A 55389-nucleotide genomic window follows, 5' to 3' on the forward strand; every position below is an offset into this window, starting at 1 on the left:
CGGCGTCCGGTTGATCTCGTCCGCCAGCAGGATGTTCGTGAACACAGGCCCCGGCCGGAACTCGAACTCGCTCGTCTTCGCGTCGTACACCAGCGATCCGGTGACGTCACCCGGCATCAGGTCCGGCGTGAACTGCACGCGTTTGGTCTCCAGCCGCAGCGCCGTCGACAGCGCCCGCACCATCAGGGTCTTCGCTGTCCCCGGCACGCCCTCCAGCAGCACGTGGCCGCGGCAGAGCAGGGCGAGCACCAGTGCGGTCACCGCAGTGTCCTGGCCGACCACCGCCTTGCCGATCTCGGTCCGTAGCGCGACCAGCGCCTGCCGGGCCTGGTCCGCGGTGACCTCGGTAGTCGTCACGGGTGTCGTACCTCCTGCGTCAGTACGTCGAGTTCGTGGGACAAGGACATCAGAGCGTCGTCAGTGAACGGCGGCAGGCCGTAGAGCAACTCGTACAACATGGCCGGGTCGCGGCCGGTCCGTGCGGCGACAGTCGCGATCACGGCCGACGGATCGGCCCGCCGGGGAATGCCGTGCGCCTTGTGCAACTGACCGAGCGCCGACTCACGCAGCGCGGCCGCCGCGCGATCGCGGGCTCGTGAGCGTCGGTAGAGCCTCGCCCTGCCCTCGGTGGTCTCCGCCGCGTGCACAATCACCGGCAGCTGCTCCGCTACCACCGGCCCGAGCCGTCGCCCGCGCCAGATCGCCACCACCAGTACGGCGAATGCCAGCGCCCAGCCGATGTAGCGGACGTCAGGTGGGATCAGCGGGGGAGTGTCGTCGCCCAAGTCGCTGTAGGTCGCCTCCCACTGCGGCAGGTACCAGGTCAGATCGTCATGCGTGCCGAACAGATTGAGCGCCAAGGCCGCGTTGCCGTCGTCGGCGAGCTGGGCATTGGTGAACGACGCCCGGGCACCGACCACGTCGACGAGGCGGTCGCCGAGGTCCAATCGGACCATGGTGGCGTTGATGCCGTCGCCGTAGCAGGTGGTCGCGCCGTCGGGAGCGGAGTACGTCGGCCCGCTCACGGTGGCCGTGCCTGCCCTCACCGCGGCTGGAAGCTCACAGCCGGGCTGGCGGCTACGGCTTGCCAAAGAGTTGCCGGTCGGGCGCACACCCGGGGCCAGAGCTTCGAGAGCCCGGCTGCTGGGACGGATCAGGATGATGTGGCTCCACTGCGCCCCCGCGATCCGCTGCCAGTCGGAGGCGTTCAGTGAACCGCCCGGGCCGATGACCAGTGCCTTGCCGGCGCCTGGTTGTAAGGCGTCGTCCAGCGACTCGGTGCCGTGGACGTCGACGTTGTGGTTCTTCAGCAGCGCCGCGAGCGCCCGTGCTCCGTCCGACTCGGTGGAGTCCGGGCTGAACGGTCCCGACGTACGGGCCGAAGTCGCGATCAGTACGACGATGGCGGCCAGCACGATCAGACCGGTGACAAGCAGCGGCGTCCGCAACGCGCGCCAGCCCTCACTGACACTGCGTCCGACAGCCGTGCTCATACAGCCACCCGTGCGGTCCGCGCGGCGTCGTCAGCCGCGACGACAGCGGCGTACCGCTGCGGCGTCCCAGGACGGTTGCCGTAGACAACCTCCGTGAACACCAGCGCGGCCGGCTGCAGCGGTTCACGCAGTACCGGCGCCGCGCGCGACGCATCGGCCACGACCTCGTACGCCGTACGTCCGGCGCGTTCGTCCAGGACGGTCCGCTCGGTCAGCTCCGCCACGCACGCCCGGAAGCGGCTGCGGATCGCCGACGCGAAGTCGCCGGACGCGGCCTCTTGTTCGGCCAGGGCACGGTACTCGGCGGCACTCTGCGGCCGGGCGGTGTCGAAGACCGCCTGAGACTTGGCCCTGTGGCTGGTCCGCAGTACGCCGGACCGCCAGAGCACCACAACCACGACAAGGACCAGCAGCGCGATCAGCATCACCAGACCGGCGTGACCGTTGGGCGACGAGCCTGTGAGGCTGTCCAGCAGGTCCTGGATCCAGTCCAGCACCTTGCCGACGGCCCGCTCGATCAGCGAGCCGGAGTCCCGGTACGCGGACTTGGACAGTTCCTTGGCCGCCTCCTGAGCGGCCTGGTCCCGGTCGATGTCGACGGGCGGCTCCAGCGGGAGAAGGATCACGCCGGCTCCTCGAACCGCAGCGCCGGCCGCATCCACAGGTCCAGACCTTCGCGGCGGACCCGGAGGTCGAGGTAGATCAGGGCCTGGACGGCGGACATGAAGGCGAGACTGGCGATCAGCGTGATCAGCGTCGCGATGCCGACCGCCACACCGAGGACGATGGTCACTACGACCGCCCCGGTGCTGTCGCTGGAGCCGGCCCACCCGCCGACCGTCAGGATCAGCGCGCTGACCCCGAACTGCAGCGCGTACCCGATGATGTTCACCACCAGCCCCCCGAAGAGCAGGATCCCGAACACCCGCCAGAACTTGCCCTTCACGAGCTGCCACGACCGGCGCAGCGAACCCCAGACCCCCACCCGCACCGGGATGTGCAGGCCGATGTCCGGTGCGTGCCGGCCCTCCATCAGGACCACCGTCCCGGCCAGCACCAGCCGGATGCCGAAGATCAGCACCAGGACGCCGCCGACCAGCATCATCCCGAGGGCCGCGGCACCGGCCACCTCGGAGGAGATCGCCGCGTCCGCCCCGGCGCCGATACCGAACACCGCGAGCCCCCAGCCGCCGATCAGCAGCATGAACGACAGCGACTGCACCAGACCCACAGCCGCCAGCGCGGGGACCGCGGGTCGCACCAGACGCATCAGCTCGCGTGGGCCGGCCCTGTGCGCCAGCTGGCTCCGGACCGCGGCCAGCGCGATGATCCCGGACAGCATGCTCGACACCACCGAGAACAGCACTACCTGAACGCCGTAGGTGAGCAGGAGGGCCGCACCGGCTTGCCCGAACGGGTCGTCCGCCCCGAAGAAGCCACCCAGCCCGCCCGGTACGGCGACCTCGGTCAGAACGGCCTGCACCGCGACCAGTGCGATCCCGGCCAGCACCGGCAGGCCGAGCATGATCGTCTTGTTGTCGGAGATCGTCCGGGCGGCGTTGTCGAGCAGGTCCGCCGGCAGCCACGGCCGCAGCGGCTCGGTCGCCACGTCGTCGTGCAGGCGCATACTCGACTGCGTACGGTGGTCGGCCACTGACTGCCTCCTCTCCCGGTGAACCGTCGTACCAGCGGGCACGTGAGTTGTGGTGAACCCCGGCCGTGCACCATGATCCCGGATGATCACAGCCCAACTCGGGGGTCACACGGCGATCCGGCGTGTGCACTACCAGGGGAATGGGACACTATCCGTAGTGCGTACGGCCTGGCACCCCGCCGGGCGCACACCGACCGGTCGGACTCGGACCCAACGGAGCAGCGAGGAGCTAAGGGCGTGGCAGACGGTAACCGGACGATGCGGGGCCGCATCCTCATCGTCGACGACGACACCGCGTTGTCGGAGATGCTCAGCATCGTGCTGCGCAACGAGGGCTACGACACCTATCTGTGCGCGACCGGTGACAAGGCGGTGCCGGCGTTCCGGGAGTTCAAGCCCGATCTGCTGCTGCTCGACCTGATGCTGCCCGGGATGGACGGGATCGACGTCTGCCGGGCGATCCGGGCCGAGTCCGGGGTGCCGATCGTGATGCTGACCGCCAAGAGCGACACCGTCGACGTGGTGCTCGGGCTGGAGTCCGGGGCCGACGACTACGTGGTCAAGCCGTTCAAGCCGAAGGAACTGGTGGCCCGGATCCGGGCGCGGCTGCGCCGGATGGACGAGCCCGGTCCGGAGTCGCTGACCATCGGCGACCTCACCATCGACGTGGCCGGCCACTCGGTGAAGCGGGCCGGCGAGACGATCCAGCTGACGCCGCTGGAGTTCGACCTGCTGGTCTGCCTGGCGTCGAAGCCCTGGCAGGTGTTCACCCGTGAGGTGCTGCTGGAGCAGGTCTGGGGCTACCGGCACGCCGCCGACACCCGGCTGGTGAACGTGCACGTCCAGCGGCTGCGCTCCAAGATCGAGAAGGACCCTGAGCACCCGGAGATCGTGGTCACGGTCCGCGGTGTCGGATACAAGGCGGGTGCGGACTGATCGAGTACGGACGCGGTCAAGAGCCGCAGGCTGCCGCCGGCGACCAGGTGGTGGACCCCGGTCACGAGGTGCACACCGGTCAGATCACGGATCACCGGAGCGGGCAGCCGTCGGCACCTCCCGAGCAGGAGGTGGCCGAGTCCCGCGGGACGGAGCTGGAGCTGACCGCCGCCGCGGCGGATTGGGCTGCCCAGCCGCAGCCGCTGTGGCGGACGCACCCCAAGCACTGGCCCGACATCTGGCGGCGGTCCATCCAGGCGCGGATCGTCACGGGCACCCTGCTGATGTCGACGCTGGTGCTGATCCTGGTCGGCTGGGTGATGATGAGCCAGGTCACCGACGGTGTCCTGGAGTCCCGCCGGATGAGCGCCCAGGCCGAGGTGCGCGCCCAGCTCCAGCAGCTGTCCGTCAGCCTCGACGCCGCCAACCCGAACCTCGTCAACCAGCAGCTGTCCGAGCTGGTCCTCGGCTCCAACCGCCCGGGCCTGTACGACGTCCTGCTGGTGCCGACCGACCAGGCGGCGTCCAACGCGATCCGCTACACCGGGCTGGTCAACAGCGACTCGATCCCGCAGCCGCTGTCCTCGTCCGTGGTCAGCGACGGCTCCAAGTTGTGGGACACGTACACGCTGATCAACTACCGCGACAGCCCCAGCGTCCCAGGCCTGGTGATCGGTTCCCAGATCCGGATCGACTCGACCGGTGACAAGTACGCGATCTACTTCCTGTTCCCGCTCACCGCGCAGCAGGAGACGCTGGACGTCGTCCAGCGCGCCCTTGTGACCGCGGGGCTGTTGCTGATCGTCCTGCTCGGCGCGGTGGCCTGGCTGGTCACCCGGCAGGTCGTGACGCCGGTGCGGATGGCCCGCCGGATCGCCGAGCGGCTGGCGGCCGGCAAGCTCGAGGAGCGGATGCAGGTCCGCGGCACCGACGACCTGGCCCGGCTGGCCGTGTCGTTCAACAAGATGGCGTCCAACCTGCAGCGCCAGATCCGCCGGCTGGAGGAGCTGTCGCGGCTGCAGCGCCGGTTCGTGTCGGACGTGTCCCACGAGCTGCGGACGCCGCTCACCACGGTGCGGATGGCCGCCGACCTGCTGCACGAGAGCCGTGACCAGTTCGACCCGATCAGCCGCCGCTCGGTGGAGCTGCTGCAGAACGAGCTCAACCGGTTCGAGGAGCTGCTCGCCGACCTGCTGGAGATCAGCAGGTTCGACGCCGGAGCGGCCGCCCTGGACCTGGAGGACGTCGACCTGCGCGACATCGTCAACCGGGTGCTGGAGAATCACGAGACCCTGGTCCAGCGGAAGGGCTGCGAGGTCCAGCTGGACATGCCGCGGCCGTGCCGGGCCAAGGTGGACTCCCGCCGCATCGAGCGGATCCTGCGGAACCTGATCGGCAACGCGATCGAGCACAGCGAAGGCCTGCCGATCCGGATCAGCACGGCGTACGACGAGGAGGCCGCGGCGGTGGCCGTCCGCGACCACGGCGTCGGGTTCCGGCCCGAGGAGGCCGAGATGGTGTTCAGCCGGTTCTGGCGGGCCGACCCGGCCCGGGCCCGGACCACCGGCGGCACCGGCCTCGGCCTGTCGATCGCGCTCGAGGACGCCCGGTTGCACGGCGGCCGCCTGGACGCGTGGGGCTCGCCCGGCGACGGCGCGTACTTCCGGCTGACGCTGCCGCGCCGCCCGGACGTGGCGCTCACCGGTTCGCCGCTGCCGCCGCGGCCGGCCGACGCGACCCGCGTGGTCACCGAACTCGTCGACGTCGGCGCGCCGTACCAGAAGCTGAGCGGCGGTGAGGAGCGATGAAGCGCAGGCTGGTCGCGGCCGTGCTGGCCGTGGTGATGCTGGGCGGCTGCGCGGCAGTGCCGACCAAGGGCACCATCCGCAACGGCGAGCGGCAGGGGCTGGCGCCGGACCTGGGCGGCGTCGGCGTCGAGGCCAAGCCGCCGCGGGCGAACGTCGGCGACATGGCGATCGTCAGCGGCTTCCTGGAGGCGATGTCGGACTCCCAGGCGTACGACGTCGCGCGGCAGTACATGACCCCGGACGCCGCCGGGGAGTGGCGGCCGGAGTCGCAGACCGTGGTGTACGAGCAGAGCGCCGACTCGCTGACCCGGAAGGCCGGCGGCATCCAGCTGACCGCCCGCAAGATCGCGACCATCGGCGCGCGCGGCGAATGGATCCCGGCGAAGGCCGACGAGCCGGCCGACTTCTTCTTCAAGCTCAAGAAGATCGACGGACAGCTCCGCGTCGACTCGCCGCCGCCGGGGGCGTACCTCGGCAGCAACCAGGTCGACCTGAAGCTCGCATCCCGGGACCTGTACTTCTTCAACCAGTCCCGCGACCTGCTCGTACCGGACCAGGTCTGGCTGCCGCAGAACCTCCCGTCCGGCCAGGCCGCGACCCAGCTCGTCCAGGAGCTGCTGAAAGGCCCGACCAGCAGGCTCGGGAACGGCGTGAGGTCCATAGCGCCGCCCGGCACCGAAGTGCAGGTTTCGGTCCCGGTGGACCTCGGTGTGGCCACGGTGGCGCTCAATGACGCTGCTGCCTCGCTCCGCGACCAGGACCGGCGGCTGCTGGCGGCGCAGATCGTCTGGACCCTCAACCAGCTGAACCTGCGGGCCAAGATCACGGTCGGCGGCGCACCGCTGCTGCCTGACGACCCCGAGGTCCTGCCGTTCGCCAACTTCAGCCCGTACGACCCTCAGGTGCCGGCCGGGACGGCAACCAAGCTCTTCGGCCTGCTGAAGCAGAAGCCGCACCGGATCGTCGGCCTGGACGGGGCGTCGGACATCGCCGCCCAGCCGCTGAACGCCGGGCCACTGGCGCTGTACAAGGCGCAGTCGCTCGCGGTCACGCTGGCAGGCGACGCCGGGGCGATCGTCACCGCCGACGGGAAGTACCTCGTCTACGGCAAGCTGGACCCGGGCGACAAGGACGTCGACCAGGCGAAGATCGAGCTCGACGGGAAGACCCTGCCGCCGAGCTTCGACGACCAGGACAACCTGTGGTTCCTGGACCGGGCCGACAGCGACCATCCACGGCTGCGGCTCCGCAACCATGACGGGCCGCTCGACGTCATCGACGCCGACTTCAAGGGCGACACCCCGGTCGCGCTGCGGATGGCCCCCGACGGCGTACGGGTGCTGCTCGTGATGCAGGCGGCCAGCACCAAGCAGAACTACGTCCAGACCGCGACGATCCAAACCGCCCCCGACGGCAAGCGCCGGGTGCTCGGCGCGTTCCGGCCGCTCCGGCTGGCGCTGACCAACATCACCGACGCGGCCTGGAACAAGCAGGGCATCATCGTGATCGGCTCCGGCGGCAACGCCAGCTCGGCGCGTCAGGCCTGGCTGGCCAGCCCTGACGGCTCCAGCCTGCAGCTGCTGCCCGGGTCGTCGCCCGACTTCGTCCCGCAGCGCGTCGCGTCGAACCCGAACAAGGACACCCTCCCGGTGATCCAGGACGACACCGGCCACATCCACTGGCTCAGCAAAGACCTGATCTGGGTCTCGCCCGACCCCGGCGACATCCAGGGCCCGGTCGAGCCCACCTACCCAGGCTGATCCCGCTGCGCCAACCTGTGGTGACAGTGGGTTGTCCACAGGGACGTGTGGGGCCTGGTTGCGCGGGACCGGGGAAACCGGGGACCGTGAGGTGGTGCGGGGGTGGGACGGGGTCGCGGACCTGGTGCTGGGCGGGCGGTGCGCCGGGTGTGAGCGGCCGGGGGTCACTCTCTGTGGTGGTTGCCGTCGGCTACTGACGGGGATGACTCCGTTCCGTGCCTGGCCGGACCCGAGTCCGCCCGGGCTGGCGCCGCCGACCGCCGCCGCGCCGTACGCCGGGGAGCTCCGCAACCTGATCCTCGCGCACAAGGAGCACGCCCGCTACGCCCTGGCCCGGCCGCTCGGGCACCTGCTGGCCGACGTCGTACGGACCGCGCTCGGAGACCGGCAGGCGGCGTGGGTGTGTCCGGTGCCGTCGCCGCGGGCAACCGTCCGCACACGGGGGCACGATCCGCTGCTGCGGATTACGAAAGCTGCCGTCAGATCCCTGCGCAGGCAGGGAATCGACGCCCGGACGGCCGGCGCGCTGCGGGTCGTCGGGCGCCCCGACGACCAGGCCGGCCTGTCCGCGGAACGCCGGACCGCCAACCTGGATGGGGTTTTCGGGGTGCGTTCGCGCTGGGCTGAAACCCTGATCGATCAACCGGTCCTGCTGGTGGACGACGTGATCACCACCGGATCCACGCTCACCGAAGCCTGCCGCGCCTTGGAATCCCGGGGAATCGGGGTGCTCGGCTGCGCGCTGCTGGCCGCGACCGCGAGACACCGGACGTCTGGTTCATGAGAACTTCCCTACCGGTTTTCGCCGAAGCCGACTAGCGTTGGCCTATGACACCCGCTAGGGCTTGTCGGGCAGTGGAGTGGCGGAGGACCGGATCAGCCGGATTCCTTGCCACCGGGTCCGACGGGCTCGACAGCGGGTGTTCTCGTTTCGGGCACCGTCACCATGAGTACGGGGGTCCGAACACGTAAAAGAAGTCGCCGATCGATGGAGGTTTCCGTGGACGTCGTTGTCAAGGGTCATCACTGCGAGGTCAGTGACCGCTTCCGGCAGTACGTCGAGGAAAAACTCGAGCGAATCGAGAAGGTCGATCATCGGGTACTGCGGTGCGAGGTGGAAGTCAGCCAGGAGAAGAACCCGCGACAGCACGATCGGGCGATGCGTGTCGAGCTCACCATGTACACCAAGGGTCCGGTGGTCCGCGCAGAGGCGTGCGGCGAGACCAAGCAGGCGGCGTTCGACGTCTGCCTGGACCGGCTCCGGTCCCAGGTCCGCAAGGCGGCCGACCGGCGCCGGGTGCACCGGGGTGAGCGGACGCCGGAAGGCCTGCGGCACGTGAACGCGAAGCAGCCGGTTCCCGGCAACGCACCTCTAGTGGAGGAACCAGTCGCCGAGGACGAGGTGGCGACGCACAAGTACGGATCTCTCACGGTGACCGGCGACGGTCCGCTGGTGATGCGCGAGAAGACCCACACCGCCAAGCCGATGACCCTGGACCAGGCGCTCTACGAGCTCGAACTGGTCGGGCACGACTTCTACCTGTTCGTCGACGCGGACGAGAACCAGCCGAGTGTCGTCTACCGCCGTCGCGGCTACGACTACGGCGTGATCAGGCTGGCCGTCTGAACCGTTCGCTCATTGGTGGCGAGCCTCGCGAGATCCGGGAGGAGATACCGCAGCCGCGGGCCGGGTAAACCCGGCCCGCGGCTTCTTTGCACCTGATTGACGCTCGGTCCGGGAAGGCCGAACCGGTCAGCTCCTGACGCCCGCTTTTCCCCCGCCGCTACGCCTACGTCGTGGCTTCGGTACGCGCGGTGCCGGGCGACGGTGTCACGCCGCTGCTCAGCATGCTCCGGACGATGGCCGACCGCGGCGATCAGCGTCCGGACAGGAGCGGACCGGTGAGACCGGGCGGATCGCCACGACTTGGCCGCACTCGGTGTTCCGTTGCGCCGGATCCACACAGAACGCTTCGGTCCGGTTTAGGCCCCGTCGATCTGCTGCTGCAGCTCCGCCGCGTACGTCGCGACCTCGGCGTACACGCCCGGGTTGCCGGCGTCCGCGCAGCCGATGCCCCAGGACACGACACCGAACAGGCGGCCGTTCAGGACCAGCGGGCCGCCGGAGTCGCCCTGGCAGGAGTCCTTGCCGCCCTCCTCGTACCCGGCGCAGATCTCGCCGTCTGCCGTGTAGCCCTCGCTCGCGTACGCCTTCTCGCAGTACGCGTCGCCGAGGACCGGTACGTCGACCTTCTGGAACGTGGCCGCCGGGCCGGTGCCCTCGGTCTCGCCCCAGCCGTACACGATCGAGGCCGCCCCGGCCGCGTCGGCCGCCTTGTCGGTCTCCAGCGCCAGCGTGTCGACACCCTCGAACGGGGTCGCCAGCGTCATCACGGCGACGTCGTGGCCAGGCGACTTGCCGTACTCCGGGTCGACCCAGATGCTGCTGATCTTGGATTCCTTGCCGGTGGACTTGTCGGCGAGGTCGTCGCGGTCCTGGATCGCGGTGTAGGTCGACGCGGCCTCGGTGGAGCAGTGTGCCGCGGTGACGATCTTGTTCGCCGCCACCAGCGTCGACCCGCAGTACTCACCGGTCGGGTCGGGGGAGTTGCTGTTCGACAGCTGGATGGCCCACGGCGTGTCGGCGGTATGGGCGATGGTGCCGCCGACGATCCGGGTCTTGGGTCCGTCCGGCGACTGCGCGGCCGACGCGGAGCCTGCTACGGCCACCGCACCGAGGGACGCCGCAGTCAGTACGCCGGCCGCGAGGGCAGCGCGGACCACCTGCTTCTTTCCTGTCATGCCTCACTCCAGGGTGATAGGGGCCGCACGGGCGGACGGCCTCCTGGCAGGCTCTCCCGAACACCATGCGTAGCGCACCTCCCACTTTCGGTAACTCCGGAGTTATGCCCACGGCTCCAGAGCCAACCTTGAGCCCGCACCAACCGGTTTCGAGCCGTCGGAATGGTTGGTCGGAGCCCAAGGTGGGGGAAATGTCGGTGGGGCCCGGCACAATGCGGGGCGTGACTACTCAGGTGCTGTCTACGGCTCAGGCGCGACGGGTCGCGCTGGCGGCGCAGGGGTTCATGGACCCCCGGCCGAAGGGCGTTCCCGACGCGCGGGCGCTGTCCCGGGTGCTCGGCCGGATCGGGCTGATCCAGATCGATTCGGTCAACGTGCTGAGCCGCACGCAGTACCTGCCGCTCTACTCGCGCCTCGGGCCGTATCCGCGGGAGCTGCTGGACCGCGCGGCCGGCAAGGCTCCGCGCCGCCTGGTGGAGTATTGGGCGCACGAGGCGTCGCTGATCCCGGTCGAGACGCATCCGTTGATGCGCTGGCGGATGGCCCGCGCGACGACCGAGGCCTGGGGCGGCCCGCGGTCGATCGCGAAGGAGCGGCCGGACCTGATCAAGCAGGTGCTCGCCGACGTGCAGACCCACGGCCCGCTGACCGCCCGCGAGATCGACGACGACGTCGAGCGGGCGCGGGACAACTGGGGCTGGAACTGGTCCGACGTGAAGCGCGCCCTGGAGTTCCTGTTCTTCGCCGGGGAGATCACCGTCGCCCGGCGCAACCAGCAGTTCGAGCGGCTGTACGACGTCCCCGAGCGGGTGCTGCCCCGCGCGGTGGTCGACACGCCGACGCCGACCCTCGACGAGGCGCACCGCGGACTGGTGTCGATCGCGGCCCGGGCGCACGGGGTGGCGACCGCGCAGTGCCTGCGGGACTACTTCCGGACCGCGCCCGAGCCGACCCTGCAGGCGATCGCCGAGCTGGTCGAGGAGGGCGAGCTGCTCCCGGTGCGGATCGACGGCTGGAAGCGCCCGGCGTACCTGCACCGCGACGCGCGGCTGCCGCGCCGGGTGAACACCCGGGCCCTGGTCAGCCCGTTCGACTCGCTGGTCTTCGAGCGCACCCGGACCGAGGTCCTTTTCGACTTCCGGTACCGGATCGAGATCTACGTGCCCGCCGAGAAGCGCATCCACGGCTACTACGTGCTCCCGTTCCTGCTCGGCGACCGGCTGGTCGCACGGGTGGACCTGAAGGCCGACCGCCCCGGCGGCGTGCTGCTCGTCCAGTCGGCGCACGCGGAGCCCAAGGCGCCGGTGGAGACTGCCGAGGAGCTGGCCGCGGAGCTGGTCCAGCTGGCCGGATGGCTCGGGCTGGACCAGGTCCGGGTGGCGGGCGGCGGTGACCTTTCGCCAGCGCTCAGTGACGCCCTGCGAGGCTCCTGAGGAGATCCCGGGAACTTTCCGGCCCGCTCACGCGTGGGTCCGGTAAGGCTCGAGGCACGCTGCGGGCGTGGCTTGGCACACCCGGCCCCGTACGATGGGGGACGCACGCCTTCCCGGGAGGGGTCGGCGCGCCCTGTCGGCGTTCGGCCGCAACCCAGGCTTCAGCAGCAAGGAGTGAACTCCCCACCATGAAGGTTGTCGACAAGGTCCTGCGGATCGGCGAGGGCAAGATCCTGCGCCAGCTGCAGGGCATCGCGAAGATGGTCAACTCCATCGAGGACGACTTCGTCAAGATGTCCGACGAGGAGCTGCGCGCGCAAACCGCGGAGTTCAAGGAGCGCCACGAGAACGGGGAGTCTCTCGACGCGCTGCTCCCGGAGGCCTTCGCGGTGGTCCGGGAGGCGGCCAAGCGGACCCTGCACCAGCGGCACTACGACGTCCAGATCATGGGCGGCGCGGCGCTGCACCTCGGCAACATCGCCGAGATGAAGACCGGTGAGGGCAAGACGCTGGTCGGCACGCTCCCGACGTACCTGAACGCGCTGTCCGGCAAGGGCGTGCACGTGGTCACGGTGAACGACTACCTGGCCAAGTACCAGGCCGAGTGGATGGGCCGGGTGTACCACTTCCTCGGCCTCGACTACGGCGTGATCCTGCCGGAGATGTCGCCCGCGGAGCGCCGGATCGCCTACGCCAAGGACATCACCTACGGCACCAACAACGAGTTCGGCTTCGACTACCTGCGCGACAACATGGCGGGCAGCATCGAGGACTGCGTCCAGCGCGAGCACAACTACGCGATCGTGGACGAGGTGGACTCGATCCTGATCGACGAGGCCCGGACCCCGCTGATCATCTCCGGCCCGGCCGAGGACTCCCAGCGCTGGTACGTCGAGATGGCCCGGATCGCGAACACGCTGAAGGCCTGGACGCTGGCCGACGAGGCGGAGCTGAAGCGGAAGAACCCCCGGGTCACCGACCTCGAGATCGACGAGACCAAGCGCCGGGTCGCCGACTACGACGTGGACGAGAAGAAGCGCACGGTCGCGATCCTCGAGCGCGGTATCGAGAAGGTCGAGGACCGGCTCGGCATCGACAACCTGTACGAGTCCGCCAACACCCCGCTGATCAGCTACCTGAACAACGCGCTGAAGGCCAAGGACCTGTTCCACCGGGACAAGGACTACGTCGTCGTCGACAACGGCGAGGTCCTGATCGTCGACGAGCACACCGGCCGGACGCTGCACGGCCGCCGCTACAACGAGGGTCTGCACCAGGCGATCGAGGCCAAGGAAGGCGTCGAGATCAAGGAGGAGTACCAGACCCTCGCGACGATCACGCTGCAGAACTACTTCCGCCTCTACGACAAGCTGGCCGGCATGACCGGTACGGCGATGACCGAGGCGAACGAGTTCTCCAAGGTCTACAAGCTCGGCGTCGTCCCGATCCCGACCAACAAGCCGATGATCCGGGTCGAGGAGCGGGACCTGATCTACCGCACCGAGGACGCGAAGTTCGACGCGGTGGTCAAGGACATCGTGGACGTGCACGCCACCGGTCAGCCGATCCTGGTCGGTACGACGTCGGTGGAGAAATCCGAGCGGCTGTCCCGGCAGTTGCTCAAGGAGAACATCAAGCACGAGGTGCTGAACGCGAAGCAGCACGCGCGGGAGGCGGCGATCGTCGCGGAGGCGGGCCGCAAGGGTGCGGTCACGGTGGCCACCAACATGGCCGGCCGTGGTACCGACATCATCCTCGGCGGCAACCCCGAGTTCCTCGCCGACAAGGAGCTGCGCGCCCGCGGCATCGACCCGGCCGAGGACATCGAGCAGTACGAGTCCGAGTACCCGGCGATGCTCGAGCAGTTCGAGAAGCAGGTCAAGGAGGAGCAGACCGAGGTCCGCGAGCTCGGCGGCCTGTACGTGCTCGGCACCGAGCGGCACGAGTCCCGCCGGATCGACAACCAGCTGCGCGGTCGCGCCGGCCGCCAGGGCGACCCCGGCAAGTCCCGGTTCTACCTGTCGCTCGAGGACGACCTGATGCGGCTGTTCAAGCGCGAGATGGTCGACTGGGCGATGTCGCGGAACAACGACGACTCGCAGCCGCTGGAGAACAAGGTCGTCACCAAGGCGATCGCGTCCGCGCAGGGCCAGGTCGAGGCGCAGAACTTCGAGACCCGGAAGAACATCCTCAAGTACGACGACGTGATGAACCGGCAGCGGCACGTCGTGTACGACGAGCGCCGTCGCGTGCTCGAGGGCGCCGACCTGCGCGAGCAGGTGCAGGACATGCTCGAGGAGACCGTCACCGGCTACGTGCAGGGCGCGACCGCGGACGGCTTCGCCGAGGACTGGGACCTGGACGCGCTGTTCACCGCGATGAAGACGCTGTACCAGACCGAGCTCACCGAGGAGCAGCTGATCGAGGAGGCCGGCGGCGAGAAGGCCGGCCTGACGCAGGACTTCCTGATCGAGCGGTTCATCGAGGACGCCACCGCTGCCTACGAGCGGCGTGAGGAACTGCTCGGCGAGGAGACGATGCGGGAGCTGGAGCGTCGCGTCGTCCTGAGCGTGCTGGACCGCAAGTGGCGCGAGCACCTGTACGAGATGGACTACCTGCGCGAGGGCATCGGCCTGCGCGCGATGGCGCAGCGTGACCCGCTGGTCGAGTACCAGCGCGAGGGTTACGACATGTTCGCCGCCATGATGGAGTCCATCAAGGAGGAGTCGGTCGGCTTCATCTTCAACGTCGAGGTGAACATCGAGGAGATGCAGGCCGAGGCGGAGATCGCCGGCGAGGCCGCGCTGGCCGACGAGGACAGCCTCGCGGGCAAGCGGATCCAGGACATCCTCACCCCGGGCGCACCGGTCGCGGAGTTCGCCGGCCGGACCACCGACGAGGAGCGGCCGCAGGACACTCCGCGGCCGCGGGACACGCCGCGCCTGCGCGCCAAGGGGCTCACCAACGAGCAGCGGCCGCAGCGCCTGACCTACTCGGCGCCGACCATCGACGGTGACGACGAGGTCGCGATGCACACCGACGCCGTCGAGGAGGGCAAGCTGGAGTACGCCGGGACGCCGCGCAACGCCGCCTGCCCGTGCGGCTCCGGCAAGAAGTACAAGCGCTGCCACGGCGACCCCCAGTCGGACGTCTACAAGTTCTGACGCAGATCCACCGACGGCCGGTCCCCATCCCGGGGGCCGGCCGTTCTGTGTGTGGTGCGGTGTGGCGCGGGACATGGTGTGGGGGCGGCGAGTGTGGTGCGCTGTGGGTATGTGGCTGACGGAGCGGTTCGGGCTCGCGGTGCCGGTGGTGGGGGCGCCGATGGCGAATGTGAGCGGCGGGAAGCTGACGGCGGCGATCTCGGCCGCCGGCGGGTTGGGGATGCTCGGCGCGGGGTCCGCGGTCTCGGCCGACTGGATCCGGACCGAGGGCGCGATCGCCGCGGCGGGCGGGGCGCCGTACGGGATCGGGTTGATGGCCTGGTCCGTCGAGGATCACCCGGAGCATCTCGAGGCGGTGCTGGAGCTGAAGCCCGCGCTGGTGTCGCTGAGCTTCGGGAACTACCAGCCGTACGTCGAGACGCTGCAGGCCGCCGGGATCGTCGTCGCGACCCAGGCGGGTACCGTCGCCGATGCCCGCGAGGCGGTGGCGGCCGGGGTGGACGTGATCGTTGCCCGGGGCGCCGAAGCCGGCGGGCACGGGCGGAACGCCGTTGCCACGTTGCCGTTGCTGCAGGCGATCCTCGACCTCACCGACCTGCCGGTGCTCGCCGGCGGCGGGATCTCCGGTCCGCGCGGGCTGGCCGCTGTGCTGGCGGCGGGTGCGGCGGGCGGGTGGATCGGTACTGCGTTCCTCACCTGCGTCGAGGCGCTGACCAAGGAGCCGGTGCGGCAGCGGATCATCGAGGCGGACGAGACCGACACCGTGTACGGCACGGTGTTCGACGCCGCCTCGCGGGCCGGCTGGCCGGACGAGTTCGGCGGGCGGGCGCTCCGCAACGCGTACTACGACAGCTGGGAGGGGCGCGAGCAGGAGCTGAAATCGGACGACGCCGGCCATGCCGAGTACGTCGACGGAACCAGCGCCGCCGACCCGGCCCGCGCGTCGATCTACGCGGGCCAGGGTGTCGGCGCTCTCACCGGTCAGCCGACTGCAGCCGAGGTCCTCGACGGCTTCGCGGCGTACCGCGGCTACCTGAGCGCCGCCCTCAACGGCGGGTCCAAGTAGTTGCGATGAGCAAGCACCATCGCGTCGCACAGCTCCCAGATCTGTTCGACGGGTAGCGCGGCCGCGGTGGCCGGGTCGACCATCACCGCCTGGCGGATCGCGCGCGGGTCTTGCTGGATCGCTGCCTGGACGACGAGTTCGGCGACGCTGAGGTACGAACGGTTGAGCGCCGCACACTGCGCCGGAAGCTCGCCGACCGCGACCGGCCGGAGCCCCGACGCATCCACCAGACAAGGAACCTCGACGACGCCCTCGGCCTGCAGATTGGGAATCAGGCCACCGGTCGTGTTCGGGACGTTGGCGTAGATGGTGCGGGAGGTGTCGGTGACGATGCTGTGGACGATTTGGGGGGCGTACTCCATGGTGGGTTCGACGTCGACCGGATCGCCGGCCTTCAGGGCATCGCGAGTATGTTCGTAGGACGCGAGGTTGTCCGCGACGATGTCGAGGTAGGCGCCGATCGGGAGGCGGAGGCGTTCGATCTCGGAGGTGTGGCCGAGGTACCACGGGACGTACTCCGCGGAGTGTTCGCTCGTCTCGGTCGGGTAGCAGCCGAGCCGGCGGTACATGTCCACCCGGACCCGCCGGCGCAGCTCCGGGTCCGCCGCGATCGCCGCGTCCAGCCGGTCGTACAGGTTCTCCGATCCGCGCTCGAACCGCAGCACCCACGACTGGTGGTTCACGCCCGCGGCCAGGTAGCTGACGTCCTCGTACGGTACGCCGACCAGCTCGGACAGCCCCTGCATCGTCCAGTAGACCGAGTGGCAGAGTCCGACGACGTTGCGGACCCCGAGTGCCTTCAGGTACCAGACGTTCATCACCATCGGGTTGGTGTAGTTGAGCAGCCACGCGTCCGGGCAGACCTCGGCGATGTCCTTCGCGAGCTCCCGCAGGACCGGGAACGTCCGCAGCGCGCGGAACACGCCGCCGACGCCGAGGGTGTCGCCGATCGTCTGCCGGACCCCGTACCGGGCGGGGATCTCGAAGTCGACGTGGGTCGCCGCGTTCATCCCGACCTGCACGATGTTGATGACGAAGTCGGCGCCGTCGAGCGCCGCCCGCCGTTCGAGATGCGTGGTGATCCGCGGGACGACGCCGCGCTCCCGGGCGATGTACGACGCCGCGGCCGCGGCGGTGTCGAGCCGCTCGGGGTCGATGTCGTGCAACGCGATCTGCACAGGACCCAGCTGGAGCGCGAACAGGTCGGCGAGCAACCCCTGCGTGAACACCACGCTGCCCGCCCCGACGAACACGATCTTGGTCATGGCGCCACACTCCCGAGGGCCTGGTCCCAGTCGGGTTGGGCAGCTGTACCGCCGGCCGCGCGCGTCGAGAGGGAGCCGCAGGCCGCCGCGATCGCCAGCGCACGGTCGGGCCTCGCGCCGTTCAGCACGGCGGCGACCCAGCCGGCGTCGAAGCTGTCGCCCGCGCCGACGGCATCGACCGTGTCCACCTTCAACGCCGACGCGGTGATCACCCTGGTCCCGTCGTGGGCCAACGCGCCGTCCGCGCCGTTCTTGACGACTACGTGGGTGCCGCGGCGAGCCAGGCGCCGGGCCAGGATGCCGGCGGCGTCCTCGACCGAATGGTGGCCGGTGAGGGCCAGAGCCTCGGCCGCGTTGGGCAGGAAGTAGTCGGTGACCCGAAGGACCGGGTCGAGAATCATGCGGTCCCACGTGCCGGCCGGATCGTCGTTCGGATCCAGCGAGGTGGTCGCCTTGACCGCCTTGGCTTCTTTGAAGATCCCCGCCAGTCCTGCCGCCAGTTCCGGCATCAGGTAGAACGAGGCGGCATGCACATGCCGCACCGACCGCACGAGGGACTGCGGGACATCCTCCGCCACAGTGCTCGGCAGACACCCGGGCGAGGTCAGGATCGCGCGATCGTCGCCCGAGGTGAGGATGGTGGTCAGCGGTGTCGGGAGCGATGGGTCGACCACCAGCGCGTCGACATTCACGTCCCGGTCCGCGAGCGACGTACGGACGAAGTCACCGGCCGGGTCGTCGCCGACGCGGCCGGCGAAGGCGACGCGGAGACCGAGCCGGGCCGCGCCGCAGGCCATGATCGCCGCGGAGCCGCCGAGCACCAGGGAGCCGCCGGGAACGAGGCGTTCCCGTTGGCCGAAGAGGATCGGCTGGTCGACAGGCCCGACGACCACGTCGGGGTTCGCGTCGCCGATCACGAGCAGATCGAAAATCATCTGTGTCAGCCTTTGAGTCCGGTGGAGGCCAGCGAGCGGATGAACGCCTTCTGGGCCAGGAGGAACCCCAGCAGGACGGGCAGCACGGTGATGACGTTGCCGGCCATCACCGCCGACCACTGGGTGTGATGCTGTCCCTGGAACGTGGTCAGTCCCAGCTGGAGGGTGTAGGTGGAGTCGCTGTTGATCGCGATCAACGGCCAGGTCAGGTCGTTCCAGGTCGCGAGGAACGTGAGGACGGCGACGGTGCTCAGCGCCGGCCGCGCGAGCGGCAGCACGATCGACACCAGGATCCGCAGCCGTCCGCAGCCGTCGAGCCAGGCGGCTTCCTCGAGCTCGCGGGGGAGCGAGACGAAGAACTGCCGGAAAAGAAACACGGAAAGTGGTGTCACCAGCGACGGCACGATCAGCGCGCCGAGCGTGTCGATCAGGCCGAGCTGTTTCATCACCAGGAACGTCGGGATCATCGTCAGCTGGAACGGCACGACCATCGTCGCGAGCATCAGCCCGAGCACGAGCTTCGAACCGGCGAACCGGATCCGTGCGAACGCGTACCCGCCGAGCGAGCCGAGGACCAGGTTCGCGGTCACCGCCACCGCGGAGACCACCAGGGAATTCAGGAACCACCGCGGAAACAGAGCGTTTCCGAGCACGTACCGGTAGCCGTCCAGCTTGATCCCGTGCGGCCACAGCGCCGGCGGAAAACGATTGATCTCCGCGTTGCTCATCACCGAACTGACCAGCAGCCAGACCAGCGGTAACGCGAACAGGAGCGCCAGCGGCGCGAGGACGAAGTGCCAACCGCTGATCCGCCTCATCGAGCAGCCACCCGCTTCCGGTAGAGCTGCAGGGCGACACCGACCACGAGTAAGGCGACCGCCAGGGTGTACGCGGCCGCCGCGCTGTAGCCGGCCGTGAACGTCTTGAACGCCTTCTCCCAGATGAAGTACACGATCACCGTCGTCGAGCCGAGCGGCCCGCCCTTGGTGGTGACGAAGACCAGGTCGAACACCTGCAGCGCGTTGATGGTCTGGAACAGCAGCAGGAAGATCGTCACCGGCGTCAGCGCGGGCAGCGTGACATGCCGCAGTACGCCCCAGCGGCCGGCGCCGTCGATCCGTGCGGCCTCGACCAGGTCGGTCGAAACCCCTTGCAGACCGGCGAGATAGACGATCACGCAGAACCCGGTGCCGCTCCACAACGAGATCGCGACCAGCAGGTACAGCGCCTGTCCCGGATCGCTGAAGAACCCTTGGGCCGGCAGCCCGACCTTGTGCAGCAGGGAGTTCGCGACACCGAACTCCGGATCCAGCACGAACGAGAACAGCACACCCTGCGCCGCGGCCGACACCACGAACGGCACGAACACCAGCGTCCGGTACAGCCCGATCAACGCGATCTTCCGGTCCAGCGCGATCGCGATCGCCAACCCGGCGACCACACTCAACGGGACATAGAGCGCCGTGTAGATCAGCGTGTGCGCTACCGCCGACCCGAACGCCGGGTCCTTCACCAGTGCCTGGTAGTTCGCCAGTCCGACCCACTGGCTCGGCGACACCAGATCGTTGACCTGGAACGACAACAGCAGCGACCACACCACCGGTACGACATCGAGGCCGAGGATGAGCACCACCGACGGACTCACGAACGCCCAGCCGGTCGCACCTTCACCACGCGCCCGCCGTTTGGCCGCCCGGCTCCGCGGATCGACGGTGAACGTCCCGACCACGCTGGCCATCAGCTCGGCACCGCCAGCACCTGGTTGCACTGGTCGACGGCCTGCTTGAGCGCGTCCGCCGGGCTCTGCTTGCCCAGCAGGACGGCGGCGATCGCCTCGCCGACGTGCTGCGAGATCTGCGGGTACGTCGAGATCGTCGGCCGCACCTTCGCGGTGTCGAGCGCGGTCACGAACACGTCCAACCCGTGAGTCGCCGCGGAATGCTTCTTCCACTCGGGCATATCGGCCGTGGCCTTGGTGATCGGCAGGCTCCCGCCCTTGATGTCCCACTGCAGATCCTGCGCCGGATCGGCCAGCCAGCTGACGAACTCGGTGGCGGCCTTCACCTTGGCCTTGCCGTTGTCGAAGATCGTCCAGGTGTCCGGCCCGGAGATCGTGATCGGCTTCCCCGAGTACGACGGCAGCGGGACGACGCCGTAGTCGAGGCCGGCGTCCTTCAGCTCGGGGAGCTGCCAGGGGCCGGTGGCAACCATTCCCATCCGGCCGCCGAGGAACACCTGGTACAGCTGTTCGCTGCCCGGTTTCGGGTCGACGTACAGCGACTTGTCGGTGCGCAGCCGGTCGAGCGTCTCGAGGGCCTTGGCGCCTACGGAGTCGAAACCGACCTTCTTGCCGTCGCCGCTGACCACGTCGCCGCCGAGGTCCCAGATCATCGGCCAGATCCGCCAGACCGTGTCCTCGTCGCCGACCCCCGGCCAGCCGGTGCCGAAGACGCCCTTCGCCGGATCGGTCAGCTGTTTCGACGTGGCCACGAAGTCGTCCCAGGTCCAGCCTGCCGTCGGCGGCGCCACCCCGGCGGCCGCGAACAGCTTCTTGTTGTAGACCACGCACAGCGAGTCGAGCAGGGCCGGCGCGGCCCGGACCTTGCCCTTGACGCTGACCGCGTCCTTCACGGCCGGCCAGTAGCCGTCGACCTTCAGTTGCCCGGTGAGATCGGCGACCTTCGGGCTCTTGGTCAGGCTGGCGAGGTCCGACCCGAAGATGTACGCGATGTCCGGGTAGGACCCCGCCGCCAGTCCCGCGGTGACCTTCTGCAGCATGCTGTCCGCGGTCACGCCGCCACCGCCGCCGACCACCTTGATCTTCGGGTGCGACTGGTTGAACGCGGCGATCAGCGAGTCGATCGCGGCCTTGCCGAGATCCACCTGGCCGTGCCACAGGTCCAGCGTCACGACGCCGTTCGGATCGGCTCCCTCGTCGTCGTTCTTGCCGCAGGCGCCCACGGTGCCGACGGCCGCCACGGCGGCGGCCGCGCGCAGGACGCCACGGCGGGACAGGTTTCGAGCATGCTGAGACATGACGGTCTCCAGAAAGGTGTGGAGGAAAGGAGTTCAGCAGGTCTTGCGGACGTACCCGGGGTCGCCCGGGACGGAGACGTCCACATCGCGCTGCACGATCGAGAGCGTTCCGCCGTACTGCGAACACGCTGTCCGCCGACCGCTGTCGGTGTACTCGATCACGATCACGTTGTTGCCAAAGGCATCGACGTAGTCGACGCACTCGTCGTACTGGCCGCATTCCTCGGCGACCGCGAAGTCGAGGCCGACCGATGTCCGCGCGCCCGCCAGTTCGACCGTGTTCTTCTGGCCGATCGCGAGGTTCTTGCTGTGGGCGTGGGTGGCCAGCAGGGTCAGGTACGCCTTGGCCTGCGCGGCGGTGAGGAGGTTCTTCGAGCGGGTGTAGCTGTCGTAGTTGTCCGGCTCGATCGCCCGGTAGCCCTTGGCGGCGCAGCCGTCGATCCAGCCGTTGACCTTGGCGGCGATCCGGGTCCGCTTGTCGGCGGTACGGAGGTTGAGGAGCGGTTCGCCCCAGTCCTCGTCGATCACCAGGTTGCCGTTGGCATCGCGGAGCAGCAGGTCGGCGGCCCACTGGCCCTGCTCGCCCGGCTGGACCTGGAAGGCGTTGACGTAGCAGATGTTGTACAGGCCCGCGGCGGGCGCGGCGTTCCGGTCGCGGGTGACCACCTGGACGCCGGCGGGCGGGGTGTACGCGCCGCCGATCTGGTAGTCGAACTTCGCGTGCGCCGGCGGCAGCGTGACGGCCGCGTCGGCGGCGGTTCGGGTGAGCGTGGAGGCGGTGGTGGTGACGGCGACTGCGAGGGCGGTGGCCGCGGCTGCTCCGAGCAGGCGGCGGGTGAGTCTGGACACGATTGCTCCATCGGTCCCGGGGACGCGACCCCGCCTCGGGTTTCTCACCACCCTGGCGCCGGAAAACCGGACTTCAGGCCGTCGGCCTGGTACCGGCTGGGTGCGTCGCTGCCGACCAGTCAATCCCTCGCCGGCCACGGCCGTCAAGCGATCGGCTGCAAACGAGTGCGCGGAACTGGCCGCAGATTGCGGTACTGCGCATCGATCGAGATCTTGACAGCTCGGGTTTTAACCGGTTTAGATGCTCTTTAAACCGGTTTAAAGGAGACCTCGGGTGACCAAGCGGCCGACAATCGCGGATGTGGCGCGCCGGGCCGGCGTGTCCAAGGGATCGGTGTCGTTCGCGCTCAACGGCCGGCCGGGGCTGGCGCAGACGACCGTGGACAAGATCCTCGCGGCCGCCGACGAGCTGGGCTGGCGGCCGAGCAACCGGGCGCGGTCGCTGTCGGTCTCGAAGGCGTTCGCGCTCGGTCTGGTGATCACCCGGGATCCGGCCGTGCTGTCGTCGGACCCCTTCTTCCCGGCGTTTATCGCCGGGGTCGAGAGCGTGCTGTCGACGCAGGGCCAGGCCCTGGTCCTGCAGGTGGTCGCCGACGGCTCGGAGGCGGACGGCTACCAGCGGCTCGCGCAGGACGCGCGGGTGGACGGGGTGTTCCTGTCCGACCTCCGGCACGACGATCCGCGGATCGAGCTGCTCGTCGAGCTCGGCCTGCCCGCGGTCACGCTGAACCGGCCCGACGGCCAGTCGCCGTTCCCGGCGGTCACCCTCGACGACCGGCCCGGCACGAGGGCGGTCGTCGAGCACCTGGTGGAGCTCGGGCACACCCGGATCGCGCACGTCGCCGGCCCAACCGCGTTCGTGCACGCCACGGCCCGCTCCACGGCCTTCGTCGAGACGCTGGCCGCCGCCGGGCTTGAGCCGGTCGCGGTCGAGGACGGCGACTTCACCGCGGCCGGCGGTATCGAGGCGACGCGGCGGTTGCTCGCGCTGCCGCAGCCGCCGACCGCGATCGTCTACGCGAACGACCGGATGGCGATCGCCGGTCTGGGCGCCGCCCAGGCCGCCGGGCTGACGGTGCCGGACGACCTGAGCATCGCCGGCTTCGACGACAGCGAGCTCGCCGAGTACGTGCATCCCGGTCTGACCACGGTCCGCGCCGACCCGTTCCGCTTCGGCGAGACAGCGGCCCGGACCCTGAACCGGGTCGTCGACGGCGAGACCGACGTACCCGACGTCGAGCTCCCGCCCGCGGAACTCGTCGTACGGCGCTCCACTGCTGCACCCCCTGCCTAGGAGGAACCCCTGATGAAGTTGCAAGCTGGACTGCTGGCCGTCGTTCTGGCCGGCTCGCTCGCCGCGTGCGGGAGCGGCGGTGACGGCGCTGGTGACGCCGACGCCGCGGCCAAGGCCCGCGGACCGATCACGATCTGGTACTCGAACAACGCCGAGGAAGTGGCCTGGGGCAAGCAGATGGTGGCGGCCTGGAACGCCGAACACGGCGACCAGAAGATCACCGCGCAGGAGATCCCGACGGGCAAGTCGTCCGAAGAGGTGATCGGCGCCGCGATCACGGCAGGGAACGCGCCGTGCCTGATCTTCAACACGTCGCCGGCGTCGGTGTCGCAGTTCCAGAAACAGGGCGGACTGGTGCCGCTGGACGCGTCCTACATCGAGGAGCGCTCCGGCGACGTCGCCCAGCAGTACAAGTCGCCGGACGGCAAGTACTACCAGCTGCCGTGGAAGTCGAACCCGGTGATGATCTTCTACAACAAGAAAGTGTTCGCGAAGGCCGGCATCACGAACCCGTCGCTGGCCACCTACGACGAGTTCCTCGCGACGTCGCGGAAGATCGTGGCGTCGAAGGCGGCGAAGTTCGCGATCTACCCGGCGCCGAGCAACGAGTTCTACCAGTCCTGGTTCGACTTCTACCCGTTGTACGCGGCCGAGAGCGGCGGCAAGCAGTTGGTGGCCGACGGCAAGGCGACGTTCGCGTCCGACGAGGGCAAGAAGGTCGCGCAGTTCTGGCGGACGCTGTACGCCGACAAGCTGGCATCGCCGGAGAAGTACACCGGGGACGCGTTCGTGGACGGCACCGCGGCGATGGCCGTGGTCGGTCCGTGGGCGATCGCGACGTACAAGGGCAAGGTCGACTGGGGCGTCGTCCCGGTGCCGACGTCCGCGGGCAAGCCGGCCGCCGAGATTCACACGTTCTCCGACGCCAAGAACGTCGCGATGTACTCGGCCTGCAAGAATCGCGGGACGGCGGCGGACGTGCTGAAGTTCGCGACCAGCAAGGACCAGGACGGCAAGTTCCTGGCCGCGACCGGGCAGATGCCGTTGCGCAAGGACGTCGCCTCGGCGTACGCGGACTACTTCGCGAAGAACCCGGACTACAAGACGTTCGCCGATCAGGCGTCGCGAACCGTCGAGGTCCCGAACGTGCCGAACTCGATCACGATCTGGCAGACCTTCCGCGACGCCTACTCCAAGTCGGTGATCTTCGGCCAGGAGGACGTCGGCCAGGCCCTCGACGGCGCCGCACAGAAGGTCGACCAACTCGTCAAGCAGTCATGAGGTCGCGTGGTCCGCTCGGCCGGATCCTCGGTGAGCATCCGGTCGGGACCGCGTTCGTCACGCCGTACGTCGTGTTCCTGGCCGCGGTGTTCGCATATCCGCTCGGGTTCGCGGTGTACATGTCGTTCCACGACTACTTCTTCGCCGCGCCCGGTGCGATCGTGGACCGGCCGTTCGTCGGGTTCGACAACTATGTGGCGGTGCTGTCGGATCCGGCGGTCCGGCGGGCGTTCGGCAACGTGCTGGTGTTCCTGGTGATCAACGTTCCGCTGACCGTCGTGCTGTCGCTCGGGCTGGCCAACGCGCTGAACGCGGCGATCCGGTGGCGGACGTTCTTCCGGGTCTCGTACTACGTGCCCTACGTGACGGCGTCGGTCGCGGTGGTCGGCGTCTGGCTCTTCCTGTTCAACTCCAACGGGTTGGTCAACTCGGTTCTGGGGCCGCTCGCTCCCGATCCGTCCTGGTTGGTGAACTCGTCTTTGGCGATGCCGACGGTTGCGATCTACGTGACCTGGAAACAGCTCGGCTTCTTCATCCTGCTGTACCTCGCCGCACTGCAGAACGTCTCGAAGGATCTCTACGAGGCAGCGGCGATGGACGGCGCCGGGCGGTGGAAATCGTTTCTCAACGTGACCGTTCCGGGGGTGCGACCGGCGACCACGTTGGTCGTCCTGGTCGCGACGGTGACAGGCGCGAACCTCTTCACCGAGCCCTACCTGTTGACCGGTGGCGGCGGACCGGACGGAGCGTCCGCCTCCCCGGTGCTGATCATGTACCAGCGCGGCATCGAGCAGGGGAATCCGGATATCGGGTCGGCGATCGGCGTGCTTCTTGTCATCGGGGTGCTGGTGCTCGCGTTGGTCGAACGGCGCTTCGTCGGGCGGGAGGAGGACTGATGAGGCTCAAGTTCGTCGCGCTGCTGGTCGGCGCCTTCGTCTTCCTGTTTCCGTTCTACTACATGCTGATCGGCTCCCTGCAGGCCGAACCGGATCCGACGGTTTCCGGAGCATTTCCGTCACCCGGCAACCTGACCGGCCACAACTACGCCGAGATCAACAAGGCCATCCACCTCGGCCGGTCGCTGCTCAACTCCGGCATCTTCACCGGTGGCGTCATCCTCGGCACCCTCGTGTTCGGGGTCCTCGCCGGCTACGCGCTGGCGCGGCTGCGGTTCCGCGGCCGCGGGCTGGTGTTCAACCTGATGCTGCTCATCCAGGTGGTGCCGTTCCAGCTGCTGACGATCCCGCTCTACGTGCTGATCGTGCGCAGCTACGGGCTGGCCGACAGCTATCTCGGGATGACCCTGCCGTTCCTGATCAACTCGACCGCGGTCTTCGTGTTCCGGCAGTATTTCCTGCAGTTGCCGGCCGAGCTCTTCGACGCCGCCCGGATCGACGGCGCGTCCGAGCTCGGCATCCTCTGGCGGGTCGCCGTACCGCTGGTCCGGCCCGCGTTGCTGACCGGCGTGCTGCTCACGTTCATCGGGCCCTGGAACGAGTTCCTGTGGCCGTTCCTGATCACCAAGCAGCAGGACCTGCAGCCGCTCGCGGTCTCCCTGTCCAACTACCTGACCACGGTGTCCGCCCGCGCGGCGAACCCGTTCGGCGCCGTGCTCGCGGGCGCCTGCGTGCTCGCCGCGCCCGCGGTCGCCCTGTTCATCGTCTTCCAGCGCCGGTTCATCTCGACAAACCTGTCGTCCGGCGTCAAAGGCTAGCTCCGAAAGGCTTTCCCCGTGACTGTTCCCTACACCCTTACTCGTGTCGGCGTGCTGATGACGGCCGAGCCGGGCAACGAGCTCGAGGCGGAGGGGGTGCTGAACCCCGCCACCGGGCACACCCCCGACGGCCGGCTGTACCTGCTGCCGCGGCTGGTTGCCAGCGGCAATATCTCGCGCGTCGGTCTGGCCGAGGTCGAGCTGACCGACGGCGTCCCGGTCGGCGTCCGGCGCGAAGGTGTCGTGCTCGCGCCGGACGAAGGCTGGGAGCGCGGCAAGAACAACGCGGGCGTGGAAGACCCCCGTGTCACGTTCGTCCCGTCGCTCGGCCTGCACGTGATGACCTACGTCGCCTACGGCCCACTCGGGCCGAAGCCGGCCCTCGCGGTCTCGTCGGATCTGCGGGAGTGGCGGCGGCTGGGGCCGCTGCACTTCGAGTACCAGCCGGACCTGGACACCGACCTGAACCTGTTCCCGAACAAGGACACCGTTTTCTTCCCCGAGCCGGTGCCCGGTCCGGACGGCGAACCGGCGTACGCGATGCTGCACCGGCCGATGTGGGACCTCGGCTGGTTCCGCGAGGGCGAGGGCGTCCACCTGCCGGCCGGTGTCACCGACGACCGCCCGGGGATCTGGGTCTCGTTCGTGCCGGTGTCGGCGGTCGAGGAGGATCTGCGCAACCTCGTCCACCTGCGGCAGCACCGGCTGGTCGCGATGTCGGAGTACCCCTTCGAGGAGCTGAAGATCGGCGCCGGGCCGGCGCCGCTGCGGATCCCCGAGGGCTGGCTGGTGATCCACCACGGCGTCACCGGCGAGCAGCCGGAAGGCTTCGACCCGACGACCCAGAAGGTCTGCTACGCGGCCGGCGCGCTCATCCTGGACGCCGACGACGTGACCCGGGTGATTGCCCGCAGCACCGAACCCCTGCTGGTCCCGGAAACCGAGGAGGAAAAGGTCGGAACGGTGGGGAACGTCGTTTTCCCGACCGCGATCGAGGAGGTCGACGGCGTGCGGTACGTCTTCTACGGCATGGCCGACGCCGCGATCGGTGTGGCCAGATTGGATCGGCTGCCATGAACCCGACCCGCCGCACCGTCCTCGGTGGAGCACTCGCGGTGGCCGCCGCCTCGGCGGTCACCGTCCCCGCTGCGGGCACGCCCACCCGCCTGTCCAACCTCGCGCACCTCGACTATCTCCGGACGTCGGTCTCGCCGCCGCCCGCTGCCGGACACTCCACCTACGGCTCCGCTCCGCTCGGGGTGCTGTGGACGTACGCCGACCGCCAGGCCGACGGCTCCTATCAGCGGATCGGTGGCGGCACCTACGATCCCGCGACGAACACCTACGGGCAGGGCGCGTACAACGCGGACGACATCGCCCGGGCGGCGATCGTCTACCTGCGGCACTGGACGCTGTTCCACCAGGCGAGCTCGCTCCAGGCTGCCCGGGACCTGCTGCGAGCACTCACGTTCCTGCAGTCGCCCAACGGAAACGTCGTTCTGTGGATGCAACCCGACGGCGCCCTGAACCCCAGCGCCGAACCGGTCGAGCTGCCCGACCCGTCCGACTCCGGCCCGTCGTACTGGCTGGCCCGCACGGTCTGGGCCCTGGGGGAGGGATACAGCGTTTTCCGCCGCACTGACCAGGCCTTCGCCGGCTTCCTCCGCGAGCGGCTCGAGTTGGCGATCGCCGCGCTGGAGCGTCAGGTCCTGACCCGCTACGGCCAGTACAACGTGGTCGACGGCCGCAAGCTCCCCGCCTGGCTGATCGTGAACGGCGCCGACGCCACGTCCGAAGCGGTCCTCGGACTGTCGGCGTACGTCGAGGCGGGTGGATCGCCGAGGGCTCGTCAGGCCCTGGCCCACTTCGCCGAAGGCATCGCAGAGCTGCAGGCTGGATCGACCCGCGAATGGCCGTTCCGGGCGATCCTCCCGTGGGGCGAGTCGATCTCGGACTGGCACGCGTGGGGCGCCCAGATGCCGTCGGCCCTGGCTGCCGCCGCTGCCGCCCTCGGTGATCCCGGTCTGCTCACCGGGGCCATCGGCGACACCGCAGGCTTCACGCCGCTCCTGCTCACGGCAGGCGGCGCCGACAACGGCTGGCTACCAGTCCCGATCGACCGCACCCAGATCGCGTACGGCGTCGACGCGCGACTGCAGGCACTGCTCGCGATCGACCTCCCCGGCCAGAAGCACCTCGCCGCCTTCGTAGCCGCCTGGTACTTCGGCGCCAACCGCGCCGGCCAACCGATGTACGACGCAGCCACCGGGCGCACGTACGACGGCATCTCCGGCGACGGCGTGATCAACCGCAACTCCGGCGCGGAGTCCACGATCCACGGCCAGCTCTCGATGCTCGCCCTCGACGCCCATCCAGACATCGCTCGCCTGTCGGGCGAAACGGCGTACGAGGGCCTGCAGGTCGTCGAGGCGGAATCGGCCGCCGGGGGCGCGATCGTCACTCCGCCTTCGGCCTGGACCGGCGAATCCCAGTGGAGCAACGGCTCCTACCTGTCCCTCGACGGTACGGCGACCTGGACGCTGCCGGCGTCGACGCACCCGCGACTGGTGCTGCCGGTCGTCAATCTCGTCGACACACCCGACCCGGCGAGGACCACCTGGACGAGCGCTGGGCTGACGCTCGGCACGCTGACGCACAGCTGCGGCCCGCAAGGAATCTCCGCGGCACCCGGTGCTCTTCAGCCGCTGACACTCGCCAAGCCGCTGCCTGCCAACGCGACCACCCTCAGCGCACGGTCGACAGGCAAGGCTCAAGTGGATGCAGTACTGCTGCTTCCGACCATCAGCAGCCTCAGGATCGGATCGGCGACGCTCCTGGTGAGCGTCGACACTCGTCCGCGGGTGGTCGATGCCGGCAAGCGTGCGTACTCGTACGACTCCAGCGGTCGGCTGGTCGCCCGCGGCACTCCACTCGTCGTACCGGGTGGGTTCACCGTCGTGCTCGGCTGAGCGCCTCCGCACACCGGTCGGCCAGGTACAGCAGGGCCTGGCCGCGTTGGTGGAACAGATACCTGCTGTCGACTTGGCGGTGGTAGGCGTTGTGCGTCGCGTCGGAGGCACGGCCGAGCAGGCCTGGCAGCAGCCATGCGTACTTCACGCCGGACGCCATCACCGCGAGCCGTACGTCGTCCGGGTCGCCGCGCCAACCTGCCTCGTACAAGCCGTCGAGGTAGTTGGCGATGCACGTCTCGGCGAGCTCGGGCAGGCGCTCGACCGGCCAGAACAGGTCGAACACCGCGTCCGGGATGTAGTTGCCGATGTCCTCGCCGAGGGCCCCGTCGCCGAGGAACGACCAGTCGAACAGCGCGAGCTCGCCGGACGGTCGCTGGATCACGTTCGACACCCAGAAGTCGAGGTGGCAGCGAGCCCTCGGGAGACTCGCGACCAGGTCGATCAGGGCATCGCGATGGACCAGGAGTCCGGTCCAGGCCTCGCGGAGTCTGGCCGGCCAGGTCTCGCGGATCAGCGGCTGCTGCCACGCGGCGTCGTCGGTCATCAGGTGCCACGGCACGTCGCGGGTCGTCGAGTAGTCGCGGAGGAAACCGATCGACGTCCACGGCCGCTCGGGCGCGGGGCGGGCCTGCCAGCGACCGCAGGCCCGGGCGAGCGCCGCGTGCTCCGCGAGGCTGAAGTGCGTGCCCGGCGTACCGCCGATGTCTTCCATCAGCAGCACGGCGCCGCCGTGTTGGTCCTCGGTCTGCGCCGCGGGCAGCACCAGTCCGGCGTCGGCGAGCTGTTCGCGGAGCTCGTCGTCGCGATAGACCTCGAGCTCGCGGCGCCAGTAGTTCCAGTGCCGCGGGTCGGTCGACGCGGCCCACGGACCGGAGGAGTCGGCGGGCCGCCGGAGCTCCTTGCGGACGGCGGTCCAGCCGTCGGCGTACGTCACCCGCTCGACGTTCGCCGTCACCGCGTTGAGCGGGTTGTGCCGCAACGTCGTCGTACCGACTTCGGTCATGGGGAGCAGTGTCTCAGCCCAGCAGGATCTTCGGTGGCAGACCGGTGAGGGCTTTCACATCGCGGGAGAAGTGCGCCTGGTCGGCATACCCGGTGAGCACGGCGACGTCGGCGAGCGGGAGTCCGGTGCGGGCGTGGTCGAGGGCGACGTTCATCCACAGGACCCGGTCGAGCATCTTCGGCCCGTACCCGAAGGCGTCCAGGCAGCGGCGGTGCAGCTGCCGCTCGCTCAGGCCGATCGTCCCGGCCAGGCGGGCGACGCCGGCCGTGCCACGGAGCAGACCGCCGCGGACACTGCGTAGTACGTGCGTGGTGAGCCGGTCTGTCGGCTCCTCGAGCAGTCTGGCGACCTCGAGGTCGAGCGCTGTCGCGTGATCGGGGGCCGATCGGATCCGGTCCAGCAGGCGCCGGCTCCGGGTCGGCGACCACAGGTCGGCGAGGCGGACCCGTTGGTTCAGCAACTCGCGGGCCGGGACGCCGAGGAAACCCGGCGCGGCACCCGGCGCGAACCGGATCCCGGCATACCGCGTGCCGCGCGGCGCGGAGCCCGTCCAGGCGCGGCTGTCCGGGCCGGCGACGATCAGGTCGTCGTCCATCAGCAGCAGGTCCATGCAGCCGTCGGGGAGGATCTGGTACTCGCCGCCTTCCGCCGTCCGTGTCCACAGGTCGGCGCCGGCGATGCGCGCGGGGCGCTCCCGGTACGGCTCGACGGCCACAGTCACCTCTCCAGTCTGCTACGCGCCGCCGACAGTTTGGCGACGGCGAGTTCGGGCATCAGAGATGGTGTGACGCGTCGCGACGATCTGTCAGGGGTTCCGCTGCTCGGGCGTACGATCGCGCCCGAGGGGTCCGGTCTGGTGCTCGCCGAGTGGGAGGCCGACGGCCGCACGTCGGACGAGGTGGCGTGGCAGGCGCCGCTGCACGTCCACCACACCGACGACGAGGCCTGGTACGTGCTGTCCGGGACGATGCGGATGCGGATCGACGGCGAGGACTACGACGTACCGGCCGGATCGGGGATCATCGGGCCGCGCGGCGTGCCGCACACGTTCGGGAACCCGGGTGAGGAGCCGGCGCGGTATGTGCTGGTGATGTCGGCGACCACGCACGCGATGCTGCGCGAGCTGCACGGCGGGTTCTCCGGCGACGTGGCGGAGCTGTTCGAGAAGTACGGGTGCGCGCTGCTCGAGTGATCAGACCAGGACGTCCAGGACCGGTACGTCGACCGGCAGGTATTTGACCACGGCAACGTTTTCGCGGATCAGCTCGTCGCGGACCGGCGTCCCCGTGCGCCGGTCGATGACCGTGCGCCAGATCTCGTTGCGGCGGAAGTACTCCGCGCCGGCCCGCAGGAACCGCTCGTCCTTGGCGAACACCCGGTACGACGACGGGGCCGGGACGTCGGCCAGGATCTCGCCCTCGAGGTAGCGGTCGCCGACGCCGACCCGCAACTGGAACGTCTGGTCGGTGTCGTTGCGGAACTGCAGATCCACGTAGTTGTAGACGATGCTGCAGCCCACGCCCCACGGCAGCACGCGGCCGTTGTCGGGGAACGGATCGAAGCTGTGCGTGGACCGCTGCGTCACGGTCAACGGCGAGTGCAGGACCATCCAGTGCAGCAGGTTCGCGAGCTGGCAGATGCCGCCGCCGATCCCCGGCTTGGCCTGGCCGTTCGACAGCCGCATGCCTTTCAGATAACCCTTGCGGCGGGTCGCGTTGCCGACGACCTTGTTGAACGAGAACGTCTCGCCGGGGCGGATCAACAGTCCGTCGACCTGTGCGCAGGCGAGCTTCAGGTTCGCGACCTTGTTGTGCTGCATCCACATCTCGGTCTCGCCGAGCTGTCGCAGCAGCAACGACTTGTGCCGCTTGATCCGCACCTGCAGGTCTTCTACGTCGTGCGTCGCGGCGTACGGCGTGCTGGACGTCATCCAGTCGAGGCGCTTCACGGCGCGGTGGTAGCGCACGGCCAACGGGTACAGCAGACGCACGCGCTCACTCCAGCGCCGCCGCCGTACCGCCGGGAGAATGCGCGCCTGCTCGGCCGCACTCAACTCCCGCACACCGACCTGCCACGCCGACGTGGCGGTTGTGCTCTCCGACATCCTCGTTCCCCCGAACCCAGACGACCCCGGCCACCGTACGCCGCCGGGACTCCAACCACATGACAGAACCACCACAATCGAATTGCGCCCGGTATGACGCCGGGATGGAGCCGCGAGTTCAGCCGACGTTCGTTACGGGTGGTCGGAGACACCACCGTGCTGCTGTGCTGCTGTCTGAGATGTTCACCCGCAGGCTCGGCGATCAGCCGAGTTCGAGGGCGGTGCAGACCCAGCGGTTGCGGCGGACCTCCAGGCGGAAGGCGACTGCGCGGGAGCGGCCGCCGTGGCGTACGTGTGCGGCGATCTCGGCGATGAACGGCTCCGGCATGAACACCCGCACCGAGCGCACGACGCTCTTCTCCTTCGCCCCGCGGGTGCCGGCGGTCGAGTTCAGCCCCAGGAGCCGCACCCGCCGGTTCAGTTCCATGAAGACCGCATCGTCGGCGAACCGCACCAGCTGCGAGATCGGCCGGTCCCCGGCCAGCACCTCGGAAATCGCCTGAGCCAACCGGGCACTCCAAGCCCGCACCTCCGGCAGCCGCGGCGCCTCCCGCCCCGGAACCCCGCCCGGCCGCGCGACCTTGGCGACGGTTTCGTTGACGGCTGTCGTGCCGGCTGTTGTCTTGGCTGCGGTTGTCTCGACCACGGTTGTCTTGACGGCGGTTGTCTTGAGCGGCGCCTGGGCCCCGTCAGGTTGCCCAGGCGCCGCGACCGCGTGCGTGGCGCCGGCAGCTTCCGGCACCACGCTGAGCTTCCGGCGCTTCCCTCGCTCACCGGCGGCACCCGGCGCGTCTGCGTCGCTCGGCGCATCGGCGACCGGGGCGGATGCGATGCCGAGCCGCCGTACGGCCTCCAGGCGCAACGCGAGAGCCCCGTCCGTCAGCTGATCGGCGTACCGCGTCGTGGCCGGCACGCCGTGCGCGTCGCCACCGACCGACGCGAGGCGGGGCCGGCTGACCTCGGCGAGCATCTGCCGGGCGTCCCCGGCGGTTCCCACCGCGGCAGCCGGCGCGACGGCCCGCGTGGACCGAGCGGGCCGCGCCGTCGGCGTGGTTGAGGTGGTCGGCGTGGTCGGGGTGACGGCCATCTGAGCCTCCGGTGTGTCCGGGCGAGTGAGCGTCGGGTCTTGGCGAGCGCCGGCGGTGCCTGCGGTGGTTTCCGTCGTCCGGGTGGGGACGGCGGTCAGGGGAGCAGCGGGGTGTACGTCGTCCAGGGGGAGATCGTCCGGCTGGAGGTTGTGGGGCTGGCTCATGTCACTGCTCCTGGTGGTGGGGCGGGAGGTGGTCGCCGGTCGATGTGGGTGGGATGCGGAGGACCTGCCCGGGGTAGATGAGGTCGGGGTCGTCCCCGATCACGTGGCGGTTCGCGGCGTACCAGGCCGGCCAGCGTGTGGCGATCGCTTCCGCCGTCGCGTCCGGCCCGAGTTCGCGGGCGGCGAGCTTCCAGAGCGAGTCGCCTTCTCGTACGACGACACGCACCGGGACGGTCGGTCGCAGCTCGGTGTACCGGGTGGGCGCACCGTCGGCCGGCCGATCCGGTACTCCCACCCGCGACCCGCCCGTCGGCCGCTCCGTCCTGCCCGGCTTCTGCGTCACGCTGCCGGAGTTGCCGGGATCGACTGGGCGATTCGGGGTGGGGCGGGTGGTGGGGTCGTCCGGCGGGGTGGGGGTGGAGCTCAGGCGAACTCGGGACGGCGGTTCGGTTGCGCGGCGGTCGGTATGAGCCTGATCGGAACTACCGAGCTCGACGGTCGAGCGCGGCTCCGTGGCTCGGAAGTCGTCGGCGGAGTGGTCGGCTGAGTGGTCCGCTGAGTGGTCGGCTGTGGTGTTGCTGGCGCTCGTGCGGTGGTTGTCGGCGTCCGGTCCGAGCTGCACGGTCGAGGCGCGTTCGGTGGCGCGGTAGTCGGTGTGGGCTTGGCCGGAGTCACCGAGGTCGACGGTCGAGCGTGGCTCCGTGGCACGGTCGTTGTCGGTGGTCTGGTCGGCTGCGGTACTACCGGCGTTCGCGCGGTGGGTGCTGCTGTCCGGTCCGAGCTGGACAGTCGAGCGCGGTTCAGTGGCGCGGAAGTCTGCGGCGGGTTGGGTCCACTGGCGGACGTGGGCCGTGTCGGTGGGGGCGGCTTGGGCTACGCCGACGGTGAGCGGGGTGACGGCGGCTACGCCGAGGCCGGAGCGCAGGAGGGCCCGGGCGGTTTTGGTGGTGATCCGGCCGGCTACGGCGCCGGACAGGGCGCCGATCGTGCCGGGGACCTGTTCGAGGACCGTGAGCAGCACGGCCAGGACCAGCCAGCCGTACGCGATCCAGGCGATCGTCCCGACCGCGAGGACGGTCAGCGAATCCAGGTCGTACGTCCGCAGGCCGGTGATCGAGCCCGCGGTGATCCACCGCAGCAGGAGACCGACAACGGCCAGCGCGACGATCGCGAGCGTGCCTTTGACCACCCGGATCATCGCGTTCATCCCGCTTCGCTCCCGACCTATGAGTTTGCGTTAGTTTGCGTTGGCTTGACCACTATAGACCGGTTATACACCGACTTTGCAAGTCCTTAACCCACGCAGCGTCGGTTTCCACTGCGGACGGTGACGGCCGGACGGCACCCGCGACCGGTAGGTTCACGGTCATGCGGTGGGATGCGTTGTTCGCGGACCTGGAGTCGCAGTTCGAAGCGCTCCAGGACAGTGACCTGTACGGCGAGGTGGCCGATCGGATCCGGGCCGAGGTCGGGAAGATCACCGTGCTCGACCGCCTGCGCGGCGCGGTGGACACCGTCGTCCGCGTCGAGCTGAACGACGCCGACCCGGTGCGCGGACAGCTCAGCCGGGTCGGGAAGGACTGTCTGCTGATCGAGACCGAGCGCTACGAGGAGTGGCTGATCCCGGTCGACGCGCTGATCGCGGTCCATCGGCTCGGACCGTGGGCGGAGCCGGCGGTCGGGGCCGTCGAGGGCAAGCTCGGTCTCGCGCACCTGCTGCGGGGGATCGCCCGGGATCGCTCACCGGTCACGCTCTTCTGCAGCGGCGGCGGTCCGGTCACCGGCACCATCGACCGCGTCGGCGCCGACTTCCTGGAGATCGCCGAGCACCCGCTCGACGCACCGCGGCGGCGCACCGAGGTCTACAACGTCCGCCTGGTCCCCACCCAGGCACTCAGAGCCCTTCGCCGTCGCTGACTCGTGCGGCCTCCCGGCGCCAGCCCGCCGGGAGAGCCCGGGGTCAGAGGTGGGCGTCCTCCGTGGCGTCGGCTTCCTCGCCGAACGGATGGGTGTCGATGAACTGCTTGGTCTCGGTGTAGAGCCGCTCGATGTACTTCTCGAGCTCGCTCGCCTCGACGCGCCACTGCCCGCGGCCGCCGATCTTCACCGCCGGGATGTCGCCGCGCCGGACCAGCGCGTAGACCTGGTTCGCGGAGATGTTCAGGACCTCGGCGACGTCGGCGAGCTGGAGGAATCGCGGTCCCGGCATCGTCGTCTCCTTCGGATAGTGGCTGGTTCCTTCAGTTTGCCACGGTTGGCGAGCGGATGACCGAGTTTGTCCCCAGGCTGTGACAGCCTGTGGATGACCGTTCACCGTGCGATCGGCGACCAGGCAGAATGTCGGCCGACACCGATCCACCGACTGGGGAGACGATGTGGTCGATACAGCAGTGCGAAGTGGCTTCGGGGCGCCGTCCGCCCCGGCCCAGCGCAACCGCAAGGCGCGCTGGAAGGACGGCCGCCTGGTGCTCGGCGTGCTGCTGGTCGCCGTCACCGCGCTGGCGGGCGCCAAACTGCTGTCGTCCGCCGATGACACCACGACGATCTGGGCGGCCAAGCACGAGCTGAAGACCGGCACTCCGCTGACCGACGACGACCTGACCACGGTCCGGGTCCGGTTCACCAGCGGCGACGACTCCAAGCGCTATCTGTCGGCCGACGCCGACCTGAAGGGGCTCGTCGTGGGTCGCCCGGTCGGCCAGGGCGAGTTCGTGCCGAAGGACGCCGCCGTTCCCGCGTCCGACCAGGACCGCACCGAGTTCCCGCTCTCGGTGGCCTCCGGCCGCCTGCCGTCCGACACCGCGCCGGGCGACGTGGTCGACGTCTGGGTGGTGCCGAAGACCGAAGGACAGCCCGCGCGGCCGCTGTGGAGCAGTGTTCGCGTGCTGCAGATCGACTCGGTGAAGGGGGTCGCGGGCAGCACGGCGCGCCGGCAGGTGACGATCGCGCTCGCCTCGACCGACCTGCCGCGCATCCCGGCCGCCCTCACCGCGATCAGCGCGGGCGAGCCGACCCTGGTCCGGAAGGACGGCTGATGTCGGTCCCAGTCCTGCTGGCCGTCACGGGGGCGCCGTGGGAGGCCGACGTCGTCCGGCGTACCGAGCGAGCGTCCGGGATCCGCGTCGTCCGGCGCTGCGTCGACATCGCGGACGTGATGGCGGCCGCCGCGAGCGGCCAGGCCCGTGCCGTCCTGCTCGCCGACGCGCTGCCGCGGTTGTCGTCCGACGCGGTCGCCGCGCTGCACGCCCGCGGCATCGCCGTGCTCGCCCTGGTCGACCCGACCGAGACCGGCGCGCCGTTCGGGGCCGAGGACCGGCTGAGCCGGATGGGGATCGAGCGGATCCTGCCGGCCGACGTGAGCCCGGCGGACCTCGGCCGTGCGGTGGCCGACGCGGTCGAGTCCGGCCCTCCGATCACGAGCTCGCACTTCGCAGGCGGTTTCGTGCCGCTCACCCCGGAGGCCGCGGCCAACCCGCAGCCGCCCGCCTTCCCACAGGGCACCGGCCGGCTGGTCGCGGTCTGGGGCCCGACCGGCGCGCCGGGCCGGACGACCGTCGCGGTGAACCTCGCCTGCGAGCTGGCGGTGCGCCGCGTGCCGACGCTCCTCGCCGACGTCGACGTGTATGGCGGGACCGTCGCCCAGATGCTCGGCATGCTCGACGAGACCTCGGGCCTGGCCGCCGCGGCGCGCTCGGCGTCGAACGGTTCGCTCGACGTGACCACGCTCGCGCGGCACGCCCGCGAGCTGAACCCGCACCTGCTCGTCCTGACCGGACTCAGCCGCGCGGACCGCTGGACCGAGCTGCGGCCCGCGGCCGTCGAGGCGATCTGGTCGACGGCGCGCTCGCTGGCGCCGATCACGGTGATCGACGCCGGGTTCTGTGTCGAGACCGACGAGGAGATCTCGTTCGACTCGCTGGCGCCGCGCCGCAACGGGGCGACGATCGCCACGCTCGAGGAGGCCGACGAGGTCGTCGTGGTCGGTACGGCGGACCCGGTCGGCCTGACCCGCCTGATCCGGGCGGTCCACGAGCTGCGCGCCGTCGTACCGTCCGTCACCACCCGCGTCGTGGTGAACCGGCTGCGCTCCGGTTCGCTCGGCGGATCGCCCGCCGACGCGGCCCTGGACGCGCTCCGGCAGTATGCCGGTGTCGACCGCGCCGCCCTCCTGCCGTACGACCTGGGTGCGGTGGACACCGCCGTGGCACACGGGCGCAGCCTGTCCGAGGCCGCCAGGTCGAGCAAGCTCCGCAAGGCGTTCCAGCAGCTCGCCGGCGCGGTGGCCGACGACCTGCATTCGGTCCCGGCCTGACCGCTCACTCAGGGTTGATTCGGGGGACAACCCCACCGACAGCGGGGCCGCCATGTGCCAGGGTTGAGGCATGTCCGATGTCCAAGGCCGACCGCGCAGCTCGATGAGCGTCGAGCGGCGGTACGGGATCGCCATCTCCGTCGCGCTCATCCTCGGCGGGGTGTACTGGGCGCTCACCGGCCTGACCGAGGGCACCAAGAGCAGCCAGAGCAGCTACCCGGTGCAGGGCGGAGCGCTGCTGGTGAAGGGCAGCTCGGCAACGATCGAGGTGCGGCCCGGCGACGGCACCGAGGTGCGGGTCGACCGCCAGTCGGAGCGGAACGTGTTCGGCTCGGACCCGAAGGAGAGGTATGACCAGGGCGACGGCAAGCTCGAGCTGGACAGCGGCGGCTGCGGGTTCCTGTCGTTCGGCTGCAAGACGAGCTACGTGCTGACAGTGCCGCGGGACGTGAAGCTGACGGTCGAGAACAGCAGCGGCAAGGTGTCTGTCTCCGGGATCGAAGGCGGAGCCGTGCTGAAGACGAGCTCGGCCGACATCGAGGTGCACGACGTCGGCGGACCGCTGGAGCTCCGGTCGAGCTCGGGCGATGTCGAGGGCGACGGTCTGACCGCGACGTCGGTGACGACCCACAGCAGCTCCGGCAGCGTCGCGCTGGACTTCACCGTCGCGCCGCAGACGGTCGACGCGAAGACGAGCTCGGGTGACGTCGACATCCGGATCCCGTCCGGCGCCGAGTCGTACAAGGTCGACACCGACACCTCCTCGGGTGACGAGTCGGCCAACGTGAAGATCGATCCGAGCTCCACCCGGACGATCCGGGCGAAGACCTCCTCGGGCGATGTGAGCATCGAATACAGCCACTGAACACAGCGCGTGAGGGCGAGGGCCGGGAGGGTGAGGGCCTCCGCCGTCTGAGTAGGCTTGCGCGCATGGTTGAGGTGCGGGCGGTGCCCCGGGGTCTGCTGGTGGACTGGGGCGGTGTGCTCACCTCGGGGCTGGAGCCGGCACTGCGGCGCTGGGCCGAGCTGGACGGTTTCGACTTCGACTCCTACCTCGCGGCGGTCATGAAATGGCTGCCCAGCGAGACCGTGACCGCCGAGCTCAACCCGGTGCACGCGCTCGAACGCGGCCAGCTCGCCGTCCCGGACTTCGAGCGCAAGCTCGCCTCGATGCTCGTCCGCCACGACGGGACGCCGGTGCCCGCCGAGGGACTGATCGAGCGGATGTTCGCGCACTTCGAGCACCAGCCCGCGATGTCCGCACTCGTCCGGCGCGCCAACGAGCGCGGGATCCGGACCGCGCTGCTGTCCAACTCCTGGGGCAACACCTACCCGCGCGACACCTGGGACGGCATGTTCGACGACATCGTCATCTCCGGCGAGGTCGGCCTGCGCAAGCCCGAGCCGGAGATCTTCCGGCTGGCGGCCGGCCGGCTCGGCCTGGAACCGGCCGAGTGTGTGTTCGTCGACGACCTGCAACTCAACGTCGACGGCGCCCTGGCGGTCGGCATGACCGCGATTCTGCACACCGAGTACGACGAGACCCGGCGAGCGCTGGAAACCCTGTTCGGAGCCGACCTGACGTGACCGTGACCACCCCCGCATCCTCCTCGATCCGTCCCGCCGGCCGCCGTGGCGTCGTCATCGCCGTCCTGGCGTGCGCCGCCCTGGTTGCCGTCGGCGCCTGGATCACCCACCTGTACGGCGGCATGATCGACCTGCGCGTCTACCGGATGGGCGGCTCGGTCCTGCTGCACGGCGACTCGCTGTACGACGCGAAGCTGCCCGGCGGCTCGAACCTCCCGTTCACGTACCCGCCGTTCTCCGCGATCGCGATGGTCCCGCTGGCCGCCGTACCGTGGGCCGTCGCGCTGGTGGCCTGGACGACGATCTCGGTGCTGTGCATCACCGCGTTGTGGCGGGCCAGCCTGACCAAGACGTTCTGGTCGTTCATCACCCAGCGCAAGCGGACGGCGGTGCTGGTCGCGCTGACCGCGCTCTCGCTGCTGCTCGAGCCGGTCTGGCAGACCATCCAGTTCGGGCAGATCAACCTGTTGCTGACCGCAATGATCCTGCTGGACCTGATCCGGCCGAACGACGCGCGGCTGCGCGGGTTCTGGCTCGGCGTGGCGATCGGCGTCAAGCTGACGCCGCTGCCGTTCCTGGCGCTGCTCGTGGTGACGAAGCAGTGGCGGGCGTTGCGCAACGCCGTCCTCGGGCTGCTGGCCACGATGGCGATCGGGTTCGCGATCGTGCCGCACCAGTCGTGGCGGTACTGGACCGACGTGATCCTCGACGCGAACCGGGTCGGCGGGATCGCGTACACCGGCAACCAGTCGTTCAACGGTTTCCTGCACCGGATCGGTGACGAGGCGAGCTGGGTCCAGCCGGCCTGGTTCGTGATCTCGGCCGTGTTCGGCCTGCTCGTGCTGTGGCTGGCCCGGAAGTACTGGCTCGCCGACGAGCGCGTCACCGCGATCTCCGTGATGGCGCTGGCGGTGCTGTACGCGTCGCCGATCTCGTGGAGCCATCACTGGGTGTGGATCATCCCGCTCGGCGTCAGCGTGATCCGGGGCGTCAACCGCGTCTGGGGCCTCAACCCGGCGGTCGTGACCGGCGTCCTGTTCTACGGCCTGTTCGTCCTGCGCTCGATCTGGTGGGTGCCGTTCCGCGACGACCGCGAGCTCAGCTGGAGCTTCTGGCAGTCGATCCCCGGCAACTCGCACCTGATCGTCGGGATGATCGCGTTCGTCCTGCTGCTGATCACGAGCCGCGGTCTGCCGAAGCCGTCAACCCCCGAAGCGGCCCCGTCAGTCTGACCGCCAGCTCGGCGTCGACGAACTCCGCCTCGGCCAGCAGCACGTCGACACTCGCCCGGAACGCGCGCCGCAGCTCGGCCACCTCCAGCGACCGTACGAGCGTTGCCTCCACGGCCGAGGTGGTGACCGACGGCAACAGGTGCAGACCGCGACCCTGCGAGTGCGGTACGCCGTAGCGCAGGCACATCAGCGTCAGCACGTGGTCTCGGACGCCGCTGATCATGTACTCCGCCTGCCACACCTTGCCGCGCGCGATGCTCGACCGCGCATGCAACGCGTACAGCCACCCCATCCCGATCAGGTCGAGCGGGGGTGGAGCGCTGGAGGCCGGTTGCTGCACCGCCTCGCCGAACAGCAGCCGGAAGGTCGGCCCGACGGCGCCGAACGCACCGGCCGGGGCGAAGGCGATGTCCACCTGCAGGGTGGATCCCAGCAGGAAGACGCGGTAGATGGTCGTGCGGGACCAGACGTCGGTGTGGTGCACGGCGCCGTGCTCGCCGTACATGAGTGCCGTCCAGTCGGCGAGCACCGCAGCTTGGCTCGCGTCCGGTGTCAGACCGAGTGCCAGGTCGACGTCCGACCATTCGTCCTCCGCGCCCACCGCGGCGGACCCGGTGAGCGCGGCGCCGGCGATACGGGGATCGGCGCGGGCCTCCGCGACCAGTGCGTCGCGGAGGGCCGAGCGTTCGTCGGCGGTGTACATCAAGACGAGAACAGCAGCAAGAGTCCGCCGCAGGTGTAGCCGACCATCACGACCAGCAACGGGAGCTGGCCGGCCAGCGCCTTCGCGCGCGGGAAGAGCGCGACCGCCCGGTCGTGGGCCGAGATGACACCGAGCAGATGACCGACGACCACCGCCAGAACCTGGATGACCGCGATCGCCGTGCTGTGGTTGGTGATGCCGGTGTTCACCGCGAGCAGACCGGTGCCGAAGACGTTCGCCCCGTTGCTGAGCGGGTCGCTCAGGTAGATCAGCGTCCGCTGGCCCTCCAGGATCAACAGGGTCAGGTAGTGGGCGACGACGTAACCGACCACGATCGGTACCAGGGAGTGCGCGAACAGGCCCGGCAGCGCGGTGCGCGAGCTGTCGGACAGGCGACCGGCGAGGATCGTCGCACCGGAGTACGTGACCAGCACGAACAGCACGAAGGCGATCAGGGCCACGGTGCCGAGCCAGGTCATCGAGACGTTCTGGTTCTGCGCCCAGCCGATCCACGCGGACGAGTTCGAGAATCCGTCGTACGCCGTGGAACCGAGCAGGGCCGACACCAGACCGACGAGGCCGGGCTGCGGACGGAGGCCATCGAGGTTCTCCAGCGGCCGGCGGACCACCAGACGTCCGTCGGTCCGGCGGCCCCACGGCGACAGCCGGGCGATCAGCGTCGCGTACGCCTCGAACGGGTCGCCCTGCGCGAACCAGCGGTCACCGAACAGCACAGCGCCGAACATGGTGATCACGATGTACAGCGCGAGCCACGCCTGCAGCACCGGGATCGTCGCGCGGTCCGGCGCGACCAGCTCGAGCCAGGTGAACGCGAGGATGCCGAGCGCGGCCGGCCACAGACCCACCCAGGACGGGAGCTCGAGCAGGCCCTTGGACGGTGACTGCCGCAGGAGCTTCGACACCAGCAGGTGGATGGTGCGCAGCGGGTTCAGGGTCCGCCACACCGGGCCGAACAGCAGCGAGATCGGTACCAGACCGACCCAGACCAGGATGTAGACGAACCCGAAGATCGGGTTCGTCAGCCGGTCCACGCCGAACAGCAGCGCCACCATCGCGTAGACGAACGTCGCCAGCCCGAACAGCCGCACCAGCCACCGGAACCAGGCGGCGTCGATCAGCCGGCTGATTGCGGGAGGCAACGGTACGCCGGACGCGTTGCCACGGTACTTAGGGGTGCGCCAGGCGACGCCGAGGATGACGAAGGACAGCGCGACCGCGACCGCGGCGCCACCGACCGCGAGCCCGAACGGGACCGGCAGGTCCTGCCGCCCGCCGATACCGTGCAGCGGGAGCAGCAGCGGCATGCTCACGAGACGACGAGCTTGACGACGAGCTTGCCGCTCTTGTGGGTCTCGACCTCGAAGGTGCCCTTCATGTTCGCGGTGAACTTGACCGAGGCCGCCTTGCCCGGGGTGAGCTCCAGCTCCTTGTCGTAGCCGTGGATGTGCAGCTCCTCCTCGGCGTCGCTGACGGCCTTGATCAGCACGGTCTGGCCGGCCTTCACCTTGACGGTGGCACCGCTCGGGTTGACCTTGCCGTTGGCAACGGTGACGTCGACGGTCACGTCGGCCTGCTCGCCGGAGGGGTCCGCGGTGTTCGACGGGGCGCTGGTGTTCGGCGAGCTCGGGGTCGGCGTGTCGGCCGGCAGGGTCGAGGTCGGCGTACTGGCCGGGGCGCTCGGCGAGGGAGTGCTGCCGCCGCTGGTGTCGTCCCCGCCGCAGCCGACCAGGAGCAGCAGGCCGAGGGTGGGCAGGACAGCGGTGGCGGCACCGCGAGTGAGCGTCGAACGCATCGGTCCAGGAGCCTTTCGGGGGTGCGAATGAGTTCTCAGGGTGCGGGACACACCCTCTTGCCTGACGAACACAGATAGCTCAGTGTTCCCTGAGAGGGCGTTCGAAGACACTGCGCCTACTGCGCGGCGCTCGGCGGGCACCTCGCTGCACCGGAGGAAAGGCCACGAAGAAACCACATCGAGGCCTTCCCTCCGGCGCACCGAGGCACTCCGCCGAGCACCTGCTCGCTACGGCGCAGTGTCTCCGAACGCCCTCTGCGGCCAGTGTCGCAGCCCACTGTCGGCGGAGGCCGCTAGGGTGAGAATCCGTCGAACTGAGAGGAAGGTGGCCAGATGCCGGACCGGTTGACGTCGCTCGACCTCACCTTCCTCAAGGCCGAGTCGCCGGCCACTCCGATGCACGTCGGCACGGTGGACATCTTCGAGCCGCCGGTGCACGGCGACGAGGGCTTCGACTACGAGAGTCTGGTCGCGCTGATCCGGGACCGGATCGCCTTCGTGCCGCGGTACCGGCAGCGGGTCCAGCAGGTCCCCGGCCGCTTCGCCGGACCGGTCTGGGTCGACGACGAAGAGTTCGACATCACGTTCCACGTCCGCCGGTCCGCCCTGCCGCGCCCGGGCACGCACGCGCAGCTGCTCGAGCTGGTCGCGCGGATCATGTCGCGCCGGCTGGACCGGGCCCGCCCGCTGTGGGAGATGTATCTCGTCGAGGGGCTGCAGGGCGACCGGTTCGCGATCATCGCGAAGTCCCACCAGGCGCTTGTCGACGGCAACAGCACGGTCGACATCGGCCAGGTCGTGCTGGACTCGACCGCGCACCCCCGGGACACGCCGACCGACACCTGGCAGCCGGAGCACCCGCCGTCCGCGCTGGAGCTGCTCGCCGGGGTGTTCTCCGACGCGACCCGGCACCCGACCGCGGTGCTGGAGCTGGCGCGCGCCGAGATGGCGAGTCTGACCGGGGCCATGTCGGTGCGCGAGGCGCTCGGCGGCGTGGTCGGCTCGCTGGTCGCGCAGCGGCACGCGCAGGAGAGCTCACTGCACGTGAAGACGTCGGGGCAGCGCCGGTTCACCACCGTGCAGACCGACCTGGAGGACTACCGGACCATTCGCGCCGCGCACGGCGGCACGGTCAACGACGTGGTTCTCGCCGTGGTGGCGGGAGCGTTCCGGGCCTGGATGATGACCCGCGGCGAGGGCGTCGGGCCGACCCGGAGCGTGCGGGCCGTGGTCCCGGTCAGCATCCGCGACGACGAGGACGAGGAGCCCACCTCGCTCGGCTCCCGGGTGATCGCCTCGAGTGTGAACCTGCCCGTCGGTGAGAACTCTCCGGTCATGCGGCTGCACCAGATCTCGTACCAGACCAAGGTGCACAAGGACACCGGCCGCGCGGTCAGCGCCCGCTCGCTGGTCGGCATCGCCGGGTTCGCCCCGACCACGCTGCACGCGCTCGCGGCGCGGGTCGCGACCGCTACGGTCCGGCCGATCGACGACGTGGTGATCACCAACGTCCCGGGTCCGCAGTTCCCGCTGTATGCGCAGGGCGCGCCGATGCTCGCGTCGTACCCGGTCGTTCCGTTGATGCCCGGCCAGGGACTCTCGGTCGGCGTCACGTCCTACGACGGCCAGGTGTACTACGGTCTGAACGCGGACCGCACCGCCATGCCGGACCTCGCTGTTTTCGCCCAGTGCGTGACCGACGCGCTGGACGAGCTGCTGGAAACGACCAGGGGCAGCCGGAACCGCGCCTCCCGGGGCCGGAAGAAACCCCGCGGCACCACCAAGAAGGCGGGCTCATGAGGGTCTATGTACCGTCCACGCTCGGGTTGCTGGCGGCGGCGTGCAACGCCGGCGAGATCGGCCGGGCCCCACTGACGGCGTACGCCGTGACACCGGCGCTGCGCGAGTGGTACGTCGAGGGCGACGACGAGGAGCTGGAGTTCGCCGCGATGGCGCAGGCGGCCCGGGCCTCGGTGGGGCTGCTGGCCGCGGACCCCGGAGCCGCCCGCCGCCGAGTGGTGATCGCGGCCGAGGTGAGCGCCGTGCCGCCGGCCGACGGCTCGGTGGAGCTCGGCGACGCGCGGCTGGAGCTGCATGTGGTGATCCCGTGGCGCTCGGTGGCGTCCGTGCACCTCGACGCCCCGCAGGCCACGTCGGTGATCGGGAAGGCCGCCGAGCTGTGGGACGCGGCCCAGAACGGTGACGACGACGCGATCTTTGCCCTGGATTCGTGCGAGGGTGAAGACCTGCTGTGGTACGCGACACAGGAGATCCCCGATCTGCTCGCGGCGGAGGGGCCGCGCAGCGGGCTGAGCTAACAGGGAGCTGATGGCGATGCAGGCGATCTGGAAGGGGGCCATCTCGTTCGGGATGGTGACGATCCCGATCAAGGTGTTCTCCGCGACCGAGGAGAAGGACATCTCGTTCCGCCAGGTGCACGTCGCCGACGGGGGCCGGATCCGGTACAAGCGGATCTGCTCGGTCGACGGCGAGGAGGTGCCGTACTCCGACATCGGCAAGGGGTACGAGATGCCGGACGGCCGGATGGTCGTGCTGGACTCCGACGACTTCGCGGACCTGCCGCTGTCCAGCAAGAAGGTCATCGACGTGCTGGAGTTCGTGCCGGCCGACCAGGTCGACCCGCTGTACCTGGGCAAGTCGTACTACCTGGCCGCGGACGGCGGCCCCGGCGCGAAGCCCTACGTGCTGCTCCGGGACGCGCTCGACGGCTCCGAGTTGTATGCGCTGGTCAAGGTCGCGCTGCGGTCCCGGGAGAGCCTGGGGCTGCTGCGGACCGTCGACGACGTGCTCGTGCTGCAGGTGATGCTGTGGCCGGACGAGATCCGGGACAAGTCGTTCGCGGCGCCGCCGGAGGACGTCGAGATCCGCTCCCAGGAGAAGGCGATGGCGTCGTCGTACATCGACACGCTGCGCGGTGAGTTCGACCCGGACCAGTACCACGACGAGTACCGCGAGGCGCTCGAGAAGGTCGTGATGGCCAAGGCCGAAGGCGTGCCGCTGCCCGAGTCCGAGGAGGAGGAGCCGGAGGGCGCCGAGGTCGTGGACCTGGTCGCCGCGCTGCGTGCCTCGGTCGAGGCCGCGAAGGCCCGTCGGGCGGGCGGCGGCTCCGCCGCGGCCGAGCCTGCCAAGAAGGCGCCGGCGAAGAAGGCCGCAGCCAAGAAGGCACCGGCCAAGAAGGCGGCCGCCGCCAAGAAGACAGCTGCCAAGACGACGGCGAAGAAGGCCGCCAAGAAGACCACCAAGAAGTCCGCATGAGCGACCTGCCGACGCCGCCGACGACGACCGAGATCCCGAAGGACGCCTCGGAGATCCCGGACGATCCCAGCGCCGTGGTGGTGAAGCCGGGGGCGTATCTGCTGGAGCTGATCCCGGTGCCGGTGACGGACGTCGACCGGGCGAAGCGGTTCTACACCGAGCAGTGCGGGTTCCATCCGGACGTGGACGTCTCGCCCGCCGACGGTGTCCGGATCGTGCAGCTCACCCCACCGGGCTCGTTCTGCTCGATCACCCTCACCACCGGCCTGCCCGCCACCGAGATGGCGGCCGGCTCGCTGCGCGGGCTGCACCTGGTGGTGAAGGACATCGAAGCCGCGCGGCAGGAGCTGATCGGCCGCGGGGTCGACGTGAGCGAGACCGAGGACCTCGGCGGGGTGTTCTACGCCTGGTTCGAGGATCCCGACGGCAACACCTGGGCGCTCCAGCACATGCCGTGGCGGAAGTAAGGCAGAAGCAGCTCAGGCGCGTTCGTGGTTGACGGTGCTGGCGTGGCACCATGCTGGTGTCACGCCTGGCCATCCGCACCCGGCGTGCCCACACGGTCCACCACACGATCGAGGAGCCCTGCACCATGGATGCCGTCACCGCCGTACCGACGCCTGCCAACGAGCCCGTCAAGGGGTATGCGCCCGGGTCGGGTGAGCGGGCGAGCCTGGAGGCGAAGCTCAAGGAGCTGACCGCCGCGGGAGCGATCGACCTGACCTGCACGATCGGCGGCGAGCAGAAGCTCGGCGGCGGCGCGCCGATCGAGGTGGTGCAGCCGCACCGGCACGCCCACGTGCTCGGCACGCTCGGTAACGCGACCGAGGCGGACGGCAAGGCCGCCGTCGACGCGGCCTTGGCCGCCGCCCCGTCCTGGCGTTCGCTGTCGTTCGACGACCGTGCGGCGATCTTCCTGAAGGCCGCCGACCTGCTGGCCGGCCCGTGGCGCGACACGCTGAACGCGGCGACCATGCTCGGCCAGTCGAAGACGATCCAGCAGGCCGAGATCGACGCGGCCTGCGAGCTGATCGACTTCCTGCGGTTCAACGTCGCGTTCGCGCGGCAGATCGTCAGCGACCAGCCGATCTCCTCGCCGGGCGTGTGGAACCGAGTGGACTACCGGCCGCTCGAGGGCTTCGTGTACGCGATCACCCCGTTCAACTTCACCGCGATCGCCGGCAACCTGCCGACCGCGCCGGCGCTGATGGGCAACACGGTGGTGTGGAAGCCGTCGCCGACGCAGCAGTTCGCCGCGCACTGGACGATGCGGCTGTTCGAGGCCGCGGGCCTGCCGGCCGGTGTGATCAACCTGGTCACCGGTGACGGCATCGAGGTCAGCAAGGCGGCGCTCACCCACCCGGACCTGGCCGGTATCCACTTCACCGGCTCGACCAAGACGTTCCAGTCCCTGTGGGGCACGGTCGGCGCGAACATCGCGTCGTACAAGACGTACCCGCGGCTGGTCGGCGAGACCGGCGGCAAGGACTTCATCCTGGCGCACCCGTCGGCCGACCCGGCGGTGCTGAAGACCGCGATGGTGCGCGGCGCGTTCGAGTACCAGGGCCAGAAGTGCTCGGCGGCGTCCCGGGCGTACGTCGCGCGCTCGGTGTGGGACCGGATCCGTGACGACCTGGTCGCCGAGACCGAGGCGATCACGATGGGCGACGTCACCGACCTCTCGAACTTCATCGGCGCGGTGATCGACGACCGCGCGTTCGCCAAGCACAAGGCCGCGCTGGACCGGGCCGCGGCGACCGACGCGATCCAGGTCGTTGCCGGTGGCACCTACGACGACAGCGAGGGGTACTTCGTCCGCCCGACGCTGCTGGTCTCCGACGACCCGACCGACGAGATCTTCAGCACCGAGTACTTCGGCCCGATCCTCGGCGTGCACGTGTACGACGACGCGGACTACGACAGCGTGCTGCGCGGGATGGAGCACTCGGCGCCGTACGGGCTGACCGGTGCGGTCATCGCGCAGGACCGGCACGCGGTGGCGGCGGCGTCGGAGTACCTGCGGTTCGCGGCGGGCAACTTCTACATCAACGACAAGCCGACCGGCGCGGTCGTCGGGCAGCAGCCGTTCGGCGGCGCCCGCGCGTCCGGTACGAACGACAAGGCCGGCTCGATGTGGAACCTGATCCGCTGGGCCTCCCCGCGGTCCATGAAGGAGACCTTCGCCCCGCCGACCGACTACCGCTACCCGCACCAGGGCTAGGCCCCAGTCAGGGATTACCCGGGAATCGGGCCGCGGCGGGAGCGCCGCGGCCCACGCTCTCGTTGTCCGGGTATGCATGAAACCGACCTGCACCTCGAGCCCAACGAAGCCTCCGACCTCTGCCGCGTGTTCGGGCCCGACGTCCTGGCCCGGAACGGCTGGGACCGCGCCTTCGTGACGGTCCTGGACGAGGCGACGGCCGAGGACGCGCTGGCGCTGCTCGTGCACGCGGCCGGCGCCCCGCTCGACGAAGGCTGGTCGGCGCGCCGCGTGCTGACCGACGCCGGGGTGCACGCGGGCAAGACCGAGGACGCCGAGGCGTGCGCGTCCTACAACGGGTACGTGTACCTGCTTGGTTCGCAGTTCGGGAAGAAGGCCGGCCCGCTGGCGGCCAAGCGGTCCTGGATCGCGCGCGTCAAGGAGGAGTCGATCCTCGCCGGCGAGCCCGCGGAGCTGGAGATCGTGCGGCTGCGCTTCGGCCTGCACCGCGCGATCAATGACGCGCTGGCGGACGTGGAGCTGGTGCCGGTCGGGCCGCTCGGGCAGCAGGCGTACGTCGACGCGACGATCGAGCGCGGCCTGGCCAAGGCCAAGAGCTGGAGCGGGGCGATCCACCCGACGGATCATCCGGTGAACATCGAAGCGGCCGAGTTCCTCGCGGACGGCAACCTCGTGCTGGGGCTGCGCTACCCGGTGACCGCCGACGGGCATCCGCTGCTGGTCGAGCTGACGAATGCCGGCGAGTTGTTCGACGCCCCGGGCGCGGTCCCGATCTGTGGCGACGTCTGGATCCTCGGCGACGTCGGCGGTGTCGACGCACCGGCCGGGCTGCGCGGTCTCGACACGCACGGCGACGACCGGTTCGACGCGGTGATCGGCGATCTCGACGCCTCCGGTAAGTCCGCCACGGTGCTCGCCGACCACCCGGAAGGAGCGCTCGCGGCGTCGGAGCACGTCCGGTTCGAGCTGCCGCCCGGCGGCGGTGTCGTCGGGAGCAAGGTGATCCACCACTTCGGCGACGTCCGCCGCGTCGAAGGCGTCGCGGTCGACCACGAGGGCCACGCCCACTACGTCATCGACGAGGAAGGGCATGTCGCGCTCCGTACGCTCGTGTTCGACTAGGCCCTAGCTGGCCAGACCCCGCCGGACGGTGATGTAGAACGTGGTCAGGTCGTCGATCAGCGCCTCGATCTGCCGCGGGGCGGTGAGGTCGGCGTCCAGCAGCCAGTCCGAGACCAGGTCGAACATGCCGCCGATCAGGCCGATCGCGACGCCGTGCCGGACGGCGCGCTGGTCGTCGGGCTGCGGCCCGTCGTACCGGTCCCAGAGCTGGACCAGGAAGCCGGCCGCCCAGCGGCGGTTGGCGCGCCGCTGCCGCTCGACCGACTCCGAGATGCCGGAGGCCATGCCGAACGTGACCTTGGTGATCCGCGGGTCGTCGACCAGGGCGTGCACGAATGTCGCGAGCAGCCGCGGCGCCTCCTGCCGCTCGTTGCCGGTAGCCTGCGCGGCGGCGCCGGTCATCAGCTCCTCGAGACGTTCGGAGGTCCGCCGGAGCAGCGCGAGATAGCACTCCTCGCGGCTGGCGAACAGCTCGTAGAAGCTCTTCGTCCCGATGTACGCCGTGCTGCAGATCTGCTCGATCGACGTCCCGAGGTACCCGTGGTCGGCGAACAGCTTGAGCGCCGCGTCCAGCAGCTGCTCGCGTCGCTCGGCCCGGCGTTGCCCGGCGTCCAGTCCCCGTATGGTGCGGCCCATGCGGTGGACACTACCCCGCGTGATCGCGATGTAACCGAGAGATCTTGTTTCGAACACGAACTCTTGTTTGTAACCCGAAGACGTGCTCAACTACCCGTGATCTGTTGATCACCGAACGACACCATACGGGGAGTTGTCATGCGTCACCGCCTCCGCCGGACCGTCGCGGTCCTGCTCGCCGCGTTCCTGCTCACCGCCACGCTGACCGCACCTGCCGGCGCGGCCACGTCGGCCGGGTTCGACGACTGGACCTGCAAGCCGTCGGCCGCGCATCCGAACCCGCTCGTCCTGCTGCACGGTCTCGGTGGCAACGGCCCTGGCAACTACTCCTACCTCGGCCCGTTCCTGGCCGCGAAGGGCTACTGCGCCTTCACCCTCACCTATGGGCAGGCCACCCCGGAGATCCCGGTCGGCGGCACGGTCTCGATCGAGCAGTCGTCCCACGAGATCGCCGCGTTCGTCCAGCGGGTCCGTCAGGCGACCGGCGCCGCGAAGGTCGACATCGTCGGGCACTCCGAGGGCGGTTTTCAGTCGGTCTACGGCCCGAAGGTCCGCGGGTACGCCGGTCAGGTGGGCACCGTGGTCGCGCTGGCGCCGCCCACGCACGGTACGACGTTCGGCGGGCTGGTCAGCGTCGGCGACTACCTGGGTCTCCGGCCGCTGGTCGACCAGGTACTGCGACAGTTCGGCTGCCCGGCCTGTGACGAGCTGATCGTCGGCGGGTCGGCGGTCGCGAAGCTGACGCGGGGCCCGATCGCGCAGCCAGGGGTGAAGTACACGATGATCGCCTCGCGCTTCGACGCCTTGGTGACGCCGCACGAGACGTCGTTCATCCGCGAGCCCGGCGTGACCAACGAGTACGTCCAGGACACCTGCCCGCTGGACACGGTCGGCCACGTCGGCCTGGCGTTCGACCCGACCGTGGCCCAACTGGTTGCCAACGCGCTCGACCCCGCTCACGCGCAGCCGGTCGTGTGTGCCTTCGGGCCGCCGCTGTAATTGGGCGGCGACGGCTGCGAGTCGCTGCTTATGCTCAGCGGCATGACGAGCGGCGCGTACGGGGACCTGCTCGACGACCTGCTCGAGCTGGACGCTGACCATCGCGACGCCGAGCGGGTGCTGCGGGAGTCCGGGTGGACGCCCTGTGGGGCCGGGGACTGGGCGGTCGCGTTGCGGGCGCCGGACGGCCGGGCGGCGGCGCGGATCAGTCCGTTCGATCCGGCGGGGCCGTACACAATCGCGCTCTATCGCGAGGCGGCGCACACCCGTCAGGTTCCGCGGGTCTTCGGGCATCGGCGGCTGGCAGGCGGCGGGGATCTGCAGTTCCTGGAGTCGCTGGAGCCGGTCGACGCGGACGAGGCCGCCGGGTTCCACCGGGCACTGGCCGCGCGCGAGCCGGCGGTTGCCGAGCTCGCGGACGCCGTACGCCGGGTGCACGAGCGCGCGGCGCGGGAGTTGCCGTGGTTCGCGCCGGGGATCGACGACAACCCGGACAACATCATGCGCACCGCGGACGGGCGTCTCGTGGCGGCGGACCTGTTCAGCGCGGACGGGCCGCGGCTGTACGCAGCGGTCCTGCACGAGCCGGGGCTGGTCGCGGTGAGCATTCCCGAGGCCGAGCGGCGGTTCATCACCGAGATCCCGCTCACCAACACCGGTCGATGGCCGGCCGAGGTGCGCGCGGCGATGCGGGCAGGTCTCGCGGCGGCCGACGCCCGCCGCCGCTGAGGTCAGGCGGAGCGGTGGAGTTGCTGGGTGGGTGGGTCGACCAGGAGGGCCGAGCCGCACTGCACGCAGATCCACTCGTCGGGTTCGTCGAGCAGGTAGTCCGAGGGTTCGATCCGCTCGAACGGCATCACGGCGGCGCAGAACGCGCAGTACTGGTCAGCGCCGGTCGTGGGCGGGATCCGATCCCGCTTCTTTCGCAGGGTGCTTCGCATCGGAACGGTCACCTCCGGGACAACACTTCTTCTCAGGTTGCCACCGGAGGCGACGCGGTCAGCGCAACGACACGGTCTACTTCCCACTCCACTCGTGGCCGAGGTCGTGCTCCTTCTGCAGGCCGGAGCGGATCGAATCGACGACGAACGGCTCGAGCTTCTTGCCGATCAGCGGGATCGCGACCTTGATGTCGAGGTCGATCGACTGGACGGTCTGCGCGCCCTCGGTGGCGATCCGGGCCGTTCCTTTCATGGTCACCGGGGTGTTCGAGATCTCGCCGGACACATCGGCAGTCCGCGTGCCATCGGCGGCCGCCGCGTGCCAGGTCTCGGTCTGCACGACGGTCAGCGTCTCGCCGACGAACTTCCGGGCCATGTCCGGGATGTCGGTGGACTCCATCTCCCGGGAGACCCGCACGACGGTGTCGGCACCCGACGTGCTGACCTGCACGTCGTACGACAGCGCCTTGGTCTTCTCGCAGGCCTGCTCACGGAAGGCGGTGTCCGTCACGATCGCGAACACTTCCTCAGGGGTGGCGTCGTACGACGCCGACATCTTCAGCTCCATGCGGTCATCATGGCATTGCCGGCGCCGCCCGAGGTCATGGTGCCGCGTTGAGCAGGTCGAGCGCCGACTGCTGGCGGGCTGCGTCGAGTTTGTCGACCGGGCCGTACCAGCGCAGGCCGTACTGATCCATCGGGGTCCGGTCGGCCGCGAAGGCGCGGTCGGCCTGGCGTTGCAGGTAGGACGTGTACGGGTGGTCCGGAAGTGCCGCGTTCAGCTTGCCGAGGCCGCGCACGTGCGCGCCCTTGAACGACGGGCCGTCGCCGCCGCAGTCGCCGTTCTCGCACGGCTCGCGGAGGATGCCGTCGGCGGTGTGCAGCGAGGCTGCGCTGGTGCTCGCGTCGGCGAGCTGGCGCGCGGACGTCAGGTACGTTGAGTTGTTCGTTGCCTTCGACAACTCGGTGAGCGCGCCGATCAGCACCCCCTGGTTGTACGTCCATGCGGTGTCGCCGTTGTTCTTGCAGGTGGACAGGTCGATACCGTCGTTGACCAGGTGCGAGCCGTTGATCATCCCGGTCTGCTGGAACCAGGTCCACCCGGCCTGCGCGCGTTGCAGGTACGTCGTGTCGCCGGCGATCCGGGTGTGCAGCTGCGCGTTCAGCTGGATGTACAGCGAGTTGGTGATCGCGTTCTTGTACGTCTTCGCCTCGCTCCACCAGACACCACCGCCGCAGGTGCCGTCCCAGTACGCCGCCATGTGGTCGGCATCCACGCGGGCCGTCTGCAGATACCGCGCCTCGCCGGTGAGGTCGTACGCCGCGACCCACGCGAGCCCCCACCACCCGGTGTCGTCGATGTAGTCGTTGCGGAACTGGCCCTCGAACTGGCCGAGGTTCAGGTCGTACGTCTTGCCGATCGCGTACTTGTAGCTCGGCATCCCGCTGATCCGGGCGTTGTCGATCAGCGCGTTGAGTGCGTTGGCGGAGTTCCACCAGCCCGTGGTGTCGAACAGGCCGCTGGACAGGTTGTAGTTCTGCATCAGCGCGGTCGCGGCCGCCGTCCGACGGTCCCAGGCGTTCCACGTCGTCCGGGCCCAGGGCGTGCAGGCGACGTCGGCGCGGTCGCCGGCCTTGCCGCAGGCGCGCAGGGCGCCGACGCCGAGGTTGTTCCAGTCGTCGACGTTGTACATCTGGGTGCGCCAGCCGCGTTGCCCGCTGGGGATCGCGGTGTTGCCGAGACGGGTGCCGCCGGACCAGGTGCGGCCGCCGTCCATCGAGCGGTCCAGCCAGACCTCGTCCCCCGGATTGCCGTTCTCGATCGAGGCCCAGCCCATCGCGTCGCTGTCGTCGAAGTGCAGGGTGATCGTGCGGCCGAAGAGTGTGGTCGAGACCGGGGCGCGGTCGCCGGGCGCGAGCGCGGGGTCGCGCGCGTCGCAGTACTTGTTGCAGATCGTTGCCTGGGTGGTCATGGTCACCGGTGGGGTTTCAGCCGGCGCCGGTGGGGGCGCGCCGAGGGGAGCGATCAGCAGGGACAGGCTGGAAACGATTCCAACGTACATCACAGATCTCCCTGGGGCGGTAGGAAGCGACTGGGTGGTGGGGCGGGGAAGGAATCGGCGCAGCGGTGTGACCGAAGGTAGGTGGGTGGCGACGCTACGTCAAGGGTGCGATGCGGATCCCCAGGCCATCACAATTGCCGCCCTACGGGGCGCGTCGCGCTGGGACAGACCGGTCTCCGGCGATTGCGATGGCCTGCAGGTCCGGCCTACAGCGTGAAGAGCGCGGCGAGGATCGCGGTGGTGAGGGCGAGCGTGAACGTGATCGCGACGCGGCGGCCGCGGGCGCGGCGGCGGGTGTGCGCGGTGCGGTCGGGACGCGTGGTGCACGGGTCGAAGCCGAGCTCGTCGGACGGTGCGAGGACGGCGCCGAGCCGCGCCGGGAACGAGCGCCGCTCGGCCTGCCGGGTCGCCTCCTCGATCACCCGGCGGCGCATGAACTCGCGGTGCCTGGTCGCCGGCAGCCGGACGTCCGGCGGCACGGTGAGGCTCGACGGGAGCGCGAGATCGGCCGGCAGCGCGAGGCCCGCCGGGAGCGCCCGCTGGACCACGGCGTGCGCGGCCGCCACCCGCCTCGCCCGGCTGATCGAAGGCGGGAGGATCAGGTAGGCGAGGTGGACCAGCGACCGGTAGTCGTCGAGCAGCAACGCCTCGATCAGCGGCTCT

54 protein-coding genes (2 of these 54 cut by a window edge) are annotated in these 55389 nt (G+C 69.8%); 29 read left to right on the plus strand and 25 right to left on the minus strand.

Going from position 1 to position 55389, the window contains the following annotated elements:
• The 4 genes in view from ABZX12_RS24740 to ABZX12_RS24755 are tightly spaced (each overlapping or abutting the next) and all read right to left on the minus strand, a layout consistent with a single transcriptional unit that may run on beyond the window.
• Positions 1–357, minus strand: partial view of a MoxR family ATPase gene (locus ABZX12_RS24740; protein ID WP_355696698.1) — the 5' portion only. 615 nt of this gene lie to the left of the window's left edge; the window shows 357 of its 972 coding nt (coding positions 1–357); the start codon lies at positions 355–357; its stop codon lies beyond the left edge, outside the window.
• Complete coding sequence (locus ABZX12_RS24745; RefSeq protein ID WP_355696700.1) at positions 354–1493, minus strand: DUF4350 domain-containing protein; 1140 nt, start codon at positions 1491–1493, stop codon at positions 354–356. The genes ABZX12_RS24740 and ABZX12_RS24745 overlap by 4 nt, the downstream gene beginning before the upstream one ends.
• Positions 1490–2119, minus strand: a complete 630-nt coding sequence (locus tag ABZX12_RS24750) for a DUF4129 domain-containing protein (protein ID WP_355696702.1) — start codon at positions 2117–2119, stop codon at positions 1490–1492. The genes ABZX12_RS24745 and ABZX12_RS24750 overlap by 4 nt, the downstream gene beginning before the upstream one ends.
• Positions 2116–3147: a hypothetical protein gene (locus ABZX12_RS24755; protein WP_355696704.1), complete on the minus strand. Its 1032-nt coding sequence runs from the start codon at positions 3145–3147 to the stop codon at positions 2116–2118. The genes ABZX12_RS24750 and ABZX12_RS24755 overlap by 4 nt, the downstream gene beginning before the upstream one ends.
• Before the next feature lie 258 nt (positions 3148–3405).
• Between ABZX12_RS24755 and mtrA the strand changes: the two genes are divergently transcribed.
• From mtrA to raiA, 5 genes are all read left to right on the plus strand, one after another.
• Positions 3406–4083, plus strand: coding sequence for an MtrAB system response regulator MtrA (gene mtrA / locus ABZX12_RS24760; RefSeq protein ID WP_141859693.1), 678 nt, complete (start codon positions 3406–3408; stop codon positions 4081–4083).
• Positions 4084–4130: 47 nt separating this feature from the next.
• Entirely contained in the window at positions 4131–5891 is a 1761-nt protein-coding gene (mtrB, locus tag ABZX12_RS24765; protein WP_355696706.1) for an MtrAB system histidine kinase MtrB, read from the plus strand.
• Positions 5888–7651, plus strand: a complete 1764-nt coding sequence (locus tag ABZX12_RS24770) for an LpqB family beta-propeller domain-containing protein (protein ID WP_355696708.1) — start codon at positions 5888–5890, stop codon at positions 7649–7651. The genes mtrB and ABZX12_RS24770 overlap by 4 nt, the downstream gene beginning before the upstream one ends.
• A 202-nt stretch (positions 7652–7853) precedes the next feature.
• The gene (locus ABZX12_RS24775) at positions 7854–8435 is read left to right on the plus strand and encodes a phosphoribosyltransferase family protein (protein ID WP_355696710.1); all 582 of its coding nucleotides are present in this window, start codon (positions 7854–7856) and stop codon (positions 8433–8435) included.
• A 216-nt stretch (positions 8436–8651) separates the two neighbouring features.
• Positions 8652–9278, plus strand: a complete 627-nt coding sequence (raiA, locus tag ABZX12_RS24780; RefSeq protein ID WP_355696712.1) for a ribosome-associated translation inhibitor RaiA — start codon at positions 8652–8654, stop codon at positions 9276–9278.
• Positions 9279–9634: 356 nt separating this feature from the next.
• Here the strand turns inward: raiA and ABZX12_RS24785 are convergent, their stop codons facing one another.
• The gene (locus ABZX12_RS24785; protein ID WP_355696714.1) at positions 9635–10453 is read right to left on the minus strand and encodes a serine protease; all 819 of its coding nucleotides are present in this window, start codon (positions 10451–10453) and stop codon (positions 9635–9637) included.
• 284 nt (positions 10454–10737) lie between these two features.
• Between ABZX12_RS24785 and ABZX12_RS24790 the strand changes: the two genes are divergently transcribed.
• The 3 genes from ABZX12_RS24790 to ABZX12_RS24800 all read left to right on the plus strand — a co-directional run bounded on the left by ABZX12_RS24790 (position 10738) and on the right by ABZX12_RS24800 (position 16116).
• Positions 10738–11886, plus strand: coding sequence for a crosslink repair DNA glycosylase YcaQ family protein (locus tag ABZX12_RS24790; protein ID WP_355697187.1), 1149 nt, complete (start codon positions 10738–10740; stop codon positions 11884–11886).
• Positions 11887–12074: 188 nt separating this feature from the next.
• Entirely contained in the window at positions 12075–15050 is a 2976-nt protein-coding gene (secA, locus tag ABZX12_RS24795; protein WP_355696716.1) for a preprotein translocase subunit SecA, read from the plus strand.
• A 109-nt stretch (positions 15051–15159) separates the two neighbouring features.
• Complete coding sequence (locus ABZX12_RS24800) at positions 15160–16116, plus strand: nitronate monooxygenase (RefSeq protein WP_355696718.1); 957 nt, start codon at positions 15160–15162, stop codon at positions 16114–16116.
• Here ABZX12_RS24800 and ABZX12_RS24805 read toward each other — a convergent pair.
• The 6 genes from ABZX12_RS24805 to ABZX12_RS24830 are packed head-to-tail and all read right to left on the minus strand — an operon-like array spanning position 16080 to position 22201.
• Positions 16080–17381 carry an alpha-glucosidase/alpha-galactosidase gene (locus ABZX12_RS24805; RefSeq protein WP_355696719.1) on the minus strand — a complete coding sequence of 434 codons (1302 nt, stop codon included), beginning with the start codon at positions 17379–17381 and terminating at the stop codon, positions 16080–16082. The two genes, ABZX12_RS24800 and ABZX12_RS24805, sit on opposite strands and share 37 nt — an antisense overlap.
• Positions 17378–18316, minus strand: a complete 939-nt coding sequence (locus ABZX12_RS24810; protein WP_355696721.1) for a carbohydrate kinase family protein — start codon at positions 18314–18316, stop codon at positions 17378–17380. Before ABZX12_RS24810 ends, ABZX12_RS24805 begins: the two co-directional genes overlap by 4 nt.
• A 5-nt stretch (positions 18317–18321) precedes the next feature.
• On the minus strand, positions 18322–19134 hold the full coding sequence (locus tag ABZX12_RS24815) for a carbohydrate ABC transporter permease (RefSeq protein ID WP_355696722.1): 813 nt from the start codon (positions 19132–19134) through the stop codon (positions 18322–18324).
• Positions 19131–20054, minus strand: a complete 924-nt coding sequence (locus ABZX12_RS24820; RefSeq protein WP_355696724.1) for a sugar ABC transporter permease — start codon at positions 20052–20054, stop codon at positions 19131–19133. Before ABZX12_RS24820 ends, ABZX12_RS24815 begins: the two co-directional genes overlap by 4 nt.
• Positions 20054–21352 (minus strand): ABC transporter substrate-binding protein, encoded by a 1299-nt coding sequence (locus ABZX12_RS24825; protein WP_355696725.1) that lies wholly within the window; start codon positions 21350–21352, stop codon positions 20054–20056. The genes ABZX12_RS24820 and ABZX12_RS24825 overlap by 1 nt, the downstream gene beginning before the upstream one ends.
• A gap of 33 nt (positions 21353–21385) precedes the next feature.
• A complete protein-coding gene (locus tag ABZX12_RS24830; RefSeq protein WP_355696727.1) occupies positions 21386–22201 on the minus strand; it encodes an endo alpha-1,4 polygalactosaminidase in 816 nt (271 codons plus the stop codon).
• Positions 22202–22475: 274 nt separating this feature from the next.
• Between ABZX12_RS24830 and ABZX12_RS24835 the strand changes: the two genes are divergently transcribed.
• From ABZX12_RS24835 to ABZX12_RS24860, 6 genes are read left to right on the plus strand one after another with little or no spacing between them, the layout of a single operon-like run.
• On the plus strand, positions 22476–23495 hold the full coding sequence (locus ABZX12_RS24835; protein ID WP_355696729.1) for a LacI family DNA-binding transcriptional regulator: 1020 nt from the start codon (positions 22476–22478) through the stop codon (positions 23493–23495).
• A 12-nt stretch (positions 23496–23507) separates the two neighbouring features.
• Positions 23508–24776 carry an extracellular solute-binding protein gene (locus tag ABZX12_RS24840; RefSeq protein WP_355696730.1) on the plus strand — a complete coding sequence of 423 codons (1269 nt, stop codon included), beginning with the start codon at positions 23508–23510 and terminating at the stop codon, positions 24774–24776.
• Positions 24773–25672, plus strand: a complete 900-nt coding sequence (locus ABZX12_RS24845) for a sugar ABC transporter permease (protein WP_355696732.1) — start codon at positions 24773–24775, stop codon at positions 25670–25672. The genes ABZX12_RS24840 and ABZX12_RS24845 overlap by 4 nt, the downstream gene beginning before the upstream one ends.
• The gene (locus tag ABZX12_RS24850) at positions 25672–26490 is read left to right on the plus strand and encodes a carbohydrate ABC transporter permease (protein ID WP_355696734.1); all 819 of its coding nucleotides are present in this window, start codon (positions 25672–25674) and stop codon (positions 26488–26490) included. The genes ABZX12_RS24845 and ABZX12_RS24850 overlap by 1 nt, the downstream gene beginning before the upstream one ends.
• Before the next feature lie 18 nt (positions 26491–26508).
• Entirely contained in the window at positions 26509–27567 is a 1059-nt protein-coding gene (locus ABZX12_RS24855; RefSeq protein ID WP_355696736.1) for a glycosidase, read from the plus strand.
• The gene (locus tag ABZX12_RS24860) at positions 27564–29459 is read left to right on the plus strand and encodes a hypothetical protein (protein WP_355696738.1); all 1896 of its coding nucleotides are present in this window, start codon (positions 27564–27566) and stop codon (positions 29457–29459) included. Before ABZX12_RS24855 ends, ABZX12_RS24860 begins: the two co-directional genes overlap by 4 nt.
• Here ABZX12_RS24860 and ABZX12_RS24865 read toward each other — a convergent pair.
• The gene (locus tag ABZX12_RS24865; RefSeq protein WP_355696739.1) at positions 29440–30465 is read right to left on the minus strand and encodes an aminoglycoside phosphotransferase; all 1026 of its coding nucleotides are present in this window, start codon (positions 30463–30465) and stop codon (positions 29440–29442) included. The genes ABZX12_RS24860 and ABZX12_RS24865 overlap by 20 nt on opposite strands.
• Positions 30466–30478: 13 nt before the next feature.
• Complete coding sequence (locus ABZX12_RS24870) at positions 30479–31186, minus strand: helix-turn-helix domain-containing protein (protein WP_355696741.1); 708 nt, start codon at positions 31184–31186, stop codon at positions 30479–30481.
• A gap of 63 nt (positions 31187–31249) precedes the next feature.
• Here ABZX12_RS24870 and ABZX12_RS24875 point away from each other — a divergent pair, with 63 nt between their 5' ends.
• Positions 31250–31657 carry a cupin domain-containing protein gene (locus tag ABZX12_RS24875; protein ID WP_355696743.1) on the plus strand — a complete coding sequence of 136 codons (408 nt, stop codon included), beginning with the start codon at positions 31250–31252 and terminating at the stop codon, positions 31655–31657.
• Here ABZX12_RS24875 and ABZX12_RS24880 read toward each other — a convergent pair whose 3' ends face one another.
• The 3 genes from ABZX12_RS24880 to ABZX12_RS24890 form a co-directional block, all read right to left on the minus strand.
• Positions 31658–32569 carry a VanW family protein gene (locus ABZX12_RS24880; protein ID WP_355696744.1) on the minus strand — a complete coding sequence of 304 codons (912 nt, stop codon included), beginning with the start codon at positions 32567–32569 and terminating at the stop codon, positions 31658–31660. It abuts the gene before it with no gap.
• A gap of 202 nt (positions 32570–32771) precedes the next feature.
• On the minus strand, positions 32772–33821 hold the full coding sequence (locus ABZX12_RS24885; RefSeq protein ID WP_355696745.1) for an Rv3235 family protein: 1050 nt from the start codon (positions 33819–33821) through the stop codon (positions 32772–32774).
• 1 nt (position 33822) lies between these two features.
• Complete coding sequence (locus ABZX12_RS24890) at positions 33823–35028, minus strand: LysM peptidoglycan-binding domain-containing protein (protein WP_355696747.1); 1206 nt, start codon at positions 35026–35028, stop codon at positions 33823–33825.
• 161 nt (positions 35029–35189) lie between these two features.
• Between ABZX12_RS24890 and ABZX12_RS24895 the strand changes: the two genes are divergently transcribed.
• Positions 35190–35738 (plus strand): hypothetical protein, encoded by a 549-nt coding sequence (locus ABZX12_RS24895; RefSeq protein ID WP_355696749.1) that lies wholly within the window; start codon positions 35190–35192, stop codon positions 35736–35738.
• Between the two features lie 43 nt (positions 35739–35781).
• On the opposite strand, the gene ABZX12_RS24900 is transcribed toward ABZX12_RS24895, so the two are convergent.
• Positions 35782–36030, minus strand: coding sequence for a helix-turn-helix domain-containing protein (locus ABZX12_RS24900; protein WP_355696751.1), 249 nt, complete (start codon positions 36028–36030; stop codon positions 35782–35784).
• A 166-nt stretch (positions 36031–36196) separates the two neighbouring features.
• Between ABZX12_RS24900 and ABZX12_RS24905 the strand changes: the two genes are divergently transcribed.
• The 5 genes from ABZX12_RS24905 to ABZX12_RS24925 all read left to right on the plus strand — a co-directional run bounded on the left by ABZX12_RS24905 (position 36197) and on the right by ABZX12_RS24925 (position 40952).
• On the plus strand, positions 36197–36856 hold the full coding sequence (locus tag ABZX12_RS24905; RefSeq protein ID WP_355696752.1) for an SAF domain-containing protein: 660 nt from the start codon (positions 36197–36199) through the stop codon (positions 36854–36856).
• Entirely contained in the window at positions 36856–38133 is a 1278-nt protein-coding gene (locus tag ABZX12_RS24910) for a hypothetical protein (protein ID WP_355696754.1), read from the plus strand. The genes ABZX12_RS24905 and ABZX12_RS24910 overlap by 1 nt, the downstream gene beginning before the upstream one ends.
• 70 nt (positions 38134–38203) lie before the next feature.
• Positions 38204–38998, plus strand: coding sequence for a DUF4097 family beta strand repeat-containing protein (locus ABZX12_RS24915; RefSeq protein WP_355696756.1), 795 nt, complete (start codon positions 38204–38206; stop codon positions 38996–38998).
• Positions 38999–39063: 65 nt separating this feature from the next.
• Positions 39064–39720, plus strand: a complete 657-nt coding sequence (locus ABZX12_RS24920) for an HAD family phosphatase (RefSeq protein ID WP_355696758.1) — start codon at positions 39064–39066, stop codon at positions 39718–39720.
• Positions 39717–40952: a glycosyltransferase 87 family protein gene (locus ABZX12_RS24925; protein ID WP_355696759.1), complete on the plus strand. Its 1236-nt coding sequence runs from the start codon at positions 39717–39719 to the stop codon at positions 40950–40952. Before ABZX12_RS24920 ends, ABZX12_RS24925 begins: the two co-directional genes overlap by 4 nt.
• On the opposite strand, the gene ABZX12_RS24930 is transcribed toward ABZX12_RS24925, so the two are convergent.
• From ABZX12_RS24930 to ABZX12_RS24940, 3 genes are read right to left on the minus strand one after another with little or no spacing between them, the layout of a single operon-like run.
• Complete coding sequence (locus tag ABZX12_RS24930; RefSeq protein WP_355696761.1) at positions 40897–41655, minus strand: nucleotidyltransferase domain-containing protein; 759 nt, start codon at positions 41653–41655, stop codon at positions 40897–40899. The genes ABZX12_RS24925 and ABZX12_RS24930 overlap by 56 nt on opposite strands.
• On the minus strand, positions 41655–42980 hold the full coding sequence (locus tag ABZX12_RS24935; protein ID WP_355696762.1) for a hypothetical protein: 1326 nt from the start codon (positions 42978–42980) through the stop codon (positions 41655–41657). Before ABZX12_RS24935 ends, ABZX12_RS24930 begins: the two co-directional genes overlap by 1 nt.
• A 2-nt stretch (positions 42981–42982) precedes the next feature.
• Positions 42983–43468 (minus strand): cupredoxin domain-containing protein, encoded by a 486-nt coding sequence (locus ABZX12_RS24940; protein ID WP_355696764.1) that lies wholly within the window; start codon positions 43466–43468, stop codon positions 42983–42985.
• Between the two features lie 333 nt (positions 43469–43801).
• On the opposite strand from ABZX12_RS24940, the gene ABZX12_RS24945 reads away from it, so the two are divergent.
• From ABZX12_RS24945 to ABZX12_RS24970, 6 genes are all read left to right on the plus strand, one after another.
• Positions 43802–45268 (plus strand): wax ester/triacylglycerol synthase family O-acyltransferase, encoded by a 1467-nt coding sequence (locus ABZX12_RS24945; RefSeq protein WP_355696766.1) that lies wholly within the window; start codon positions 43802–43804, stop codon positions 45266–45268.
• A complete protein-coding gene (locus ABZX12_RS24950; protein WP_355696768.1) occupies positions 45265–45786 on the plus strand; it encodes a hypothetical protein in 522 nt (173 codons plus the stop codon). Before ABZX12_RS24945 ends, ABZX12_RS24950 begins: the two co-directional genes overlap by 4 nt.
• A 10-nt stretch (positions 45787–45796) precedes the next feature.
• Positions 45797–46744, plus strand: coding sequence for a Ku protein (locus ABZX12_RS24955; RefSeq protein WP_355696770.1), 948 nt, complete (start codon positions 45797–45799; stop codon positions 46742–46744).
• On the plus strand, positions 46741–47211 hold the full coding sequence (locus ABZX12_RS24960; protein WP_355696772.1) for a VOC family protein: 471 nt from the start codon (positions 46741–46743) through the stop codon (positions 47209–47211). The genes ABZX12_RS24955 and ABZX12_RS24960 overlap by 4 nt, the downstream gene beginning before the upstream one ends.
• Positions 47212–47261: 50 nt before the next feature.
• Positions 47262–48965, plus strand: a complete 1704-nt coding sequence (gene pruA, locus ABZX12_RS24965) for an L-glutamate gamma-semialdehyde dehydrogenase (RefSeq protein WP_355696774.1) — start codon at positions 47262–47264, stop codon at positions 48963–48965.
• A gap of 72 nt (positions 48966–49037) precedes the next feature.
• Positions 49038–50087, plus strand: coding sequence for a hypothetical protein (locus tag ABZX12_RS24970; RefSeq protein ID WP_355696775.1), 1050 nt, complete (start codon positions 49038–49040; stop codon positions 50085–50087).
• Positions 50088–50090: 3 nt separating this feature from the next.
• Here ABZX12_RS24970 and ABZX12_RS24975 read toward each other — a convergent pair whose 3' ends face one another.
• The gene (locus tag ABZX12_RS24975) at positions 50091–50723 is read right to left on the minus strand and encodes a TetR/AcrR family transcriptional regulator (protein ID WP_355696777.1); all 633 of its coding nucleotides are present in this window, start codon (positions 50721–50723) and stop codon (positions 50091–50093) included.
• A gap of 138 nt (positions 50724–50861) precedes the next feature.
• Between ABZX12_RS24975 and ABZX12_RS24980 the strand changes: the two genes are divergently transcribed.
• Positions 50862–51722 (plus strand): alpha/beta fold hydrolase, encoded by an 861-nt coding sequence (locus ABZX12_RS24980; protein ID WP_355696779.1) that lies wholly within the window; start codon positions 50862–50864, stop codon positions 51720–51722.
• Positions 51723–51764: 42 nt separating this feature from the next.
• Positions 51765–52451, plus strand: coding sequence for a hypothetical protein (locus ABZX12_RS24985; protein WP_355696780.1), 687 nt, complete (start codon positions 51765–51767; stop codon positions 52449–52451).
• A 2-nt stretch (positions 52452–52453) separates the two neighbouring features.
• Here the strand turns inward: ABZX12_RS24985 and ABZX12_RS24990 are convergent, their stop codons facing one another.
• The 4 genes from ABZX12_RS24990 to ABZX12_RS25005 all read right to left on the minus strand — a co-directional run.
• Entirely contained in the window at positions 52454–52663 is a 210-nt protein-coding gene (locus ABZX12_RS24990) for a hypothetical protein (RefSeq protein WP_355696782.1), read from the minus strand.
• A 76-nt stretch (positions 52664–52739) separates the two neighbouring features.
• Entirely contained in the window at positions 52740–53231 is a 492-nt protein-coding gene (locus ABZX12_RS24995) for a DUF2505 domain-containing protein (protein ID WP_355696783.1), read from the minus strand.
• A gap of 34 nt (positions 53232–53265) precedes the next feature.
• The gene (locus ABZX12_RS25000) at positions 53266–54726 is read right to left on the minus strand and encodes a glycoside hydrolase family 76 protein (RefSeq protein WP_355696785.1); all 1461 of its coding nucleotides are present in this window, start codon (positions 54724–54726) and stop codon (positions 53266–53268) included.
• 206 nt (positions 54727–54932) lie between these two features.
• A protein-coding gene (locus ABZX12_RS25005) for a hypothetical protein (RefSeq protein WP_355696787.1) crosses the window boundary here: on the minus strand, positions 54933–55389 show its 3' portion. It continues 59 nt past the right edge of the window; 457 of the gene's 516 nt are visible here — the last part of the coding sequence; its start codon lies beyond the right edge, outside the window; its stop codon occupies positions 54933–54935.

The sequence above is a fragment of the Kribbella sp. NPDC003505 genome (genome assembly GCF_040610875.1).
Classification (GTDB): domain Bacteria; phylum Actinomycetota; class Actinomycetes; order Propionibacteriales; family Kribbellaceae; genus Kribbella.

Coding starts and splice junctions, on each gene's coding strand:
- ABZX12_RS24815 (WP_355696722.1), bottom strand. CDS start 19,134: ATGAGGCGGATCAGCGGTTGGCACTTCGTCCTCGCGCCGCTGGCGCTC.
- ABZX12_RS24785 (WP_355696714.1), bottom strand. CDS start 10,453: ATGACAGGAAAGAAGCAGGTGGTCCGCGCTGCCCTCGCGGCCGGCGTA.
- ABZX12_RS24865 (WP_355696739.1), bottom strand. CDS start 30,465: ATGACCGAAGTCGGTACGACGACGTTGCGGCACAACCCGCTCAACGCG.
- ABZX12_RS24790 (WP_355697187.1), top strand. CDS start 10,738: ATGGACCCCCGGCCGAAGGGCGTTCCCGACGCGCGGGCGCTGTCCCGG.
- ABZX12_RS24980 (WP_355696779.1), top strand. CDS start 50,862: ATGCGTCACCGCCTCCGCCGGACCGTCGCGGTCCTGCTCGCCGCGTTC.
- ABZX12_RS24850 (WP_355696734.1), top strand. CDS start 25,672: ATGAGGCTCAAGTTCGTCGCGCTGCTGGTCGGCGCCTTCGTCTTCCTG.
- ABZX12_RS24895 (WP_355696749.1), top strand. CDS start 35,190: ATGCGGTGGGATGCGTTGTTCGCGGACCTGGAGTCGCAGTTCGAAGCG.
- ABZX12_RS24885 (WP_355696745.1), bottom strand. CDS start 33,821: ATGAGCCAGCCCCACAACCTCCAGCCGGACGATCTCCCCCTGGACGAC.
- ABZX12_RS24800 (WP_355696718.1), top strand. CDS start 15,160: ATGTGGCTGACGGAGCGGTTCGGGCTCGCGGTGCCGGTGGTGGGGGCG.
- ABZX12_RS24745 (WP_355696700.1), bottom strand. CDS start 1,493: ATGAGCACGGCTGTCGGACGCAGTGTCAGTGAGGGCTGGCGCGCGTTG.
- ABZX12_RS24910 (WP_355696754.1), top strand. CDS start 36,856: ATGTCGGTCCCAGTCCTGCTGGCCGTCACGGGGGCGCCGTGGGAGGCC.
- ABZX12_RS24930 (WP_355696761.1), bottom strand. CDS start 41,655: ATGTACACCGCCGACGAACGCTCGGCCCTCCGCGACGCACTGGTCGCG.
- ABZX12_RS24825 (WP_355696725.1), bottom strand. CDS start 21,352: ATGTCTCAGCATGCTCGAAACCTGTCCCGCCGTGGCGTCCTGCGCGCG.
- ABZX12_RS24890 (WP_355696747.1), bottom strand. CDS start 35,028: ATGAACGCGATGATCCGGGTGGTCAAAGGCACGCTCGCGATCGTCGCG.
- ABZX12_RS24995 (WP_355696783.1), bottom strand. CDS start 53,231: ATGGAGCTGAAGATGTCGGCGTCGTACGACGCCACCCCTGAGGAAGTG.
- ABZX12_RS24920 (WP_355696758.1), top strand. CDS start 39,064: ATGGTTGAGGTGCGGGCGGTGCCCCGGGGTCTGCTGGTGGACTGGGGC.
- ABZX12_RS24900 (WP_355696751.1), bottom strand. CDS start 36,030: ATGCCGGGACCGCGATTCCTCCAGCTCGCCGACGTCGCCGAGGTCCTG.
- ABZX12_RS24805 (WP_355696719.1), bottom strand. CDS start 17,381: ATGACCAAGATCGTGTTCGTCGGGGCGGGCAGCGTGGTGTTCACGCAG.
- ABZX12_RS24935 (WP_355696762.1), bottom strand. CDS start 42,980: ATGCCGCTGCTGCTCCCGCTGCACGGTATCGGCGGGCGGCAGGACCTG.
- ABZX12_RS24940 (WP_355696764.1), bottom strand. CDS start 43,468: ATGCGTTCGACGCTCACTCGCGGTGCCGCCACCGCTGTCCTGCCCACC.
- ABZX12_RS24770 (WP_355696708.1), top strand. CDS start 5,888: ATGAAGCGCAGGCTGGTCGCGGCCGTGCTGGCCGTGGTGATGCTGGGC.
- mtrA (WP_141859693.1), top strand. CDS start 3,406: ATGCGGGGCCGCATCCTCATCGTCGACGACGACACCGCGTTGTCGGAG.
- ABZX12_RS24860 (WP_355696738.1), top strand. CDS start 27,564: ATGAACCCGACCCGCCGCACCGTCCTCGGTGGAGCACTCGCGGTGGCC.
- ABZX12_RS24880 (WP_355696744.1), bottom strand. CDS start 32,569: ATGTCGGAGAGCACAACCGCCACGTCGGCGTGGCAGGTCGGTGTGCGG.
- secA (WP_355696716.1), top strand. CDS start 12,075: ATGAAGGTTGTCGACAAGGTCCTGCGGATCGGCGAGGGCAAGATCCTG.
- ABZX12_RS24975 (WP_355696777.1), bottom strand. CDS start 50,723: ATGGGCCGCACCATACGGGGACTGGACGCCGGGCAACGCCGGGCCGAG.
- ABZX12_RS24955 (WP_355696770.1), top strand. CDS start 45,797: ATGGCGATGCAGGCGATCTGGAAGGGGGCCATCTCGTTCGGGATGGTG.
- ABZX12_RS24945 (WP_355696766.1), top strand. CDS start 43,802: ATGCCGGACCGGTTGACGTCGCTCGACCTCACCTTCCTCAAGGCCGAG.
- ABZX12_RS24985 (WP_355696780.1), top strand. CDS start 51,765: ATGACGAGCGGCGCGTACGGGGACCTGCTCGACGACCTGCTCGAGCTG.
- ABZX12_RS24950 (WP_355696768.1), top strand. CDS start 45,265: ATGAGGGTCTATGTACCGTCCACGCTCGGGTTGCTGGCGGCGGCGTGC.
- ABZX12_RS24810 (WP_355696721.1), bottom strand. CDS start 18,316: ATGATTTTCGATCTGCTCGTGATCGGCGACGCGAACCCCGACGTGGTC.
- ABZX12_RS24970 (WP_355696775.1), top strand. CDS start 49,038: ATGCATGAAACCGACCTGCACCTCGAGCCCAACGAAGCCTCCGACCTC.
- ABZX12_RS24960 (WP_355696772.1), top strand. CDS start 46,741: ATGAGCGACCTGCCGACGCCGCCGACGACGACCGAGATCCCGAAGGAC.
- ABZX12_RS24845 (WP_355696732.1), top strand. CDS start 24,773: ATGAGGTCGCGTGGTCCGCTCGGCCGGATCCTCGGTGAGCATCCGGTC.
- ABZX12_RS24840 (WP_355696730.1), top strand. CDS start 23,508: ATGAAGTTGCAAGCTGGACTGCTGGCCGTCGTTCTGGCCGGCTCGCTC.
- ABZX12_RS25000 (WP_355696785.1), bottom strand. CDS start 54,726: ATGTACGTTGGAATCGTTTCCAGCCTGTCCCTGCTGATCGCTCCCCTC.
- ABZX12_RS24915 (WP_355696756.1), top strand. CDS start 38,204: ATGTCCGATGTCCAAGGCCGACCGCGCAGCTCGATGAGCGTCGAGCGG.
- ABZX12_RS24820 (WP_355696724.1), bottom strand. CDS start 20,054: ATGGCCAGCGTGGTCGGGACGTTCACCGTCGATCCGCGGAGCCGGGCG.
- pruA (WP_355696774.1), top strand. CDS start 47,262: ATGCTGGTGTCACGCCTGGCCATCCGCACCCGGCGTGCCCACACGGTC.
- ABZX12_RS24775 (WP_355696710.1), top strand. CDS start 7,854: ATGACTCCGTTCCGTGCCTGGCCGGACCCGAGTCCGCCCGGGCTGGCG.
- ABZX12_RS24990 (WP_355696782.1), bottom strand. CDS start 52,663: ATGCGAAGCACCCTGCGAAAGAAGCGGGATCGGATCCCGCCCACGACC.